The organism is Rhodococcus sp. C-2, assembly GCF_027854095.1.
GTDB lineage: Bacteria > Actinomycetota > Actinomycetes > Mycobacteriales > Mycobacteriaceae > Rhodococcus_F > Rhodococcus_F qingshengii.
Map to the genome: position 1 here is coordinate 57,672 of NZ_JAQGFI010000001.1, position 57,671 is coordinate 115,342.

General features: G+C 63.7%; 51 protein-coding genes and 1 tRNA gene (2 of these 52 cut by a window edge). 28 read left to right on the top strand and 24 right to left on the bottom strand.

The window, feature by feature from the left end; all coding sequences use genetic code 11:
* The 4 genes from PCS43_RS00270 to PCS43_RS00285 all read right to left on the bottom strand — a co-directional run.
* On the bottom strand, positions 1 to 697 hold the 5' portion of the coding sequence (locus PCS43_RS00270; protein WP_042924714.1) for a saccharopine dehydrogenase family protein. Its footprint begins 554 nt before the window's first position; the window shows 697 of its 1,251 coding nt (coding positions 1-697); it begins with the start codon at positions 695 to 697; the stop codon falls past the left edge of the window.
* A 44-nt stretch (positions 698 to 741) separates the two neighbouring features.
* Positions 742 to 1,173: a universal stress protein gene (locus tag PCS43_RS00275; RefSeq protein WP_003946198.1), complete on the bottom strand. Its 432-nt coding sequence runs from the start codon at positions 1,171 to 1,173 to the stop codon at positions 742 to 744.
* A 156-nt stretch (positions 1,174 to 1,329) separates the two neighbouring features.
* Entirely contained in the window at positions 1,330 to 2,871 is a 1,542-nt protein-coding gene (locus tag PCS43_RS00280; RefSeq protein ID WP_074447104.1) for an SDR family NAD(P)-dependent oxidoreductase, read from the bottom strand.
* A gap of 108 nt (positions 2,872 to 2,979) precedes the next feature.
* Positions 2,980 to 3,065, bottom strand: a tRNA-Leu gene (locus tag PCS43_RS00285).
* A gap of 118 nt (positions 3,066 to 3,183) precedes the next feature.
* Between PCS43_RS00285 and PCS43_RS00290 the strand changes: the two genes are divergently transcribed.
* Complete coding sequence (locus PCS43_RS00290; protein ID WP_003946170.1) at positions 3,184 to 4,536, top strand: M20/M25/M40 family metallo-hydrolase; 1,353 nt, start codon at positions 3,184 to 3,186, stop codon at positions 4,534 to 4,536.
* A 65-nt stretch (positions 4,537 to 4,601) separates the two neighbouring features.
* Positions 4,602 to 5,138: a YbhB/YbcL family Raf kinase inhibitor-like protein gene (locus PCS43_RS00295; RefSeq protein ID WP_054827756.1), complete on the top strand. Its 537-nt coding sequence runs from the start codon at positions 4,602 to 4,604 to the stop codon at positions 5,136 to 5,138.
* Positions 5,139 to 5,196: 58 nt separating this feature from the next.
* Here the strand turns inward: PCS43_RS00295 and PCS43_RS00300 are convergent, their stop codons facing one another.
* The 3 genes from PCS43_RS00300 to PCS43_RS00310 form a co-directional block, all read right to left on the bottom strand.
* The gene (locus PCS43_RS00300) at positions 5,197 to 6,267 is read right to left on the bottom strand and encodes a quinone-dependent dihydroorotate dehydrogenase (protein WP_003946149.1); all 1,071 of its coding nucleotides are present in this window, start codon (positions 6,265 to 6,267) and stop codon (positions 5,197 to 5,199) included.
* 75 nt (positions 6,268 to 6,342) lie between these two features.
* On the bottom strand, positions 6,343 to 6,591 hold the full coding sequence (locus PCS43_RS00305; protein ID WP_003946171.1) for a DUF5703 family protein: 249 nt from the start codon (positions 6,589 to 6,591) through the stop codon (positions 6,343 to 6,345).
* On the bottom strand, positions 6,591 to 7,616 hold the full coding sequence (locus PCS43_RS00310; protein WP_064444622.1) for a hypothetical protein: 1,026 nt from the start codon (positions 7,614 to 7,616) through the stop codon (positions 6,591 to 6,593). The genes PCS43_RS00305 and PCS43_RS00310 overlap by 1 nt, the downstream gene beginning before the upstream one ends.
* A gap of 183 nt (positions 7,617 to 7,799) precedes the next feature.
* On the opposite strand from PCS43_RS00310, the gene PCS43_RS00315 reads away from it, so the two are divergent.
* Positions 7,800 to 8,222 carry a hypothetical protein gene (locus PCS43_RS00315; RefSeq protein ID WP_007733387.1) on the top strand — a complete coding sequence of 141 codons (423 nt, stop codon included), beginning with the start codon at positions 7,800 to 7,802 and terminating at the stop codon, positions 8,220 to 8,222.
* On the opposite strand, the gene PCS43_RS00320 is transcribed toward PCS43_RS00315, so the two are convergent.
* The 5 genes from PCS43_RS00320 to PCS43_RS00340 all read right to left on the bottom strand — a co-directional run bounded on the left by PCS43_RS00320 (position 8,203) and on the right by PCS43_RS00340 (position 12,942).
* Positions 8,203 to 9,066: a heme ABC transporter ATP-binding protein gene (locus tag PCS43_RS00320; protein WP_007733386.1), complete on the bottom strand. Its 864-nt coding sequence runs from the start codon at positions 9,064 to 9,066 to the stop codon at positions 8,203 to 8,205. The two genes, PCS43_RS00315 and PCS43_RS00320, sit on opposite strands and share 20 nt — an antisense overlap.
* Positions 9,063 to 10,160: a FecCD family ABC transporter permease gene (locus tag PCS43_RS00325; RefSeq protein WP_030537529.1), complete on the bottom strand. Its 1,098-nt coding sequence runs from the start codon at positions 10,158 to 10,160 to the stop codon at positions 9,063 to 9,065. The genes PCS43_RS00320 and PCS43_RS00325 overlap by 4 nt, the downstream gene beginning before the upstream one ends.
* Before the next feature lie 63 nt (positions 10,161 to 10,223).
* Positions 10,224 to 11,231, bottom strand: coding sequence for a heme/hemin ABC transporter substrate-binding protein (locus tag PCS43_RS00330; RefSeq protein WP_042450998.1), 1,008 nt, complete (start codon positions 11,229 to 11,231; stop codon positions 10,224 to 10,226).
* Positions 11,228 to 11,914, bottom strand: a complete 687-nt coding sequence (locus PCS43_RS00335; RefSeq protein WP_192712386.1) for a biliverdin-producing heme oxygenase — start codon at positions 11,912 to 11,914, stop codon at positions 11,228 to 11,230. The genes PCS43_RS00330 and PCS43_RS00335 overlap by 4 nt, the downstream gene beginning before the upstream one ends.
* 92 nt (positions 11,915 to 12,006) lie before the next feature.
* Positions 12,007 to 12,942, bottom strand: a complete 936-nt coding sequence (locus PCS43_RS00340; protein ID WP_003946175.1) for an aldo/keto reductase — start codon at positions 12,940 to 12,942, stop codon at positions 12,007 to 12,009.
* Between the two features lie 228 nt (positions 12,943 to 13,170).
* On the opposite strand from PCS43_RS00340, the gene PCS43_RS00345 reads away from it, so the two are divergent.
* From PCS43_RS00345 to PCS43_RS00360, 4 genes are read left to right on the top strand one after another with little or no spacing between them, the layout of a single operon-like run.
* Complete coding sequence (locus PCS43_RS00345) at positions 13,171 to 14,016, top strand: undecaprenyl-diphosphate phosphatase (RefSeq protein WP_030537531.1); 846 nt, start codon at positions 13,171 to 13,173, stop codon at positions 14,014 to 14,016.
* 58 nt (positions 14,017 to 14,074) lie between these two features.
* Positions 14,075 to 14,770, top strand: a complete 696-nt coding sequence (locus PCS43_RS00350; protein ID WP_209908722.1) for a histidine phosphatase family protein — start codon at positions 14,075 to 14,077, stop codon at positions 14,768 to 14,770.
* Positions 14,771 to 14,825: 55 nt separating this feature from the next.
* Positions 14,826 to 15,425 (top strand): DUF3090 domain-containing protein, encoded by a 600-nt coding sequence (locus PCS43_RS00355; protein WP_003946200.1) that lies wholly within the window; start codon positions 14,826 to 14,828, stop codon positions 15,423 to 15,425.
* Positions 15,426 to 15,429: 4 nt separating this feature from the next.
* Positions 15,430 to 16,236: an SCO1664 family protein gene (locus PCS43_RS00360; protein WP_030537533.1), complete on the top strand. Its 807-nt coding sequence runs from the start codon at positions 15,430 to 15,432 to the stop codon at positions 16,234 to 16,236.
* Here the strand turns inward: PCS43_RS00360 and PCS43_RS00365 are convergent.
* Entirely contained in the window at positions 16,233 to 16,694 is a 462-nt protein-coding gene (locus PCS43_RS00365; protein WP_003946187.1) for a MarR family winged helix-turn-helix transcriptional regulator, read from the bottom strand. The genes PCS43_RS00360 and PCS43_RS00365 overlap by 4 nt on opposite strands.
* A gap of 127 nt (positions 16,695 to 16,821) precedes the next feature.
* Here PCS43_RS00365 and PCS43_RS00370 point away from each other — a divergent pair, with 127 nt between their 5' ends.
* Together PCS43_RS00370 and mshC are read left to right on the top strand one after the other, a co-directional pair.
* Entirely contained in the window at positions 16,822 to 18,912 is a 2,091-nt protein-coding gene (locus PCS43_RS00370) for an MMPL family transporter (RefSeq protein ID WP_225320402.1), read from the top strand.
* A 10-nt stretch (positions 18,913 to 18,922) separates the two neighbouring features.
* Positions 18,923 to 20,164, top strand: a complete 1,242-nt coding sequence (mshC, locus tag PCS43_RS00375) for a cysteine--1-D-myo-inosityl 2-amino-2-deoxy-alpha-D-glucopyranoside ligase (RefSeq protein WP_063316379.1) — start codon at positions 18,923 to 18,925, stop codon at positions 20,162 to 20,164.
* A gap of 57 nt (positions 20,165 to 20,221) precedes the next feature.
* On the opposite strand, the gene PCS43_RS00380 is transcribed toward mshC, so the two are convergent.
* The 6 genes from PCS43_RS00380 to PCS43_RS00405 form a co-directional block, all read right to left on the bottom strand.
* Positions 20,222 to 24,397, bottom strand: coding sequence for a TIGR02680 family protein (locus PCS43_RS00380; protein ID WP_209908718.1), 4,176 nt, complete (start codon positions 24,395 to 24,397; stop codon positions 20,222 to 20,224).
* Positions 24,394 to 25,836, bottom strand: a complete 1,443-nt coding sequence (locus tag PCS43_RS00385; RefSeq protein WP_063316380.1) for a TIGR02678 family protein — start codon at positions 25,834 to 25,836, stop codon at positions 24,394 to 24,396. Before PCS43_RS00385 ends, PCS43_RS00380 begins: the two co-directional genes overlap by 4 nt.
* Positions 25,833 to 27,338, bottom strand: a complete 1,506-nt coding sequence (locus PCS43_RS00390) for a TIGR02677 family protein (protein ID WP_081557900.1) — start codon at positions 27,336 to 27,338, stop codon at positions 25,833 to 25,835. The genes PCS43_RS00385 and PCS43_RS00390 overlap by 4 nt, the downstream gene beginning before the upstream one ends.
* A gap of 33 nt (positions 27,339 to 27,371) precedes the next feature.
* Positions 27,372 to 28,457 carry a hypothetical protein gene (locus tag PCS43_RS00395; RefSeq protein WP_007733759.1) on the bottom strand — a complete coding sequence of 362 codons (1,086 nt, stop codon included), beginning with the start codon at positions 28,455 to 28,457 and terminating at the stop codon, positions 27,372 to 27,374.
* 146 nt (positions 28,458 to 28,603) lie between these two features.
* Positions 28,604 to 29,764: an MFS transporter gene (locus PCS43_RS00400; RefSeq protein ID WP_065455762.1), complete on the bottom strand. Its 1,161-nt coding sequence runs from the start codon at positions 29,762 to 29,764 to the stop codon at positions 28,604 to 28,606.
* The gene (locus PCS43_RS00405; protein ID WP_223257810.1) at positions 29,761 to 30,615 is read right to left on the bottom strand and encodes a PAC2 family protein; all 855 of its coding nucleotides are present in this window, start codon (positions 30,613 to 30,615) and stop codon (positions 29,761 to 29,763) included. The genes PCS43_RS00400 and PCS43_RS00405 overlap by 4 nt, the downstream gene beginning before the upstream one ends.
* A gap of 168 nt (positions 30,616 to 30,783) precedes the next feature.
* On the opposite strand from PCS43_RS00405, the gene metH reads away from it, so the two are divergent.
* The 6 genes from metH to hisG all read left to right on the top strand — a co-directional run bounded on the left by metH (position 30,784) and on the right by hisG (position 38,107).
* The gene (gene metH / locus PCS43_RS00410) at positions 30,784 to 34,353 is read left to right on the top strand and encodes a methionine synthase (protein ID WP_209908715.1); all 3,570 of its coding nucleotides are present in this window, start codon (positions 30,784 to 30,786) and stop codon (positions 34,351 to 34,353) included.
* Entirely contained in the window at positions 34,346 to 35,044 is a 699-nt protein-coding gene (locus PCS43_RS00415; RefSeq protein ID WP_007729900.1) for an HAD family hydrolase, read from the top strand. Before metH ends, PCS43_RS00415 begins: the two co-directional genes overlap by 8 nt.
* 12 nt (positions 35,045 to 35,056) lie before the next feature.
* Positions 35,057 to 35,917, top strand: a complete 861-nt coding sequence (gene trhO, locus PCS43_RS00420) for an oxygen-dependent tRNA uridine(34) hydroxylase TrhO (RefSeq protein ID WP_042450983.1) — start codon at positions 35,057 to 35,059, stop codon at positions 35,915 to 35,917.
* A gap of 57 nt (positions 35,918 to 35,974) precedes the next feature.
* Positions 35,975 to 36,835 carry a pseudouridine synthase gene (locus tag PCS43_RS00425; protein WP_245361694.1) on the top strand — a complete coding sequence of 287 codons (861 nt, stop codon included), beginning with the start codon at positions 35,975 to 35,977 and terminating at the stop codon, positions 36,833 to 36,835.
* A gap of 59 nt (positions 36,836 to 36,894) precedes the next feature.
* A complete protein-coding gene (locus tag PCS43_RS00430) occupies positions 36,895 to 37,158 on the top strand; it encodes a phosphoribosyl-ATP diphosphatase (RefSeq protein ID WP_003944933.1) in 264 nt (87 codons plus the stop codon).
* Between the two features lie 97 nt (positions 37,159 to 37,255).
* The gene (hisG, locus tag PCS43_RS00435) at positions 37,256 to 38,107 is read left to right on the top strand and encodes an ATP phosphoribosyltransferase (protein WP_209908709.1); all 852 of its coding nucleotides are present in this window, start codon (positions 37,256 to 37,258) and stop codon (positions 38,105 to 38,107) included.
* A 46-nt stretch (positions 38,108 to 38,153) separates the two neighbouring features.
* Here hisG and PCS43_RS00440 read toward each other — a convergent pair whose 3' ends face one another.
* Both PCS43_RS00440 and PCS43_RS00445 read right to left on the bottom strand, forming a co-directional pair.
* Positions 38,154 to 38,963 (bottom strand): thioesterase family protein, encoded by an 810-nt coding sequence (locus PCS43_RS00440; protein ID WP_209908704.1) that lies wholly within the window; start codon positions 38,961 to 38,963, stop codon positions 38,154 to 38,156.
* A 1-nt stretch (position 38,964) separates the two neighbouring features.
* Positions 38,965 to 39,855, bottom strand: coding sequence for a RecB family exonuclease (locus tag PCS43_RS00445; protein ID WP_370852750.1), 891 nt, complete (start codon positions 39,853 to 39,855; stop codon positions 38,965 to 38,967).
* 138 nt (positions 39,856 to 39,993) lie between these two features.
* On the opposite strand from PCS43_RS00445, the gene PCS43_RS00450 reads away from it, so the two are divergent.
* The gene (locus PCS43_RS00450) at positions 39,994 to 40,917 is read left to right on the top strand and encodes a tRNA (adenine-N1)-methyltransferase (protein WP_007729892.1); all 924 of its coding nucleotides are present in this window, start codon (positions 39,994 to 39,996) and stop codon (positions 40,915 to 40,917) included.
* A gap of 64 nt (positions 40,918 to 40,981) precedes the next feature.
* Here the strand turns inward: PCS43_RS00450 and PCS43_RS00455 are convergent, their stop codons facing one another.
* The gene (locus tag PCS43_RS00455; RefSeq protein ID WP_003944789.1) at positions 40,982 to 41,506 is read right to left on the bottom strand and encodes a hypothetical protein; all 525 of its coding nucleotides are present in this window, start codon (positions 41,504 to 41,506) and stop codon (positions 40,982 to 40,984) included.
* A gap of 195 nt (positions 41,507 to 41,701) precedes the next feature.
* On the opposite strand from PCS43_RS00455, the gene arc reads away from it, so the two are divergent.
* Together arc and PCS43_RS00465 are read left to right on the top strand one after the other, a co-directional pair.
* Positions 41,702 to 43,477 carry a proteasome ATPase gene (gene arc / locus PCS43_RS00460; protein WP_209908701.1) on the top strand — a complete coding sequence of 592 codons (1,776 nt, stop codon included), beginning with the start codon at positions 41,702 to 41,704 and terminating at the stop codon, positions 43,475 to 43,477.
* Positions 43,478 to 43,595: 118 nt separating this feature from the next.
* Positions 43,596 to 44,273 carry a TIGR00266 family protein gene (locus PCS43_RS00465; protein ID WP_003944961.1) on the top strand — a complete coding sequence of 226 codons (678 nt, stop codon included), beginning with the start codon at positions 43,596 to 43,598 and terminating at the stop codon, positions 44,271 to 44,273.
* A gap of 35 nt (positions 44,274 to 44,308) precedes the next feature.
* Here the strand turns inward: PCS43_RS00465 and PCS43_RS00470 are convergent, their stop codons facing one another.
* Positions 44,309 to 44,866 carry an NUDIX hydrolase gene (locus PCS43_RS00470; protein WP_007729886.1) on the bottom strand — a complete coding sequence of 186 codons (558 nt, stop codon included), beginning with the start codon at positions 44,864 to 44,866 and terminating at the stop codon, positions 44,309 to 44,311.
* 58 nt (positions 44,867 to 44,924) lie between these two features.
* Here PCS43_RS00470 and dop point away from each other — a divergent pair, with 58 nt between their 5' ends.
* From dop to prcA, 4 genes are all read left to right on the top strand, one after another.
* Positions 44,925 to 46,424 (top strand): depupylase/deamidase Dop, encoded by a 1,500-nt coding sequence (dop, locus tag PCS43_RS00475; protein WP_042450979.1) that lies wholly within the window; start codon positions 44,925 to 44,927, stop codon positions 46,422 to 46,424.
* A 148-nt stretch (positions 46,425 to 46,572) separates the two neighbouring features.
* Positions 46,573 to 46,767: a ubiquitin-like protein Pup gene (locus PCS43_RS00480; protein ID WP_003944925.1), complete on the top strand. Its 195-nt coding sequence runs from the start codon at positions 46,573 to 46,575 to the stop codon at positions 46,765 to 46,767.
* The gene (gene prcB, locus PCS43_RS00485; RefSeq protein ID WP_054187394.1) at positions 46,764 to 47,642 is read left to right on the top strand and encodes a proteasome subunit beta; all 879 of its coding nucleotides are present in this window, start codon (positions 46,764 to 46,766) and stop codon (positions 47,640 to 47,642) included. The genes PCS43_RS00480 and prcB overlap by 4 nt, the downstream gene beginning before the upstream one ends.
* Positions 47,639 to 48,406 (top strand): proteasome subunit alpha, encoded by a 768-nt coding sequence (gene prcA / locus PCS43_RS00490; protein ID WP_003945006.1) that lies wholly within the window; start codon positions 47,639 to 47,641, stop codon positions 48,404 to 48,406. The genes prcB and prcA overlap by 4 nt, the downstream gene beginning before the upstream one ends.
* A gap of 37 nt (positions 48,407 to 48,443) precedes the next feature.
* Here the strand turns inward: prcA and PCS43_RS00495 are convergent, their stop codons facing one another.
* On the bottom strand, positions 48,444 to 49,862 hold the full coding sequence (locus PCS43_RS00495) for a bifunctional phosphatase PAP2/diacylglycerol kinase family protein (protein ID WP_172827081.1): 1,419 nt from the start codon (positions 49,860 to 49,862) through the stop codon (positions 48,444 to 48,446).
* Between the two features lie 144 nt (positions 49,863 to 50,006).
* Here PCS43_RS00495 and pafA point away from each other — a divergent pair, with 144 nt between their 5' ends.
* From pafA to PCS43_RS00525, 6 genes are all read left to right on the top strand, one after another.
* On the top strand, positions 50,007 to 51,365 hold the full coding sequence (gene pafA, locus PCS43_RS00500; RefSeq protein ID WP_007729869.1) for a Pup--protein ligase: 1,359 nt from the start codon (positions 50,007 to 50,009) through the stop codon (positions 51,363 to 51,365).
* Between the two features lie 110 nt (positions 51,366 to 51,475).
* Entirely contained in the window at positions 51,476 to 52,489 is a 1,014-nt protein-coding gene (locus tag PCS43_RS00505; protein ID WP_063316384.1) for a helix-turn-helix transcriptional regulator, read from the top strand.
* A complete protein-coding gene (locus PCS43_RS00510) occupies positions 52,486 to 53,463 on the top strand; it encodes a helix-turn-helix transcriptional regulator (RefSeq protein WP_030536343.1) in 978 nt (325 codons plus the stop codon). The genes PCS43_RS00505 and PCS43_RS00510 overlap by 4 nt, the downstream gene beginning before the upstream one ends.
* Positions 53,464 to 53,597: 134 nt before the next feature.
* On the top strand, positions 53,598 to 53,873 hold the full coding sequence (gene tatA / locus PCS43_RS00515) for a Sec-independent protein translocase subunit TatA (RefSeq protein ID WP_003944836.1): 276 nt from the start codon (positions 53,598 to 53,600) through the stop codon (positions 53,871 to 53,873).
* A 73-nt stretch (positions 53,874 to 53,946) separates the two neighbouring features.
* On the top strand, positions 53,947 to 54,975 hold the full coding sequence (gene tatC, locus PCS43_RS00520) for a twin-arginine translocase subunit TatC (protein ID WP_003945030.1): 1,029 nt from the start codon (positions 53,947 to 53,949) through the stop codon (positions 54,973 to 54,975).
* Between the two features lie 48 nt (positions 54,976 to 55,023).
* Positions 55,024 to 57,671: the 5' portion of a DEAD/DEAH box helicase gene (locus tag PCS43_RS00525; protein ID WP_065455760.1), read on the top strand. It continues 64 nt past the right edge of the window; only the first 2,648 of its 2,712 coding nucleotides appear in the window; the start codon lies at positions 55,024 to 55,026; its stop codon lies off the right edge, out of view.

Here is a 57,671-nt window from a genome sequence, read left to right on the forward strand (position 1 = left end):
CCACGCTCACGTCGCTCTGGCGTCCGAGTTCGGGCTCCCGATCACGATCGGGGCTCAGCGAGTACGGCGAGGCAGCAAGTTTCCGCAGGCGCGCATCGTCTTTCGACACGTCGATTTGGTTGCGAAGCGAATCGATGGTGCCACCGCTCACGCCGCCGCGCAGGGCCGTGACCACCAGGGTGGTGTCGGTGAGCTCGCCGGCGCCGTCGGCGGCGACCTTCTCGTGCAGGACGTGAACTCCGAGATCGGAAGGGATGGAATCGAATCCGCAGGAATGGACGATCTTGGCGCCGGTCGAGACCGCCAGCTCATGGTTGTCGTCGATGCTCTCGCGGTGGAACAGCACCTCACCGGTCAGGTCGACGTAATGAGTTCCGGCGGAGGCGCATTCGTGAACAAGGGCGTGGCCGTACTTGGCATACGGGCCGACCGTGGTGGCGACGACCCGGGTTCGCTGGGCGAGTGCCTTCAGTGCGGTTGCGTCGTCGGCGTCGGCGATGATCAAGGGGAGATCGGCAGCGGCAGTACCCAGATCGGCGCGAGTGGCTGCCAACTTTTCGAGGGAGCGGCCACCGAGGCCGATCTTCGTGCCTTCGGGAGCATGTTTGACGAGGTAGTCGGCGAGAAGCTTACCGACGAAGCCGCTCGCTCCGTAGACGATGATGTCGAGTTCTCGGGCGGGCGAGGTTCCAGTCATGGAGCCAGCCTACAAACGAGTAGTCGAAAGTGATGTGACCGCGGTCACTCGGCGGGGAGGGGCTCCTTGACGACGAGGATCGGAGCCTCGACTTCGAGCAACAGGCGTTGCAGCGGGCGTTCGAGGAGGAACTTGCCGATGGGGGACATCCGGCGTGTTCCGACGATCAGGAGATCGACACCCGCGTCGTGGACCAGGTCGACGAGCGCGGTAACCGGATCGCCGTCGTGCTCGGTGGTGCGCAGATCCCACTTCGTCTCCGAGAATCCACCGGCGTCGAGCGCTGACTGGATCTCGCCGCGAAGAGCGGCCCGATCGTCCTCGGTGTCTCCGAGGTTGACCGTGCCTCCGATGTTGACGTCGTCCAGGACGTGCAGAACCAGCAGTTCCTCGCTTCGACCCACGGATTCCCGTGCAGCGGCCACGATTGCGGCACGGCCTTCCGGGCTGTCCTTGTGTACGACGGCGATCGTCATGGTTCCTCCGAGTCGGTGAGCAGTGTCGGCTCCATTATCGCCTGCAATGCTGTGCTCTACCTGAAATGAGCTACTCGACACGGGGGTTTGGGGGTGACGAGATCGCCACATCGGGGCGGCTGGGTGCTGCCCATCACGAATGCGGCGTGCTGCCGATCACCACGGCGAAGGTTTGTAATCCTTGAGGAAGCAGCCGTGCAGGTCGACGCCCAGTTCACCCTGAACGATGGGGTCGTAGACGCGGGCGGCACCGTCGACGAGGTCGAGTGGTGCGTGAAAACCTTCGTCGGCCAACCGCATCTTGGTGAAGTGCGGGCGTTCGTCGGTGATCCAACCGGTGTCGACGGCGGTCATGAGGATGCCGTCGTCGAGCATTTCCTTGGAGCTGGTGCGGGTCAGCATGTTCAGTGCTGCCTTGGCCATGTTGGTGTGCGGGTGGCCAGGGCCCTTGTACGCGCGGCTGAACTGGCCTTCCATGGCGGAAACGTTCACGACGTACTTGCGTCGTGCAGCGGCCGCGGCCATCGACGGGCGCAAGCGCGAAACGAGAATGAAGGGCGCGACCGAGTTGCAGAGCTGGACTTCGAGAAGCTCGATTGGATCGACCTCTTCGACGGTCTGAACCCAGCTGTTGGTGTGCGCGAGGTCGGGCAGCAGCCCGCCCGCGTCGATGGCGATGCCCTGCTCGATGCGATCGGGTGACGCCGACTTGGCGACGAGGGCGAGTGAACTGACCGCGTCGGCGGACAGATTTCCGGAGGTGATGCTTGCGACGTCCGACAGCGATCCGGCCAGAGCCGCGGGGTGGGCGTCGCTCGTCTTGCCGAAAGTCAGGACATCAGGCAGTTCACCGGCGGGAAGCGCACCGGACTCGGCGTCGACCAGAGCGCCGTAGGCACCGGGGGAGCGTCGGACGGTTTGCGCGGCGTTGTTGATGAGGATGTCGAGTGGACCCTGTGCGGCAACGGAATCCGCGAGTGCAACAACCTGGGCGGGGTCGCGGAGGTCGATGCCGACGATGCGCAGACGGTGAATCCAGTCGTTGCTGTCTTCCATCGCTTTGAATCGGCGGATCGCGTCGTTGGGGAATCGCGTCGTGATGGTCAGATGTGCGCCGTCACGCAGCAGGCGCAACGCGATGTACATGCCGATCTTCGCGCGGCCGCCGGTCAGAAGTGCGCGTCGGCCGGTGAGATCAGTGCTGGCATCACGTTTGCTGCGGCTGGTGGCAGCGCAATCGGGGCACAGTTGGTGGTAGAAGGCGTCGACTGCGGTGTAGCGCTGCTTGCAGATGTAGCACGGCCGCGCCTTGATGAGCGTGCCGGCGGAAGCGCCCGCGGTGTTCGACTTGATCGGAATGCCTGCGGTCTCGTCGTCGATGCGATCGGGTGAACCGGTGGCAGTCGCAGCGACCACTTGGCGGTCGGCTTCGTTGACGGCTGCGCGCGAGGCGAGGCGACGCTTCTTCTTGAGTCGCTTGAACAGATGGCCGACAGCGCGCTGCATGGTGATCGAATCGGGATGCTCGTCGTCGAGTTCGGCGGCTTCGGAAAGGACCTTCAGGCAGATTTCGAGTTCTGCGGGGTCGAGTCCGGTGAGTTCGGCTCGAGCAGATTCTGAATCGGCTGTTTCCAGCGAATCTGCCTGCAGTGCATCCGACTTCTTGGTGTCTGTATCCACTTCGAACTTCTGTTCCATCTCGATCGCCGCTCGCGCGGACTGTTCCCTGGTGCGGGAACTTCGCCAATTACGAGAAAAGCTCCGGTTCGATGAACCGGAGCTTTTCCTGTCTGTCTCAACACAGAGTGTCCGAGGGGGGACTTGAACCCCCACGTCCGTTAATAGGACACTAGCACCTCAAGCTAGCGCGTCTGCCATTCCGCCACTCGGACTCGGCCCCGATTTCTCGGTGCTGGGAAAGAGTATCCGATTAGGTGAGCTGCCCCAAATCGCCAGGTTGCGGGGCATTCCGGTCGCCCGCGTCGTTTGATTCGATGGTAGGAAAGTGGAATGACCACAACCCCGAATAATCCGAATCCGAGCAGAGCCGAAGCAGAAGTAGTCGAACTGGTCAGTTCCCTCATCCGCTTCGACACCTCGAACACGGGAGAACTCGAAACCACCAAAGGCGAGCGTGCGTGCGCGGAGTGGGTTGCCGCGCAGCTTCAAGAAGTCGGTTACGAGACGGAATACGTCGAGTCCGGAGCACCCGGCCGAGGAAATGTCTTTGCTCGTTTGAAGGGAGCCGAGTCTGGTCGTGGTGCGTTGATGCTTCACGGTCACCTCGACGTAGTTCCGGCCGAGCCCGCCGACTGGAGCGTCCATCCCTTTGCCGGCACCGTCCAGGACGGTTACGTCTGGGGGCGCGGCGCCGTGGACATGAAGGACATGGTCGGGATGATCCTGGCCCTCGCCAGACAGTTCAAGGCGGAAGGCGTCGTACCGCCGCGTGATCTGGTGTTCGCCTTCGTGGCGGACGAGGAAGCTGGCGGAAAGTACGGATGCCAGTGGCTGGTCGAGCACCGCCCGGATCTGTTCGAGGGAGTGACCGAGGCCGTGGGTGAGGTCGGCGGTTTCTCGCTGACGGTTCCGCGGCCTGACGGAACCGACCGCCGGCTCTACCTCGTGGAGACTGCGGAAAAGGGCCTAGGTTGGATGCGTCTGACTGCCAAGGGACGCGCCGGGCACGGCTCCTTCCTCCACGACGACAACGCGGTCGCGACACTCGCCGGCGCGGTCTCGAGGCTTGCTGCCCACCAGTTCCCGATCGTGATCTCGGATTCGGTCGCGGAGTTCCTGACCGCCGTCGGCGAGGAGACCGGATTGGACTTCGATCCGGGATCACCCGACATCGACGGGACTCTCGCGAAGTTGGGGACGATCGCCAACATCATCGGGGCGACGTTCCGTGACACGGCGAACCCGACGATGCTCAAGGCCGGATACAAGGCGAACGTCATTCCGCAGACTGCCGAGGCGGTCTTCGACTGCCGCGTGCTGCCGGGACGGCAGGCCGAATTCGAGCGCACGGTGGACCAACTGATCGGTCCCGACGTGACCCGCGAGTGGATCACCAAGCTGGATTCGTACGAAACAACGTTCGACGGCCACCTCGTAGACGCCATGAACGAGGCGATCCTCGCCCACGATCCGGAGGCTCGCACAGTTCCGTACATGCTCTCCGGCGGAACCGACGCGAAGGCATTCGCGAAACTGGGCATTCGCTGCTTCGGCTTCGCGCCGTTGCAGTTGCCGCCCGAGCTGGATTTCAGCGCGCTGTTCCACGGCGTCGACGAGCGAGTTCCGGTGGACGCACTACTGTTCGGGACACGTGTTCTGGAACATTTCCTGCTCAATTCCTGACGAGCACGTAGATAGATCCGTGAGCTCGACGCACATCGAGCTCTCTTGTCACAGAAAGGATTCGCATGGCGCACGATCCGTACGAACCATTGCCGAAGTTGCCGAGTTTCGAGCTGACCAGTGACGACATCACTGCGGGCCAGCCGCTGAAGCTTGCTCAGGCCAGTGGAGCCTTCGGTGTCCCCGGTGGCGAAGACATCTCACCGCAGCTCTCGTGGTCCGGCTTTCCGGCCGAGACGAAGAGCTTCGTCGTGACGGTGTTCGATCCGGACGCACCGACTGCGTCGGGGTTCTGGCACTGGGCCGTGGCGAACATCCCCGCTTCCGTCACCGAGCTCCCCGCCGGTGCCGGCGCGGCGGACAGCGATGTCCTGCCCGCCGGAACCGTCACCCTCCGCCACGACGGTGGTGGGTTCGGTTTCATCGGTGCAGGCCCGCCTCCCGGGCACGGTCCGCATCGCTACATCGTCGCGGTGCATGCCCTCGACGTGGAGGCGCTCGACGGAGTCACCCCTGATTCGTCGCCGGCGTTCCTCGGTTTCAACGTGTTCCATCACGCGATTGCGCGTGCAACCCTGACCGGGACGTTCGAGGTCGAATAGTCACTATGCTGTGCGCCTTTATTAACCGCGGGCGGTTAATAAAGGCGCACAGCACTCTCTAGCGAGGGTTCTCAGCTCCCACAGCCTGGGCGATCGACGAGAAACCCGCTGCGCGGACCCGCTTGGCTATCCCCTTGTGGATGCTGCGAGCCCAGAACGGTCCGCCGTAGATGAAGCCGGTGTATCCCTGCACCAGCGTCGCGCCGGCGAGGATCCGTTCCCACGCCTGATCGGCCGTCTCGATACCGCCGACCGAGATGATGGTCATCTTGTCGCCCACTCGGGCGTACAGGCGCCGAAGTACTTCGAGTGAGCGCTCGGCGACCGGTGCACCGGACAGCCCGCCTGCGCCGAGTGCAGCTACCTCGGCGTCCGGGGTCTTCAAACCGTCGCGACGGATCGTGGTGTTGGTCGCGACGATTCCGGCAAGTCCGAGTTCGATTGCCAGATCGGCGACCGCGTCGACGTCCTCGTCCGAGAGGTCGGGCGCGATCTTCACCAGTACCGGCACGCTGACGGTGTCGAGCACGGCCTGCAGGATCGGGCGCAGTGATTCGACGGCCTGCAGATCACGGAGTCCAGGTGTGTTCGGCGAGCTGACATTCACGACCATGAAGTCGGCCAGCGGACCCAGAAGCTGCGCGCTGGCGGTGTAGTCGGCAGCGGCGTCGGCGGCTTCGACGATCTTGGTCTTGCCGATGTTGGCACCGATCGGCACCGTGACGCGGCGCTGTCGCAGGAAATTCGCCGCGTGACCAGCGCCGTGGTTGTTGAAGCCCATCCGGTTGATCAGAGCGCGGTCGGCCGGAAGACGGAAGAGACGCGGCGCGGGGTTACCGGGCTGAGCCTGGGCCGTCACTGTTCCGACCTCAGCGAAACCGAATCCCAACGGGCCCCAGGCGTCGACTCCGGTGGCGTCCTTGTCGAATCCTGCGGCCAGGCCGAGAGGTGCCGGGAACGTCAGACCGAATGCCTGACTCCGCAGAACCGGGTCGTCGACGACAAGGACTTTTGCGACCAGCCAGCGAAGGGGAGCGAACCGTGTCACCAGTTTCATCGCGGTGAAGGCAATGTGGTGGATGCGTTCCGGTGGGACCCGGAACATCAGGCTCAGCAGCAGTTGGTACACGATTCTCCAGCTCTTCGATGGTGTGATTTTGTCAGCGGTTTCGACAGCGGCGGGCCCTGGTCGTCTGTTGGACGATCAGTGCTGAATGCCGTCCGGATCGGTCACGTGCAGCGGCGTCTTCTTTCGCTTGAGGAGCACGCGACGACTGCCGTCGGGGTAGAGACGGACTCGGGAGAGTTCCCATCCGCCGAACTCGGCGGAGATCGCCAGACGCATCGACGCCGTGACCCGCGAAACGTTCGGCGGTAGTCGAAGGGGCACATAGTCGAACTTGTCGTCCGACGTCTCCCACTGCGCGGGGATCCCGCGCGTACGCTTTTCCATCAGTTCTCCCGTGACGGGATGACCTGCAGCCCGTCACCGGTTGCCGATCCGACGATCAGATTGCCGTTGGAAGAGTCTACGGCCAACGAATTCGGCTGTCGCACCGTCTTGAACCGTCCGGTCTCCACGGGGATGCCGGACGACAGATCGAAGCCGACCACTTCATTGGTCGCGGTCAGTGTCACCCACACCCGATCCGCGGTCTCGTCGTAGGCAACGGCGTACGGCGACTCGCCGACGGGGTAGCGCTGGTGCATCAGGAGCGGATCGGCAGTGAAGACGAGCAGTTCGTTGCCGGTGGTGTCGGTGACCAGAATGCGTCCGAAGCGATCGGTGGCCAGATGAGTTGCGCCCTCACCGGCGCGGAGAGCGACGCCGAGTTTGCCGTCTCCGAGGTTGATCGCCGTCAGCGAGGTCTGACGGTGATCGAGGGCGCTCAGGTTGTCGCCGGTGACCGCGAGTTCGTCGACGGATGCGAATCCCGAAACCGTCTGTGACTGATCGGTCTTCGGGTCGACGATGTGAACTGAACCATTGTCCGTGCCGATCGCGATGCGGCCGTCGTTGAGTTCGACCGCTGAATTCGCCTGCCCGTCTACCGGGATGGACGTCTGTTCGCCCGAAGTCAGATTCAGCTTCACTACCTGGCGATCCATCGACAGAAGAGCGCTACCGTCAGAGCCGATCGAAACGTCGCGTACGTCGGAATCCAGGGCTGTTGGACGACCTGCAGAGGCGGGGTCGGCGCCGGCCAAACTGTCCGAAGGAACGACCAGCACCGAACGGGGGTCGTTGGCAACCACTACAGCCCTGCGCGTGATCGGGTCGAATGTGATGGAATCGATCAGACCTGAATACGGGTGAACCACGCCGTCCGGGGTACTGGTGGTGGCCGGTGAGACCGCTGCCGTTGCGGGATCGATCGTGATGAGGTCGTCTCCGCCATCTCCGGAAGAACATCCTGTGACCAGCAGAACCGCCGCCCCCATTGCTGCTGCAGTGGTGCGGATCCCTAGGCGAGCCATGTGTAGTTCCTCTTTTTCTTGTCATCTGTTCTTCACGCAGTGCGACTGTCATCGATCATCCCTGATCGCAGTCGGGCGCCGTTCATCGCGTCGAGGAACTACCGACCATTCCGCTCACACCCCTGACGCGATACCGTACGAACAGCGGTTGCGGTTGACGCTGCAATCACCGAGGAGATCATTGTGATTCCCACAGAACCCACCGATTCCGGCGCGCAGTCGCCCGAACCGGCGCGGCCGGGCTTCGAGATCGAGGACCTCACCGTCGGCGCTCACGCACACGGTTTCGGCAGGTCCGACGGTCGAACTTTCGCGTTCCGCGTACGAAAGAGCATGCTGTTCGTCGAGGTATACGGCGAATACTGCGAGCACAGTGTGCCGACCCCTGCAGACGTTGTCGCCACCGCGGAGCGATCGGTGACCGACATCGATCTGACCGACGAGCGAAGCATCGCCGGTGTGGTCCGCGACGCAGTTCTGTCCACGGAGGCTGATTGGTCACAGCCCGGTCCCGGTGACGGAGTTCGTGAGGGCGACGGCCGCAGCCTGCCGACGGTGAGAGCCGTCCTGAACAGGCTGGGATCGATCATCGATTCTGTTCGGTGAATTCTCGGCGCGGGATGACCAGCGTTGCTCCGGTTGTCGGATGCGGGAACACCTCGACCGGATAACCGTAGACGCGGGTCAGAAGCTCTTCGTGCAACACCGATTCCGGGGGACCGTCAGCGGCGATGCGGCCGTTTTCGAGCACGACGATCCGATCCGCGTACGCCGCTGCCAACGCGAGGTCGTGCAAAACGACGACGACGGCATCGCCGTCCGCAGCGCGAGCGCGCGCCACGGACATCACCGCCTCCTGGTGTCCGAGGTCGAGAGCTGCAGTCGGCTCGTCCAGCAGGATGGTCGACGTTTCCTGTGCCAGTACCCGGGCCAGCGCGACCCGCGCTTGCTCGCCGCCGGACAGCACGGCGAACGGCCGATTGGCGAACCCCTCGACATCGCAGGTCTTCATCGCCGCGGTGATAGCAGCGCCGTCGCGGTCTTCTCGGCGAGTTCCGGTCCATGGCGCACGTCCCATACGAACCACCTGGCGAGCGCTGAACGAAAATCCGATGGTGTGTTTCTGGGGGAGCACCGCGCGTCGGCGCGCCATGTCGATCGGCGACCACTGAGTGAGGTCGGTGCCGTCAACGTCCACCCGCCCAGCGATGACGGGCTGATCACCGGCCAACGCCGCAAGAAGAGTCGACTTACCGGCGCCGTTCGGTCCGACGAGAACGACTAGCTCGCCTGCCCGGACTTCGATGGACACGCCTTCCAGAATCTGCCGACCACCGCGTTCGACTGTGATGTCGCGCGCCTCGAGGGTGACATCACCGACGGCTGGGCTCTTCGGTTCGGGGGTGACGCGGCCGAACAGTTCGCGCCAGTTTCTTACGAGGCTGCTCATGCCCACCCGCCCTGTTGCGCGCGCGTGCGTCGGAGAAGCCAGAAGAAGAAGGGGCCGCCCACCAGAGCGGTCAGCATTCCGAGGGGCAGGTCTGCGTTGTCGATCAGCGACCGCGAGCCCAGATCTGCGACAAGCAGAACCAGTGCGCCGGCGAGGGCGCTCGCCGGAATCAGCGCGCGGTGGCCAGGTCCGACGAGAATGCGCATCAGGTGCGGAACGACCAGGCCGACGAAGAGGATGATTCCCGTGAAGGCAACACTTGCGGAGACGAGGAGAGCGACGATCAGTACCGCGAACTGGCGCAGCCGTTCGACGTTGACGCCCAGGTGACGGGCCGCGTGTTCACCGAGCGCCAGCAGGTCGAGACGTGGGGCGATCATCATGGTCGCGGCGATCCCGACGACGGTCATCGGCGCCACGATCAGGACTGCGTTCCAGGAAGCGCCGTTGAGTGAGCCGAGTTGCCAGAACACGATCTGATCGCGAGCGGACGGGCTGGCGACGAAGGTGAAGAACGCGATGAGCCCGCCGGCGAACGCGTTGATCGCGACGCCCGTCAGCACCAACGTCACTACTTCGGTTCGGCCTTCGTGCCGAGCCAGCAGGTAGACCGCCGCGGTGGTGACCAGCCCGGCGACGAACGCAGCCGCAGCAACGGCCCAGCCGGCCACGAACGTTCCCCCGACGACGATGACAGCACTCGCGCCAACTGCCGCGCCCGCAGACACTCCGATCACTCCGGGTTCTGCGAGCGGATTGGAAAACACACCCTGCAGGAGCGCACCGGAACATCCCAGCGCCGCGCCGACACAGATGGCGAGCACGACGCGGGGGAAACGAACCTCCCACAAAGTCACTTCACCGCTGGGATGGGCGGGCATCGGACCGAGGTCGAGCCCGATGCGATGCAGGATGCTGCCCAAAACCTCGAGAGGCGACGTCGGAACTTGGCCGATGCACGCCGACAGTACCGCGACGATCACCAGGGCGAGAGTCAAGCTGACCAGAACCGCACTCACCCGCGACCGTGACGCGGGGCCAGACGCCGACTTGTCGGCGCCCCCGACGTCGTGTGAATCCTCGGCTGCGGACACAGTCTTACCTGCTTCGGAACTACCTGTCTCTGTACTCACGAATCAGCACTCACGAATCTTTGCTCACGATCCACCGGGCTCGTAGATCGCTTCGGCGAGTGCCGCCATGACGCGTCCGGTGTTCGGCCCGAAGCTGAGCAGTACACCGTCCGCCATGTCGACTACTCGTTTGTTCTTTCCAGCCGGCGTCTGAGCGATGCCAGGGACCTTTTCGAGGCCGTCGATTCCGCCGATCGATGCCAATCCGTCCGTCATCATCAGCAGGGCGTCAGGCGCTGCGGCGATGAGCGCTTCGCTGGTGATGGGCACGAACTGTTGTGTGATGCCCGAGGCGGTTCCTGCATCGGTGGCGCCGAGTGCCTCGATCAAAGAATCTGCTCCGGACCCTTCACCGCCGATCATGGTGATGGCCGATCCGCGCATGTAGAGGAACGCGATTTTCAGTGGATCGCCCTCGGTGGGGACCAGATCGCGAGCTCCAGCGATTTCCGATTCGGTCCGATCGACCAGCGCTGCGCCCTGGGCGGGGACGCCGAGCGCGTCGGCGACGGCCTGGAGTTGTCCCGGCACACCCTCGAGTGTTCGGGTCGGATCGAAGAAGACGACGGGAACACCGGCGGCGCGCAACTGATCCTGGACGCTCTTGGGCCCGATACTGGTGTCGGTGAGAACAACGGTGGGATTGAGGTCGAGAATTGCCTCGGTATTGAGCGATTGGCCGCCGACCGTGACAACCGGCACGTCCGCGACTGCGGGGAACTTGGCGGCGGTGTCGCGGCCGACGAGATTGTCACCGAGGCCGAGCGCCACCGTCGTCGTCGCGAGCGTCCCGTAGCGGTCGGCCGCAACGATCCGGCTGTTGTCGGTGATGGTCACGTCGACGCCGTCGAAGCTCTTCACCGTCACGGGCAGTGTCGCGGTCGGGTTGTCGGACACGGGAACCGGGCTGGAATCTTCGAGTACCGCGGTCCTGGCACCCTGAGATGTCGTCGAAGTGTCGCTGGACCCGCAAGCCACCAGACCGAAACCGGCTGCTGCGACCAGAGCCGCCGCGGCCAAGCGCTTCATCATTTGACGAGGTAGCTCTCGATGTCGACTTCGAGGTCGGCGAACAAGTCGCCGTTGAGGCGGTACGCCAGATTCACCTCGTCGATGAAACGCTGCTGTTCCTCGGCAGGAATCTGCAGTGCATCCAGATTCGAGCGGTAGTCGTCCTTGAAAGGCTTCGGCTTGGGGATGCCTTCGAAGATGTAGAAGCGAAGTCCGTCGGTCTCGAATCCGTAGGCGCGTTCGAGCATCCGGCGGATGATCTGTCCGCCCGAGAGATCGCCCATGTACCGAAGGTAGTGATGTGCGACGAAGCCGGCAGGCCAGTCGAACGCCACCTCCTTCAGGCGGGCGATGTAGCGCTCGGTTGCCGGCAGTGCCACGAGTTCGTCGCGCCAGTTCGGTCCGCCGAGGAACTCGAGATCGGCTTCGAGTGAAGCCACGCGCAACAGATCCTCGGACAGGAACGGGGCGACCAACTCGTTGTCGGCGTGTGTGCGGCCGGCCTCTTCGAGGCTCGTGTAGACGAGGTACGTCTGTCCCAGAAGTGCGGCGTAGCCAGCCGTGGTCAGCTCACCGCCGAGTAGTGCGCCTACGAATCGCGACTGCTCCGTCTCGCGGTGTGCTGCGTCTGTCTCGGTCTTGATTCGTTCGGAGAACGCTGGGCCTGCGTCTGCGGAAAGGCTGTCTACGTCGAGCGTGGTCATTGATTCTCCTGAGGCTGTAGTCAAGCGTTGCCTACTAGGTTAGCCTGCCCTCGCCAACACGATACCTCCGGTATTTCGATCAGCGGGACAGATCAAGCGCTCACATCGTCGAGAGCCGCGGCAATCGCTTTCGGAAGTTCCAATTCTTCGGTTGCCAGTACTCCTGTCAACTGGGCGAGATCACGCGTGCCGACGACGGCGCTGGCCACCCCGGCGCGATCGCGCGCCCAGGCCAGTGCCACCGCCAGTGGGGAAGTACCCAGACCGTCGGCAGCGGTAACGACTGCGTCGACCACCCGGATCGAGGAATCGGTCAGATAGCTCTGCACATCCTGCGAATGTGCTTCGTCGGCGCCGCGGGAATCGACGGGAATGCCGTCGCGGTACTTGCCGGTCAGCACACCGCCAGCGAGGGGTACTGCGGCGAACACTCCGACGCCGTGATGGGCCGCCGCTGCGAACAATTCTTCCTCGACGCCGCGTGCGAGCAACGAGTACTCGGCCTGCGTCGCGGCGAGTGTTGTTGCGCCACCGGCTCCTACGGCCGTCGCGAGCTGCCAGCCGAGGTAGCCGCGCACTCCGACGTACCGCACCTTGCCGCTCGAGACGGCATAGTCGAGGGTTGCTGCAACCTCGTCGACGGGCGTGAGCGGATCCCAGGTTGCGACCTGCCACATGTCGAGGAAGTCGGTTCCGAGTTCACGAAGAGTCGCGTCGAGCTGGCGGAGCAATCCGCGCCGCGAGCAGTCGACGCGGTCGGTGCCGATCGGTGTGGGGTCGATGCCGGCGCTCGAGCTGATGATGAGTTCGTCACGTGGAACGACGTCGTCGAGCAACTCGGCGAGGATTCGTTGCGCCGCACCGGCGCCGTAGGCGGGCGAGGTGTCGACCAGGGTTCCGCCGGCCTCGGCGAACGCGAGTAGCTGCGCAGCAGCCTCGTCGCCGTCCGTGTCGCGTCCCCATGTCAGTGTGCCGAGCCCAAGTCGCGAGACCCGAAGTCCGCTCGTTCCGACAGATCTGTGCTTCATAACCGCCTGCATCTCGCGCCCGACTCGTGTGCGCAAGTGCGGCACCCGAGAGATCTCACCACGTGCAGACTAGTAGGCGCTCGCCTCGAGTCGGGGTATTCGGACACGGACGTGCCGGGCGCGGCGCGGCGCCGTGGGCCCCGGTAGCGTGGCGCCGGTGAAACGTGAACCCGACACACGAAACCTGTGTGCAGTAACCCCATTCGAATCAGCCGGGATCGGTGAGTGATGGGCGAAGCGATGACCTGGCTCCAGGCCGTGATCCTGGGCCTCGTGCAGGGCTTGACCGAGTTCCTGCCCATCTCGTCTTCCGGACATTTGCGAATCGTGTCGGAGATATTCTTCGGCAGTGACGCCGGCGCGTCGTTCACCGCGGTGACGCAGCTCGGCACCGAGTTGGCGGTCCTGATCTACTTCGCACGCGACATCGTGAGGATCATCACTGCCTGGTTCCGAGGTGTGTTCAATGCCGAGCACCGGGGCGATCTCGATTACCGGATGGGCTGGTATGTCATCATCGGCACCATCCCGGTCGGCATCCTCGGGTTCTTCTTCAAAGACCAGATCCGTACCGGCGCACGCAATCTGTGGCTGATTGCCACGATGCTGATCGTGTTCGCGCTCGTCATCGCTGCTGCCGAGTACTACGGACGCAAGACGCGCCCGATCGAATCGCTCACAGCGCGCGACGGCATCATCATGGGTTCGGCTCAGGCACTCGCGCTCATCCCGGGTGTCTCACGTTCGGGTGGCACGATCAGTGCCGGCCTTTTCCTCGGACTCACCCGTGAGGCCGCAGCCCGTTACTCGTTCCTGTTGGCGATTCCGGCAGTTCTCGCCTCCGGTTTGTTCAGCCTCCCCGATGCCTTCGAGCCGGCCGGTGAGGGTCTGAACGCGAGCGGTCCGCAGTTGCTGGTGGCAACCGTCATCGCCTTCGCAGTCGGTTACGCAGCGATCGCCTGGCTGCTTCGATTTGTTGTCGATCACTCCATGTACTGGTTCGTCGGATACAGAATCGCTCTCGGCGTAGTCGTCCTTGCGTTGCTGGCCACAGGGGTCGTGTCCGCGACATAGGGCCCGTTTCGACGTCGACCACCCGTCCGTGCGGCCACCGCCCCATTAGGGTTGTGGAATGACAGTTGTCCTACTGCGGCACGGGCGGTCGACGTCCAACACTGCCCATACCCTGGCCGGTCGAACGCCGGGTGTGGAACTCGACGACCACGGCCGGAAACAGGCCGAAGGCGTCGTCGATCGGCTGGTCGGTCTGGACATCGCGGAGATCGTCCGCTCGCCGCTGTTGCGGTGTGAGCAGACGGTCGGCCCCATTGCCGTCGACCGTGGTCTGACGCCGGTGGTCGAGGATCGCCTCATCGAGGTCGATTACGGCGACTGGACGGGTCGCCCGCTCAAGGAACTCTTGGAAGAACCGCTCTGGAAAGTGGTGCAGCGCCACGCTTCCGGTGCAGTGTTTCCCAGCGGTGAAGGGCTGGCCCAGGTACAGGCGCGAGCCGTTGCCGCGATCCGAGAGCACGACGCACGGCTGGCCGAAGAACACGGCAAGGACGTCGTCTGGATCGCGTGCACGCACGGTGACGTCATCAAATCGGTTCTCGCCGACGCGTTTGCGATGCATCTCGATTCGTTCCAGCGCATCGTCGCCGAGCCCGCCTCGGTCAGTGTGATTCGCTACACGGCGACACTGCCGTTCGTTCTTCGCGTCAACGACACCGGAGACGTGCTCGCCGCGATCGGTGCGGCGAAGGCCGCGACCAACGGTTCGGCTCCCGCGCAGGAGTCCGTCCCCGGCGGAGAGGTCGGTGCGTGAGCTGTGACGGATAATGGGTATTCAGTGATGTTCTGCTCGAACTCGAGGAGGTGCAATGTCGCGCGCGATTCACGTATTTCGCACTCCTGACCGATTTGTCGCAGGAACGGTGGGCGAACCCGGTGACAGGTCTTTCTATCTCCAGGCCGTGCACGAATCACGGGTGGTGAGTGTGCTGCTCGAGAAGCAGCAGGTTCAGGTTCTCGCCGATCGCATGGGCTTACTCCTCGAAGAGGTGCATCGACGCTTCGGAACCGAGGTTCCGCCACAAGCCGACGACGTCTCCGACCTCAGCCCGCTGGTCACACCACTCGACGCGGAGTTCCGGGTCGGCACGATGGGGCTCGGTTGGGACGCCGATGCCGGGGCGGTCGTCGTGGAGCTGCTTGCCGTCAGCGAGACGGAGTTCGACGAATCGGTTGTCCTCGACGACGCCGACGACGGTCCGGACGCGGTCCGTGTGTTCCTGACTCCGGAGCAAGCGCGCGAGTTTTCGCTGCGGTCCGAACGCGTCATCGCGGCGGGACGCGCGCCGTGCCCGCTGTGTGGTGAACCGTTGGCGCCCGAGGGGCACGTCTGCATCCGCACCAATGGGTACCGACGCGGCGAGTCCTTCGGTTTTGCGATCGACGACGCAGACGACGACGAGGTCTGACGTCGTGTCCGAACCTGGTGTGCCGGACGTGCTGCTCGAGGGTGATCTGACTCTGATCGGTCAGATCACCACGGCGAGCAACGCCACGCTGGTATGTGAGTCGACTCTGGGGGAGAAGTCCACCCGCGTGGTCTACAAGCCGGTCCGGGGTGAACGCCCACTGTGGGATTTCCCGGACGGCACTCTGGCGGGGCGTGAGGTCGCGTCGTACCGCGTGTCCGAGGCGCTGGGTTGGGGAGTGATTCCGCGAACAGTGTTGCGGGACGGCCCCTTCGGTCCAGGCATGGTGCAGCGATGGATCGACACCGTCGATCGCCGCGCGGATGGATCTGGCGGACTCGAGATGGTGGACCTGTGCAGTCCCGGCAACGTTCCGCCGGGGTGGTTCGAGGTCCTGCAGGCCTTCGACTCGGAGGGTGAACCAGTCTCCCTGATCCATGCGGACGATCCACGGCTGCAGCGAATGGCCGTTCTGGACGTCCTCATCAACAACGCCGACCGCAAAGGTGGTCACGCCCTCGAAGGCGTCGACGGCTCGGTGTACGGCGTTGATCACGGAATCTGTCTTCACTCGGAGAACAAGCTGCGGACCGTGTTGTGGGGGTGGGCCGGGCAGCCCGTACCCGGTGCTTTGATCGCCGACGTCGCCGAATTCGCGACAACTCTCGACGGGGATCTCGGCGACGAGTTGTCCGAACTGATCACCGAGGAAGAGATCGTGGCTTTGGCGGTGCGGGCGATGCAGTTCGCCGAGTCCGCGGTGATGCCTGAGCCGAACGGCCATCGAACGATTCCCTGGCCGGCCTTCTAGTCGCGAGACGTTTCCTGCTGTTCGCGAGTTGCCGTCTTCAATCCGGGTGAGCGAACCAATCGCAGTAGTTGTTCGCGCAGCGCGGCGACATCCCCGACGCCGACGGTCAACGCCGCATCTTCCTTCTCGAGCGTCAGTAGTCGCTCGTACGTCAGTCTTCCGGCGTCGGTTATCGCGATCACGCGCCGACGCTCGTCCCTCGGATCGGTGTCACGAGTGACGTAACCCGCTCGTTCGAGACGGTCGATCGTGCGGCTCATCGTCTGATCGGTGACGCGGGCGTTCTTCGCGATGTCGCGTTGAGACGCCGCCCCACCGGCGATCGAGTGGAGCACGATCAGGCCCGCGTGCGTCATGTCCTGAGACCGCAAGACCTTCTCCCACGAGTGCTCCACCAGGCGTGCAGCGGTGGACAACAGCCGGCCGGTGGGCCAGTCGTCCAGGCCGTCGCTGCTCATTTTTCTGCCTTCCGTTTGCAATTACTCAGCATGCTGAACAAAATAGTCGGCAAGTCCTCTGCTGCCGATCCCTGGAGACCCAGTGAGCACACCAGTACAAAATCGTCCTGTTCGTCGCCTTCGATGGATTGTGCCAGCTCTCCTCGTGATCGGCTGGCTGGCAATCGGAGGATTCGGCGGTCCGTTCGCCGGAAAGCTCAGCACGGTGCAGCAGAACGACAACACGTCGTTCCTGCCCGCGTCGGCCGAAGCGACCGAGGTGGCAAAGCTTCAAGAGAGCTTCACGGACACGCGCTTCGTGCCGGCCATCATCGTGGCGGAACGACCGGGTGGCCTCGAGCCCGCCGACTCCACCTTCCTTTCCCAGACCGTCGATTCGTTTGTCGGTACCGAAGGATTCGGCGACGCCTCATCGCCGCCGATCCCGTCGGCCGACGGCCAGGCACTCCAGATGTTCCTGCCGGTCGACAGCACCCTCGAAGTCAAGGACAGCGTGAAAGCGCTGCGCGCGGCGCTGGAGTCGAGCCCTGACGGACTGACAGTCAAGGTCACCGGCCCCGCTGGGCAGGTTGCGGATCTGTCGGCAGCATTCGCCGGTATCGACGGATTGCTGTTGTTGGTAGCCGGATCCGTCGTGATCGTGATCCTGATCATCGTCTACCGAAGCCCGATCCTGCCGTTCGTGGTGATCTTCTCGGCGATCTTCGCACTCGGATTGTCGAGCTTGCTCGTGTATCTGCTCGCGGACGCGGACGTCATCGCACTGAACGGTCAGAGCCAGGGCATCCTGTTCATCCTCGTGTTCGGTGCCGCCACCGACTACGCGCTACTGCTGGTCTCTCGCTACCGGGAAGAATTGCGGATCGAGAAGGACAAGTACGCAGCAATGCGCACTGCGTGGCGCGCGACGCTCGAACCTGTCGCAGCGTCTGCAGGAACGGTCATCGCGGGCGTTCTGTGCCTGTTGCTCTCCGACCTGAACTCGAACCGCGGACTCGGTCCGGTGGCCGCCATCGGTATCGCCGCGTCCTTCCTCGCATCGATGACCTTCCTACCTGCTGTCCTGGTTCTGTTCGGGAGGACGGCGTACTGGCCGACCAAGCCGAAGTTCGATGCCGACCGCGAGCACCACGACGAGGCGAACGATCACCGGTTCTGGGCCGGGCTCGCTGCTCGAATCGGTAGGCATCCGCGCCGCTTCTGGGTGGCGTCGACGCTGGTGCTGGTGATCTTCGCGATGATGATGCCGCAGTTCAAAGCCAGCGGTGTCTCGTCGTCCGACATCTTCTTGCTCGATGTCGATTCGGTTGCAGGCCAGGAGATTCTCGGCGAGCACTTCGACGCGGGTTCGGGTTCACCGGCCGTGGTCATCGCGAATGCAGACCAAGTGGATGCCGTTGCGGCAGCCAGTCGCGTGGAGGGTGTCAGCGACGTAAGCGTCGTGCAGAACGGGGGAGCGCCTCTGGTTGTCGACGGGCGAGTCTCCCTGCAGGCGACGTTGACTGACGCTGCCGACTCGCTCGAGGCCGAAGACACCATCGTGCGACTGCGTGATGCAGTTCACTCAGTGGAGGGCGCCGACGCATTGGTCGGTGGCGTCACTGCGACCGACCTCGACACGAAGACCACCTCGACACGGGACCGGACACTCATCATTCCCGTGGTGATCATCGTGGTGTTCGTGATTCTCTCGCTCTTGCTGCGTTCGCTTCTCGCACCGCTGCTTCTCATGGGCACCGTTGTGCTCTCGTTTGCTGCGACACTGGGCATTTCGTCGCTGGTGTTCGACCACATCTTCGGTTTCCCCGGCGCGGATCCGGTGGTCCCGCTCTTTGCGTTCGTGTTCCTCGTGGCTCTGGGAATCGACTACAACATCTTCCTCATGACGAGGGTGCGTGAGGAAGCGCTGAAGATCGGCACCAGGGCGGGCGCTCTGCGGGGACTCACGGTGACCGGCGGGGTGATCACATCTGCCGGAGTTGTTCTGGCAGCAACCTTCTCGGCGTTGGCGGTGATCCCGCTGTTGTTCCTCGCCCAGATCGCGTTCATCGTGGCGTTCGGTGTCCTGCTCGACGCTCTGATCGTCCGATCCTTGCTGGTACCGGCCTTGACCTACGACATCGGTCAGAAGATCTGGTGGCCGAGCAAGCTCGCGTCGACGCCCGAACCGGAGCAGGATCAGCCAGCACCTTCCCAGCCTCAGAGCAGTCTCCACTAGGCTCGGCAGCATGCAGTCTTGGTCCGATACCGCACTCCCGTCCGTTCCCGGTCAGGGGCCGCCGTTGCGGCTGTACGACACAGCCGACCGTCAGGTTCGCCCCGTCACCCCGGGCGAGAAGGCGACGATGTACGTCTGCGGCATCACCCCGTACGACGCCACCCACCTCGGCCACGCGGCCACGTACCTCACGTTCGACCTCGTGAACCGCATCTGGCGCGACGCCGGACACGATGTCCACTACGTCCAGAACGTGACCGACGTGGACGACCCGCTGTTCGAGCGAGCCAATCGCGACGGCGAGGACTGGATCGTCCTCGGCATGCGTGAGACGGCTCTCTTCCGCGAGGACATGGAAGCGCTGCGTGTGCTTCCGCCGAAGGACTACATCGGCGCCGTCGAATCGGTGAACGAAGTAGTCGAGTTGGTGGAGAAGTTCGTGGCGTCCGGCGCCGCGTACATCGTCGACGACGCGGAGTTCCCCGACGTCTACTTCCGTGCCGACGCGACCGAGCAGTTCGGCTACGAGTCGGGCTACGACCGCGCGACGATGGAGAAGTTCTTTGCCGAACGCGGCGGAGATCCCGAACGCGTCGGAAAGCGCAATCCGCTCGACGCTCTCGTCTGGCGTGCGGAGCGTCCGGGCGAGCCCTCGTGGCCCTCGCCCTTCGGACCGGGGCGCCCCGGCTGGCACATCGAATGCGCGGCCATTGCACTCAACCGCATCGGCTCCGGCTTCGACGTCCAGGGCGGTGGCAGCGATCTGATCTTCCCGCACCACGAGTTCTCGGCGGCGCATGCCGAATCGGCAACGGGTGATCGCCGTTTCGCGCGGCACTACGTGCACACCGGCATGATCGGTCTCGACGGCGAGAAGATGTCGAAGAGTCGCGGAAACCTGGTCTTCGTCTCCAAGCTGCGCGGTGAGGGGGTGGACCCAGCGGCAATCCGTCTCGGACTGCTGTCCGGCCACTACCGCCAGGATCGCGCGTGGACTGATCAGGTCCTCGCGGATGCTCAGTCGCGCCTGAAGGTGTGGCGCGAGGCCGCGGCTCTCGGTTCTGCGCCGTCAGCCACTGACACTGTTGCGCGTTTGCGTCAGCACCTGGCCGACGATCTCGACACCCCGAAGGCGCTCGACGCGCTCGACGGTTGGGCCCGCCGCGCCATCGAGGGCGGCGGATCCGACACGCAGGCACCCGGCGAGTTCGCCGATGCCGTCGACGCCCTACTGGGTATTTCGCTTCGCTGAACCCCTGCTGTGCGCCTTTATTAACCGCCCGCGGTTAATAAAGGCGCACAGCAGTTTCTAGGCGTAGTCCAACGCACCTTCGGCTGGTGTCGGTACCCGGCGCCGTAGCGGCGAGCCCAATGCCCTCGCCAGATCCGTTCCGTCGTGCTCGGCGAGCAGCTCACCGTTCGACCAGACCAGCAGCGCGGCGCTGACAGCCTGTTCGGCCGTGGAGTGCGCGAGGTCGTAGTGCGCACACCCGGGGACGTCTGCGTATGTGATCCACAGGTCGTAGCCGGTCATGAAGAGGTCCAGGTCGAACTGAACGCTCAAGCCGAGAAGCTCGCTGCGACCGTTGTCGTCGACACCGGCGAAAGCCTCGTCGAGTGCCAGCAGACGCGGGGCGTGCGGGTCGGCCGAGTCCAACATGACGTGCGCCGCCGCGAAGAGCGGAAGGTGCAGCGAGACGGACTGCTCGCCACCGGACAGCGCGCTGTGCCGCGCGACGGTAAGACGGTCTTCCTTGCCCTCACCGCTGATGAGGGTGAACGAGAACACGCGCCATTGACGGTAGTCGAGCGCCGAGGACAGAATCTCCGGGTACGAGCGTTCGGGGTGCGCCGCGCGGGCGGTACGGATCTGCGTCGCGAAATGTGCTCGCAGAGTTGCCAGTTCATCGACGCCGAGGGCCGACGCGTCTCGATCCAGCAGCTTGGAGATCGCCCGCGAGCTGTCGTCGAGGTTGTCGGCGAGCACCCAGTGAACGCCGATGGTATTGCCTGAGGACATCCGACGCTCACGCATCTCGGTGCCCATCTGTGCGATCAACTCGCGTGCGTCGACCGTGCGCTCGTGGATCTGCTGAGCCAATCCCGTCAACAGGGCATCTTCGAGAATGCGACGCTCGGATTCGGTGAGCAACTGCTCCTGATCGCCGCGAGCGTCGTGGATCCGCGTTGCGAACTCGCCGATCGACGAATAGCCCTGATCGTCCTGGACTCGTACGACGGTCAGCCCATCCGGTGCATCCCACTGCAGACGGTAGTCCTGTCCGGCTGCTGCGAGTTGCGCGTCGAAGTCCTGCAGCGCCGAGGTCAGTGCCGTGCGGGTTGCCTTTCGGGCGCCGTCGGTGACTCGGACTGCCGAGGTCGCAGCCTCGAGCGCTCGGTACAACTTGTCGACGTCTTCGGGGAGGACAGGCGGGTGGGCCGCGTCCTCGCTGCGATCTTCGTTCTGGATGCGGTAGACCAACTGATCGGGGCTCATCCACGCCGCTGAACTGGCCGGCCAGCTCAGGTGATCCTTGACGCCCAACAACTCGAGAAGGTCCGGGCGCGCGTAGGGTGCGAGTCGCTCTGCATCACTGCGGGTTTCGGTCAGGGTGTGACGCAAGGTCTCCACGGCGGTGTTGTACGCACCCTCCGCCGTGCCGATCTGGAGGACGGCGGCGTCGTATGCCTTTCGCGCCGCACGCTGTTCGACCTTGCATTCTTCGATCTTCGCGCGGGCTTTTGCCAGGTCCAGGTCGATCTGCTCGGCGCTGGCACCGAGGGTGTCGCGCAGCGTCTCGAGACGCTGCACCTGCTGGAGCAGACTCTCCTCGGCGATGGCGGCTTCCTCGGCGAATTCCTCCGCATTGGCGCGTGATTCGTCGAGACGGTCGCGAGACTCGCGTTCGAGTTCGACTTCCTTGGCATGCTCCCGTCGGCAGCGCAGCGCCAGTTCGCCCTGCTTCTCGAAATGACGGATCGCCGCCGCGAGGGAATCGAGTTCACGGCCGATATGCGGCGTCCGGTGCTGCGACGCCGTCGCTCGGAGTTGCTTTTCCTTCGCCGCGAGATCAGCGATCGCCGCATCGAGTTCGCGTTGTGCCGTTTCCGTGGCCTCCGAGCGAGTACGGAGTGCGCCGGCAGATTCGGTGACCGTCTTGAGTGCGCGCAGGATCGAACCTGTCTTCGGCAATTCCTTTGCCGCAGAGTTGATCCGGCTCAGTTGCTCGTTGGTCTGCGCCACCAGTGCCTTGGCCGTATCGACTGCCGCGGCAAGTTCTTCCAGAGCCGCATCGATCTCGGTGATCCGAGCCTCGCGTCGACGCGCCCGTGCTGTGGTGCCGATGTACTCGGCATCGGCCTTGACGTGCCGGCCACGCGCGACGCCCTGCCAGAAGCGGCCGTCGACGCCGATCGCGACGCTTGCATCGGAGTCGCCTGGCGCCTCGACGAGACTGATCGACGCGAGAATGTCCTGTACCCGAGCGTCGGGTACGTCGGCATTGCCTTCGACCTCGAGGACGTCGGCCAGCGTTCGTCCCTTCGGACGCTGCTTGACGGGCAGAGCCGTCAGGAACTGCTCGCTGACGTGCTCGGGAATCTTCTCGTCCGGGCAGACCCAGCCGTCGAGCAGATTTGCCGCCTGGAGTGCGGATTCGATTCCCGTGGCCACCTCTGGTTCGACGGAATCGGCGAAGCGCACCAACTGCCACAGCGGTGCACCACCCAGTTCACTGCGGTTGTCGGAGCGTGCGTGGAAGGCAGGCGGAGCGTCGTCGTGTTCCGCCGAGACGGCCTTGCGCTCGGATTTGAGAGCCGCGATGGAGGCGTGTGATGCAGATATTTCAGCTTCGGCCTCACGTCGACGCTCGCGCAGCGTCTCGGTGCCGGCCACGGTGTGCTCGGCGAGAACTGCGGACAGCGCCGGAGCGTCTTCGTCGCCGACCTCGGCGAGCGCCGCGTCGAGAGCTTCGAACAGCGACGTGTCGGCGCCGACAGCCGAAAACAGGGAGGAGTGATCGGTCCACCACGCGCGCAGCCCGCTGGCGCACTGACTGCGTGCGAGTTCCACGGCAGCTTCGCCCTCGAGTACCGCGGCCTTGGACGCTTCGAGCAGCTCTTGTCCACGGCGAGAGCTGTTTTCGGCCCGGGTTCGTTCGGTCGCCGCCTTCTCGACGGTCGCCAGTGCGGTGCGGACGACGCGTACGTCACCGTCACGCTCCTCGGCATGGCCACGGACGGCTGCCGTGATCTGGTCACTGCGTGAGCCGTCGGGCAGGGGAGTCCAGACGATGCCGGCGTCCTCGGCTGCTGCCTGAAGTTCGTCCTCGGCGCGCGAGAGTGCTTCGGCCGCACGCTTGACCGACGATGCAGCCTTGTCGGCTTCGTCGCCGCGTTGAGCGAGTGCGGCCTGCGCTTTCCGGGACTTGTCTGCCTGCTGCTCGGTCGAGAGCTTGAGCGTCGCGACGGCCTGGGCGAGGTCGTCGAGTTGCTGTTTGCCTTCGTACGCGCTCGAGCGTTGCAGTGCTTCGACATTGGCGCGCGCGTTCTCGAGTGCCTGCTCGGCCTGGTTGAAGCGCTCCTCGGCTGCTGCCCGCGCCTCACGGCTGCGGGTCTGGGCGAGCGACGACTCGTCCATGGCGGCAACACCTCTGGTGACCGCTGCGAGGCGGGTGCTGACCTGTTCGATCTCTCCGCGAGACTGCTGACGCAGGTACTTGGTGTAGACCCCGATGAAACTCTGGGCTGCCTGATCGGCGGCCGCGAGCCCCTCGAGCGCGCGGCCGACTTCCTCCATGTCGCTGAACGAACGCGCAGCTTCGAGGACCAACTGATCGTCGAGTGGACGGAGACCGTCGGTGAGTGCCTGCGAAAGGCCCTTCGGGTCGAGGTTCTTCGCGAGCTGGGGGCGGCGAAGCGTGAGAATGAGATTGATCAGCTGGTCGTAGCGCTGCACACCGAGACCGAACATTCGCGCGTCGATGGCTGTGCGGTAGTCGAGGGGACGGTCGGTGATGGAATCGCTGCCGAGTTGTTCGGCCAACTGCTTCTTGGTGAGAGGACGATCGTCGTTGCCGATCAGCGAGAAGTCGACTCCGACGCGGCCGTCGGCGACGAAGTACCAGCGGGTGACCTTGTCGTTGGTGCGTGTTGCGCGCATGCCGATGCCCACGGTCACCGACTCGGGATCTTCGAGGGAGCCGCGGCAGAACTCCATCCACACGTAGGAGTGCGCGCTGTCCTGACCCCGGTAGAGCAGGTTGGACTTCATCGTGCGCTCTTCACCGGCGAACGGGTTGAGGCGCCGCGGTTCGATGCGGCCGTCGAAGACGAACGGGAACAGGACCTCGAGGGCCTTGGTCTTGCCGGATCCGTTGGGTCCCCGCAGAACCAGTCGACCGTCGGCGAACGAGAACTCTTGGTCTCGGTAATCCCAGAGGTTGATGATTCCAGCCCGAGTAGGTCGGAAGCGGGCGTTGCTCATACGTTCTCTACCTCTGATAGTTCGCCGTTGGGGGAAGGTTCGGGGCCGAATTCGTCGACCGGATCCGGTGCGGAGTTGTCCACCGCGAAGTCGATCTGAGGATCGCGTTCGCGCACGGAGACCACGACGTCGCGGTACCGGGCAAGGACGGGCAACACCAGTACGCCGCCGTCGACCGCATGCGTCAGGCGCAGACGTTGCAGCAACCCGAGCGCCTGCTTGCGCAGCCCGTTGTGATCGGCCTGCCACTGCGCCGCGAAAGTTCGCCCGAACTGGTCCACCAACTCGGTGACCTTGTCAGCGAGCCAGTCGTCGTCGATTTTCGGGTACGTGACGGGTGGGGGTGGCTCGGCCGGTTCGCCGGCGGGCAGCACGAAGTCGTCGTCCTCGTCGGCGAGGTCCTCGAAGATCCCGGCCTCGGGGATGGCGGCATCGAGTTGTTCGATCAGGTGATCGTCCGACACGTGCGGGATCGGAAGTATCGGCAGTTCGGGAGCGTCGACGTCGAGTACGCGGTCGGCAATCTCGCCGGCCAGGAGAAGTGCCACCTGAGCGATCGTTCCGGTGCTCGGGAAGCGGACGTCGGAGAGTCGGCCGGTGGGATCGATCATCGCGATTCCCTCGGCGCGACGCTCGGCCACCAACCCCGTCAGTAGTTCGACTTCCGACGCGGTCTTGGGCTGCGCCAACGCGATCAATTCGTGCTGATCGAGTTCACCGGCCAGTACGACCGGGCGCTCGACGAGTGCCCGACGTACTCGGCGTCCGATCTCTTTCGCGTCCACGGGAATTCCGTCGTCCTCGGAGGCGCTCGAGGTCTCGGCGGCCAGGAGTCCGCGGATGGAGTGAAGGTGCTGCAGGGCGCGCGGTGGACGGAACAGCGCTACGACGACGGAACGATCGATGTCGTAGAGCGCTTCTCCCGCTTCGGGATTGGACGCCCAGCCGTTTGCGTCACCGTCGGCGAGGGCGATGGCGCCTCTGACTCCGAGCCAGCCCACTGCGTCGACGAAGGCGTCGCGGTCGGACGCACGATCGGTGGAGAGTTCGACGCCGTCGACCTGCGCGGCGTCGGCCGCCACGTGATCGGCCAACTCTGACAACGTGATCTGGTTTCCGGCGCGGCCCAATGCGGCCAGGCACAACGCCAGGTACGCGTAGCGCGTGCGATCGAAGGTTCGCTCGGAGGCAGTTCTGGCCGGTGCCGACGGGTTGAGCCGATCCGACACCGTGAACAGGCGCGCGGTGGTCTCCGTCACCTCGAGGCGGTAGCCGAACAGTTCGAGAAGGTCGTCACGCAGTTCGGTGGCCCAACGGCGCAAGAGCGGCAACGCAATTCGATCCGGGTACGTCGAGGTGATCAGGTGGTTGGACAGGATCACTCGCGCCGCGCGTTGATACGAGTCGAGGGCAAGGGGCGTGATCTCGCGAGCTCTCATCGAACACTGACCTCGATGCCGTCGAGATGCATTCGTCCGCGAGCAGTCTTGATGGTGGTCGAACCGTCCGAGGGACTGAGTGTCAGCTTCACCCCGTTCTCGCTACCGGTGGAGCTCTTGACGCGTCCCACCACCGGAACGCGCGCGGTCAGTGCTGCATTGAGCAGACTCAGCAAAACTTCGGTCTCCTGCTCGTTGAGTTCGCGCTGATAAACACCGTTCGACGCGAGTGATTGCGCCGCGGCGCTGCGCGTACGTTGCGCCGCCAATTGCTCTTCGCGCAGACGGCGGATGCTGCCGTCGTTGCGGGCGACCTTGCTCGGCAATCCTGGTGAGGGCGGGCGGCCGGTTTCGGCGAGTGTTCGCGCGATCTCGACCGGCGGTGCCTCCCACCACGAGCGTGAGTGAGAAATGATGTCGGCGTCCGGATGCACCATCGAGAGGTGGCGTGGACGGCCGAGGTCGAACACTGCCTGGAACAGAGCATGAGCTGCGTCTTCGGACGGCGTGGCGGCGAACCAGCCGGCGAGGTGCCGGAGCTGGCTCTCACGGCTGACGCCGCCGCGACGGGTTTCCGTGACGCGGCGAAGGAGCGCCAGAACCGCGGCGATCGCGCTCATCGTGCCCTCACGTAGACGCTCGGACTCGCTGATCCCCGATTCCGCGGAGACGAACCAGGCGGTCAATCCTCGCCAACGCGCAGCCCAGTCGTCCTCGCGTTCGGAGATCGGGACGAACACCCGTTCGTCACTGGCGGCGGCGAGGCGGATCATGCGATCGACCCCGGTGGATTCGACGTGCTCGATCGCTTCCTTGAGCTTGGGGGCGTAGCGCGCCAGATCGGAGCTGAACTCCCGCATGTGCGTGAGCAGAGCGTCCTTGTGCGTGAGGAAAGCCTGCGGAGTGATCTCCGTGGTCCGTACGAGGTCCCCGAGGGTCAGATAGAAGTGCGCGGCTCGATCAGCCATGTCGGAGAGTGTCGAGTCGAGGCGCTTGAGCTTGCGGAAGATCAGATCGCCGTCGGAGCTTCGGTTGGCCTCGGCGAGTTCGGACATGTCTGCGAGCAGGTCCGGCAGAGCGAGACGCGAGAGCGACGCCGAGTCCAGGCGTGCGGCGAGAACGTCTTCGACTGATCGATAGACCTGGTATCCGGCCTGACCGAACTGGTAGACGAAGTGGCGATTGCGGTACTCGGCCAGCGTGGCCGCGCGGGTGCCGTCGTAGCTGCGCTCGAGGATCTCCCACACGTGGAGCTGATCCAACAGGGGAGTGACCTCTGCTGCCGACAGATCGGCCGCCGGATCCGATCCACCGATCTTCTCGAGGATGTGCGCGACGGCTCCGGCATGCAGCAGGACGGTGTAGTTGGCGCGAGCATGGTCGAAGGCACGAAGTACCCAGAGGTACTCGGCCCGTTTTTCCGCGATCGTGAACGAAAACAGCTTCAGTCGATTGGTGTCGGCGTACGCGGCGTAATCGGGCGCACTCGTTTCTTCCACCATGACAGGGTAGGCGAGAGACGCCCCCTCTTTTTCCTACGGGCGATCCGTAGCAGGGGATGCGGCGCGTCGCCACTGCGATTCGTTCTCGATCATCCATGTGAGCAGGTGCTCGGCCGCCGCCTCGTCGGAGTCCGGGCCGACCAGCAGATCGGCGAACGCTTGGCTGGGGGCGACGATGCGGATGCCGTCGCGGGTGAGCAATCGGTCGAAGGCAGACGGTGAGAGGGGAGCGGTGATCCACACGTCACCGCCGGATTCCACCCGCCGTAGTCCGAGAGCGTCGGCGAACTGATCGACGTTGTCGGCATGGAAGTGGGCACGTCGAGTGGGCGCGTACCGAGCAAAGGGTGCCGCGGCCACCGAGGCGGTACCGGCGTAGATGTGACCGCTGAGCTGACGCAGTTGATCGAAGAGTGCTTCCAACCCGTCCGGCGCGTGAAAGCCGTGAGGCGTCGGCGCTTTGGCGCCGGCTTCGGCCGCCCATTCACGAAGCATCTTCGGCCAGCGGACGTCACCGATCCCACCGCGGGGGAGCCTGGTCACCAGTTCACGATCCGACAGTGTCTGAACCACCCGATAGGTTGCTCCCGTCGACGCACCGGCCAGGCGCACCAAGGCAGTGATCGCCAGTGGCGCCGCGAAATCGGCAAGCGCACGCACGACGCGAGCTGACGGATCGCCCGTCAGCTGTCCGGAAGGACGACCAGGCCCCCGCCACGGATCGGCGTCGGCTCCGCGTCCACGCACCCAGACGGCGGGTCGATCAGCGGTCAACGACACGTTGCCCGTGGCGTCTGCGTACGAGATCGCGTGGGAATCGAGCTGCCGGCGAACCGGCTCGGACAGATATTTTGCGCACACGAAGCCCGATTGACCGGTGGGGAAGCGATCGGCGATACCGGGAACGTCGCTGCTCAGGACACCGTGAGCGGCGTACACGCCGAATTTGGCCACCGAGCCGTCAGGGGAGCGGAGGTCGAGTCGGAGTGGCGCCTCGGACAGGTCGGGGGAGCGCTGCGTCGACAAAGACCAGGTAGGAGGCAAATTTTCTTCGATGACGGCAACCGATCGCCGAAAAATGTCGATCGGCCGTTCCGGTTCCGACTCAGATTCGCTCATGTTCCAATGGTATCAATATCTGTCGACGACGGAAACACGAGATTTTCCGAATAAGGTTCGCCCTGACAGCCTCGCGACAACGGTGGTCGCTTTCGCCGAGAAACTCACTACCTACACAACTTCAAATTCGAAATTGCCGAGATCGATCAGCGTTGCTTCGGCATGATCAGGGGAGCGACGACGGCGAGCAGTAGTGCGGGGATCAGGAAGCTCGCGGCAGGCGAAGAGTCGTAAATCGGTGTCAGGGCCAGGGGAGCAAGAGCGGCGCCGCCGAAGCGCATCGCTTGGACGACGGACACGGCGCCGCCACGGTTCGGCCCCGCGGATCCGAGGACCGCCGCGTTGACGCCGACCAGCACGAACTGGCTCGCGACGCCTGCGACAAACCATGCGATCGCGATCACCGGCACCAAGCCGGCAAGGCCGACTACGGAGACCAGAACTGCTCCGCCCAGGGCGCCGATCATCACGGAGGAGCGTGCGCCGATGCGATCGATGAGGATTCCGATGCGCCGGGCCGAGAGGATGCCGGCCACGCCGAAGACGGTGAGCAGTAGGCCGCGGACGGTGGGGGACAGCCCGAACTCGTCTTCGAAGCGGAAGGCGAGCAGGAAGCTCAGTCCACCGAGGGCGCCCCAGCCGAGCAATGCAGCGATACCGATGCGGAGCACTTCGGGGCGTAATGCATCGCGGAGACGGGCGGGAGCGGTCGCTGCCGGTGCTTCGGACTTCGGAAGTCCGACGGCTCCCAGAATGCCCGCGACCACTGCGATGACGAGAAAGGCCAGACGCCAGTCGAATTCGGCCGCCAGTCCGCCGATCAACGGAGCCGACGACTGCCCTGCGGCCTGGAAAGCGCCGAAGGCTCCGAGGGCTCGACCCAGCCGTGCCTGCGGTGTTGCGGCCGCCAACGAGGCAAGCAGTAGCGGCGTGGTGAATGCGTTCGCAGAGCCCTGCAGTACCCGGGCGGCAAGGAAGATCTCGAGTGTCGGGGCGAGGAAGCATGCCAACGACGCGAGGACGTAGACGCCGTAAGCGATGCGCACCGTCCGAACCTTGCCCCACCGCGTCCCGAGTGTCCCCGACACCAACATCAGAGCGGCGAAGGGGAGCAGGTACGCGGTGAGGGAAGAGGCGGCCGCCGACGGACCGACCCCTAGATCGTCACCGATCTCGGGAAGGATCGAAGCAACCACGCCGCCGCCGAACGGGCCGAGGAACCCGCCGGCGTACAGCGCGATCAGCTGAAGCCGGAGGCGCAGTGGGCGCTGTGTACTTCCGCCTTCTTCTGGAGTGTTCTTGCTCACAGTCCGAAGCTGCCGGGGCCTCGCCGTCTGAGGTAGCGCTCGAATTCCGCGGCGATGGCATCGCCGTCGATCTTGGAGATTGCTTCGCTGATGTCGGTTTCGGCGTCTCCCCGTTCTTCCAGGGTGCGCACGTATTCGCCGATTTCCTCATCGTCTGCGGTCATTTCGTTGACCGCTTCCTCCCAATCCTCCGACTGAGCCGGGAGCTCCCCGAGTGGGACCTCGATGTCGAGAACATCCTCGACTCGTTGAAGGAGGGCCACTGTGGCCTTCGGGTTGGGTGGCTGCGAGACGTAGTGCGGAACCGCCGCCCAGAACGAAATAGCGGGTACACCAGCACGAACGCACTCGTCCTGAAGAACCCCGGTGATGCCCGTCGGGCCTTCGTACCGCGTCTGTTCCAGGTTGAATCGGGCGGCGGATTCACTGCTGTAGGCCGTGCCCGTCACCGGGACCGGTCGGGTGTGCGGAGTATCGGCGAGCAGGGCGCCGAGGATGACGACCGTCTTGACGTTCAGCTGGTCGATCAGCTCGAGCAGATCCTCGCAGAAACTGCGCCACCGCATGTTGGGCTCGATCCCGCGAAGCAGGACGATGTCACTCTCGCTGCCAGGAGGCGAACAGACCGACAAACGTGTTGCCGGCCAAACGATTTCGCGAGTGACACCGTCGACCTGCCGGACTGTGGGGCGGTTGACCTGATAGTCGTAGTAGTCCTCTGAATCGAGTTCGGCGAGCGGCTGGGCATCCCAGATCAGCTCGAGATGTTCGACCGCACCGCTGGCTGCGTCACCGGCGTCGTTCCAGCCCTCGAAAGCTGCAACGAGGATGGGATCACGTAGGACAGGGATGTCGCCCTCGAGGCGGTCGCTGCTGTCGACGGCAAAGCCGTCAGGGCTCTCGAAGGCCGCGGAATCATCGAAATCGACCGGGCCGTCGGGAGTGACGGGGAACTCACTTGGACTCACCCACCCAGCCTACGGCCAGAGCTTGTCGGTGCGCCCACTACTCTGGACGGCATGTCTGCCCCATTTAACTCTGCCCTGCTTGATGCGCTGAAACAGCGCGTTGTCATCGGCGACGGAGCGATGGGCACCATGTTGCAGGCCGCGGACCTCACCCTGGACGACTTCCTCGGCCTCGAGGGGTGCAATGAGATCCTCAACGACACCCGTCCCGACGTGCTCAAAGACATCCACCGTGCGTACTTCGCCGCTGGTGCCGATGCCGTCGAGACCAACACCTTCGGTTGCAACCTGCCCAACCTCGCCGACTACGACATCTCTCACCGGATCCGCGAACTCGCGGAAAAAGGCACTGCTCTCGCCCGTGAAGTAGCGGACGAGATGGGACCAGGCCGCGACGGCATGGCCCGATTCGTACTCGGCTCGATGGGACCGGGAACCAAGCTCCCCAGCCTGGGACACGCACCGTACGCAGTCCTGCGTGACGCGTACACCGAAGCTGCGCTCGGCATGATCGACGGTGGCGCCGACGCCATCCTCGTCGAAACCTGCCAGGACCTGCTTCAGGTGAAAGCTGCAATCCTCGGCAGCCAGCGTGCGATGGAGCAACTCGGACTGCGGTTGCCGATCATCACTCACGTGACGGTCGAGACAACCGGAACGATGCTCCTCGGCAGTGAGATCGGTGCGGCGCTGACGGCACTCGAGCCACTCGGTATCGACATGATCGGTCTGAACTGCGCCACCGGGCCGGCCGAGATGAGTGAACATCTCCGTCATCTGTCCAAGTACTCCACGCTGCCGGTGTCGGTCATGCCCAATGCCGGTCTGCCGCAGCTCGGTCCCAAGGGCGCCGAGTATCCGCTGACTGCTGACGAATTGGCCGAAGCCCTCAGTGGTTTCGTCTCCGAGTTCGGACTCGGCCTCGTCGGTGGCTGCTGCGGTACGACGCCCGAGCACATCAGCGCGGTCGCCGACGCGGTCCGCCAGGTCGAGAAGGCCCAGCGCACGCCGATCCACGAGCCGAGCACCTCTTCGCTGTACTCGGCGGTGCCGTTCGAGCAGGACGCCAGCATCCTGATGATCGGCGAACGCACGAACTCCAACGGCTCCAAGGCTTTCCGCGAGGCGATGCTCTCCGCGGACTACCAGAAGTGCCTGGACATCGCCAAGGATCAGACCCGCGACGGCGCACACATGCTCGACCTCAACGTCGACTACGTGGGCCGCGACGGTGCCGCCGACATGTCGGAACTTGCCAGCCGCCTGGCGACGTCCTCGACGCTGCCGATCATGCTCGACTCCACCGAGCCTGCCGTGCTGCAGGCCGGCCTCGAGCACCTCGGTGGCCGCTGCGCCGTCAACTCCGTCAACTACGAAGACGGCGCCGGCCCCGAATCGCGTTTCCACAAGATCATGACTCTGGTCAAGGAGCACGGCGCGGCGGTCGTCGCCCTGACCATCGACGAAGAGGGCCAGGCTCGCACCGCCGAGACGAAGGTTGCCATCGCCAAGCGTCTGATCGAGGACATCAAGGGAAACTGGGGACTCGCCGAGTCCGACATCATCGTCGACGCCTTGACCTTCCCCATCTCGACCGGTCAGGAAGAGGTACGACGCGACGGCATCGAGACCATCGAAGCGATCCGTCAGCTCAAGGCTGTGTACCCGGAACTCCACTTCACCCTGGGTATCTCGAACATCTCGTTCGGTTTGAACCCGGCAGCTCGTCAGGTCCTCAACTCGGTGTTCCTGCACGAGTGCACCGAGGCAGGTCTGGACACGGCGATTGTTCACGCGTCCAAGATTCTGCCGATGGCCCGAATTCCGGACGAGCAGCGTGAAACTGCACTCGACCTCGTCTACGACCGTCGTAGCGAGGGGTACGACCCGCTGCAGAAGCTGATGGCTCTGTTCGAGGGCGTTTCGGCAGCGTCGGCGCGTGAGTCTCGTGCGCAGGAACTGGCGGGACTTCCGTTGTTCGACCGGCTCGAACGCCGCATCGTCGACGGTGAGCGCAACGGCCTCGACGACGACCTCACCGAGGCGATGACGATCAAGCCTCCGCTGGCCATCATCAACGAGACCTTGCTCTCGGGCATGAAGACCGTCGGCGAGCTGTTCGGCTCCGGACAGATGCAGTTGCCGTTCGTGTTGCAGTCGGCCGAGGTCATGAAGGCTGCCGTGGCATTCCTCGAACCGCACATGGAAGCGAGCGACGAGGACGGCAAGGGTCGCATCGTGATCGCGACCGTCAAGGGCGACGTTCACGACATCGGCAAGAACCTGGTCGACATCATCTTGAGCAACAACGGCTACGAGGTCGTCAACATCGGTATCAAGCAGCCGATCGCGACCATCCTCGACGTCGCATTGGACAAGAAAGCCGACGTGATCGGCATGTCCGGACTGCTCGTGAAGTCCACTGTCGTGATGAAGGAAAACCTCCAGGAACTCAACGCACGCGGAGTTGCCGAGAAGTTCCCGGTTCTGCTCGGTGGTGCGGCGCTCACGCGCTCCTACGTCGAGAACGACTTGCAGGAGGTGTACGAGGGCGACGTCAGCTATGCCCGCGACGCCTTCGAGGGTCTGAACTTGATGGACCAGATCATGACGACCAAGCGTGGTGGCGGCCCGGCGCCGGACAGCCCGGAGGCCATCGCTGCTCGCGAGAAGGCTGCCGAGCGTAAGGCACGTCACGAGCGTTCCAAGCGCATCGCCGAAAAGCGTAAGGCTGCAGCGGTTCCCGTGGTCCTGCCGGAGCGTTCCGATGTCGCAACCGACATCGCGGTGCCGACACCTCCCTTCTGGGGCTCGCGCATCGTCAAGGGAATCTCGCTGTCCGAGTACTCGGGGCTGCTCGACGAGCGCGCTCTTTTCCTCGGCCAGTGGGGCCTTCGCGGTCAGCGCAAGGGCGACGGTCCGACGTACGAGGAACTGGTCGAGTCGGAAGGCCGTCCGCGACTTCGGTACTGGCTCGATCGGCTGACGTCCGAGGGCATCCTCGCGCATGCCGCGGTCGTGTACGGGTACTTCCCGGCGATCTCGGAGGGCGACGACGTCATCGTGCTCACCGAGCCGAAACCGGATGCACCCGAAAGGTTCCGGTTCACCTACCCGCGCCAGCACCGCGACCGCTTCCTGTGCATCGCGGACTTCGTTCGCTCGCGCAAGGACGCCGAGGCCACCGGGCAGGTCGACGTACTCCCGTTCCAGTTGGTGACGATGGGTCAGCCGATCGCGGACTTCGCCAACGAGTTGTTCGCGTCGAACTCGTACCGCGATTACCTCGAGGTTCACGGAATCGGTGTCCAGCTCACGGAGTCTCTGGCCGAGTACTGGCATCGACGCGTCCGTGAAGAGCTAGTGCTTCCCGAGGGTCACACCGTCGCGGAGCAGGATCCCACCGAGGTTGCCGGCTACTTCGATCTCGAGTACCGCGGCGCTCGTTATTCGTTCGGATACGGCGCGTGCCCGGATCTCGAGGATCGAGCCAAGTTGGTTGCGTTGCTCGAACCCGAACGAATCGGCGTCGAATTGTCCGAGGAACTGCAGCTGCATCCTGAGCAGTCCACGGACGCTTTTGTCCTGCACCACCCGGAAGCAAAGTATTTCAATGTCTGAGTTGTTGACCGAAGTATCCGAATCAACGCTCGGTGGTGTCCTGTGGGACATGGACGGCACCCTGCTCGATTCGGAGAAGCTGTGGGACATCGCGCTTCGTGAGCTGTCCCTACGCCTGGGCGGACCGATGACGGAAGCGACACGAGTTGCCGTCATCGGTGCGTCGAGTCCCTTCGCCCTTGCGACGGTGTTCGACGCGCTCGGCCTGGAGAAGCATCCCGATGCCATCGCCGAGGCGAAGGACTGGATGTACACCCGCGTCGGCGATCTGTTCGAGGACGGCGTGACCTGGCGGCCGGGTGCTCGCGACGCACTGTCGACCGTGCGTGACGGTGGTCTGCGTTCTGCACTGGTCACCAACACCGAGCGAGTTCTGGTCGATCGGGCACTCGGCATGCTCGGCCGTGAGTTCTTCGACCATTCGGTGTGTGGCGACGAGGTCCCCAACGGGAAACCGGCAGCGGATCCGTACCTGCGCGGCGCGCATCTGCTCGGACTCGAGCCGGCGCAGTGCCTCGCGATCGAGGACTCGCCGACCGGCACGGCGTCGGCCAGCGCTGCGGGTTGCGCGGTGCTCGTCGTTCCGTGTGAGGTCGACGTCCCCGCCGGCCCTGGACGCGTGTTTCGAGAGTCCCTGTTGGACTTGTCCATTCACGATCTTCACGACGTTCACTCGAGCGCGGCACGTTAGGCTGGATTTGCTGTGGCTATTCCGAAAATTGTTCTCTTCTACCAGTTCACGCCGTTGGCGGACCCGGAAGCGATCAAGCTGTGGCAGCACAGCCTGGCCGAGTCCAACAACCTGACGGGCCGGATCATCGTCTCGCCGCACGGGATCAACGCGACGGTCGGCGGAGACATCGAGGATGTCAAGCGATATGTCCGTGGTACGCGTGGTTACGAACCCTTCCGTACCGCTGACATCAAGTGGTCGGACGGCCTCGGGAACGATTTCCCTCGTCTGAGTGTCAAGGCACGCTCGGAGATCGTGACGTTCGGTGCCCCCGACGAGCTGAAAGTCGACGAGAACGGTGTGGTCGGCGGAGGAGTTCACTTGGTGCCCAAGGAACTACACGAACTCGTCGACACTCGCGGTGACGACGTCGTGTTCTTCGACGGGCGCAATGCCTTCGAAGCCGAGATCGGCCGTTTCCGAGATGCGATAGTTCCGGACGTCGCCACCACTCGGGATTTCGTCAACGAACTCGACAGTGGCAAATACGACCATCTCAAGGGCAAAGCCGTGGTCACGTACTGCACCGGCGGAGTGCGCTGTGAGGTGTTGTCTTCGCTGATGCGCTCACGTGGCTTCGACGAGGTCTATCAGTTGGACGGCGGAATCGTCCGTTACGGCGAGACTTTCGGCGACCGCGGCCTCTGGGACGGTTCCCTGTACGTGTTCGACAAGCGGATGAACATCGAGTTCTCATCCGAAGCCAAGACACTCGGCGTGTGTGTCGATTGTGGTACTCCGACCCCGCGGTACCGCAACCGGATCGACGGCGACGGCCGAACCCTCGAATTGCTCTGCGAGAGTTGTTCACCAGACCTCGAGCAGGACTGAGCTGTGCCCAAGGCTCCGTTGCCGATCCGAAACGGTCTCGGACCTGACCGGCTGCGGATGCCGGCGGAGTCGTCGGCGCGGACCGTCCTCGAGCACCTGGTCGGCGAGCATCCCGGGGAGCGGGACCTGTGGGCGGACCTCGTCAGCGCCGGGGACGTCGTCGACGAGCACGGGCGGGAGATCACGAGCCGAACGCCCTATCAGCCGACCCGGTTCGTGTACTTCTACCGCGAGCCGGCCCCCGAGATTCCGGTTCCGCACGAGATCGAGATCTTGTACCGCGACGACTCGATTCTCGTGATCGACAAACCGCACTTCCTGGCGACCATTCCACGGGGAGCGCACATCGTCGAAAGCGCAGTCGTGCGCTTGCGTCGTGACCTGGACCTTCCGGATCTTGCGCCAGTTCACCGCCTCGACCGGATGACGGCGGGTGTCATCGTGTTCACCGTGACACCGGACCTACGACGGCCGTACCAGGAACTTTTTGCCGCGCAGCGGATCGTCAAGGAGTACGAGGCGATTGCGGGCTTCGATCCGGAACTGACTTTCCCTCGCACGGTGCGCAGCCGCATCAACAAAGTTCACGGCGAGATGACGGCTACCGAAATCGCGGGCGAGCCGAACAGTGAGACCTCGATCGAACTGATCGAGGTGATCACCGACTCGGCCGGCCGGACGCTCGGGCGATACAGGTTGCTCCCACGGACCGGCCGGACCCATCAGCTTCGGCTGCACCTCAACTCGCTGGGCGTCCCGATCGTCGGTGACAATTACTATCCGGAGTATCTGCCCGCAGTGCCCGGTGACTTCTCGACTCCGTTGCGATTGTTGGCGCGAGCGTTGGAGTACCCGGATCCGATCACCGGGCAGACCCGCAGGTTCGTGAGTTCGCGCAGCCTCGACGCAGGCCTGTGAACACCGCTGTTCGTGGGCGTGTGAAAACCGCTTCCGTCCTCGTGAAAGAATAGCTACCCGTGAAGACCTTCGAATCCTTGTTCGCCGAATTGACCGAGCGCGCTGCTACTCGCCCCGAGGGGTCCGGCACTGTCGCCGCCCTCGACGCCGGTGTGCATGCTCAGGGCAAAAAGGTCATCGAGGAAGCCGGTGAAGTGTGGATCGCTGCGGAATACCAGAGCGATGAGCAGCTAGCCGAGGAAATTTCCCAGCTGCTGTACTGGACGCAGGTGTTGATGGTCGGTCGCGGACTGACCCTCGAGGACGTGTACCGACATCTGTGATCGGAGCTGACCAGCGAGATGTACTCCGTCTCGCTCGTCCAGGGCTTCCGATTCATGTCGTCTCACGTCACCCACACCTTCCGAAAGGACATCCACCATGCTGCGCGTAGCAGTTCCCAACAAAGGCTCACTGTCCGAGTCCGCCGCCGAGATTCTCAGCGAGGCCGGCTACCGTCGACGCACCGATTCCCGTGATCTGACAGTCCTCGATCCGGCCAATCAGGTCGAGTTCTTCTTCTTGCGCCCCAAGGACATTGCGATCTACGTCGGCTCCGGTGAGCTGGATCTCGGCATCACCGGTCGTGATCTCGCCGGCGACTCGGGTGCTCCCGTATCCGAGCGTCTGTCACTGGGCTTCGGCCGTTCGTCGTTCCGTTACGCAGCACCTGCCGGCAAGGACTGGGCCGTCGAGGATCTGTCCGGCCTGCGCATTGCAACGTCGTACCCGAACCTGGTCCAAAAGGACCTCACAGATCGCGGACTCGACGCCACCGTCATCCGTCTCGACGGAGCAGTGGAAATCTCGATTCAGCTCGGCGTCGCCGACGCGATCGCCGACGTGGTCGGATCGGGCCGTACTCTCCGCCAACACAACCTCGTGGCTTTCGGTGAATCGCTCTGCGATTCCGAAGGTGTCCTGATCGAGCGCACCGGCGCTCCGCAGGACGATCCCGCACGCAACCAGCTCATCGAACGCGTACGCGGAATTGTCTTCGCACAGCAGAATCTGATGATCGACTACGACTGCCCGCGCACCATCCTCGACGACGCCATCAAGATGACACCCGGTATGGAGTCGCCAACGCTCTCGCCGTTGGCCGATCCCGACTGGGTCGCGGTTCGCGCGATGGTCCCGATCAAGGGACACAACCAGGTGATGGATGCCTTGGCCGAACTCGGTGCCAAGGCCATCCTCGCGTCGAACATCCGCTCGGTACGCGCTTTCTGATCACTGCCTGAATAGATTTACGCGCATTCGCGCCCGTTCCTGGAAATCAGGAACGGGCGCGAATCTGCAAAGTCTGGGCGATACGGCCCACCGCACCCTGCTCGTCGTAGAGCATGCCCGCACACATGCCGACGCCGTCCGGACCCGTTGTGGTTTCGGCGGCGACACCGACCCACTCTCCCTCGGGCACACGGAAGATATGCACCGTGAGATCTGTGTTGAGGAACGTCCAGTGCTCCGGGTCGAGCTTGGCGCCGACCCCGTTTGAGATGTCGGCCACCGCGAACAAACGCTCGAGAGCAGACATCTTCTCACCCTCGACCAGCTCTGGCTTGGGGCGCGCCCATACCTTCCCGGTTCCCACGCACCCGATCGGAGCAATCCAGGACCAGTCGAGGGTCTTGAGATAGCCGACGCTCCACAGACCCTCGAGAACGCCCGGGGTGCCGCTGTCGCGGGGTTCGAGCGGGGGATCGACTACGTGGACGACGTCGCCGGTATCCACCGTCTCCATCCGCCACGCCGTACCGCGCGCAACCGCGCGTGCAGATCCGTCGGCGGTGGTTGCCCACAGTTCGGCGACGATCAATTCGATTCGGCGACCGGGTCGTTCGATCCAGGACCGGACTTCGAGGTCGGCAATCGGAATCGGTCCGAGAATCTCGACGACGACGCGCGTCAGACGGGTTTCGTCGCGCGCACCGCACCGCTCGAGGGCTCGTACCAACAGCGCCGACGGGGGAGCGCCGTGCTGCAGTGTCGGGCCCCAGATGCTGACAGTTGCCTGCGTGCTCGCGAACCGCTCGTGCCCTTCCTCCGTCGTTCCGAGGTAGCGGTAGTACGAACTGTCCGTCATGTTATGAATTCTCCTTTGCGGCAACAGGTTCGGTGCTCAGCAGGTCCGGCCAACCTGGATAGGGCGGAGGTGTTCCGCCGAACGAGGGGCACAGTGACTTGTGATCGCACCAGTCGCACAGTTTGCCAGGCTTGGGTCTGAAGTCTCCGGTCGCACCTGCTGCGAGGATCGCTTTCCAGATGGCGGAGAGGGTTCGCTCGAATCGGATGAGCTCGTCGTGATCCGGGGCGTACGTGAGAATCGAGCCGGAGGCCAGATAGATCAGGCGCAGTTGTGCGGGAACGATTCCGCGAGTGCGCAGCAGTACGAGCGCGTAGAACTTCATCTGGAAGAGCGCCTTGGATTCGGTGAACTCGCGAGGCGCTTTTCCGGTCTTGTAGTCGACCACCCGCACCTCACCCGTCGGTGCAACGTCTATCCGGTCGACGAAGCCGCGGAGTCGAACGCCGTTCTCCAATTCGGTCTCGACGTAGACCTCGCACGCCTCGGCATCGAATCGAGTGGGATCTTCGAGCGTGTAGTACGTCGCGACGAGCTTGCCGACTTCGTCGAGGAACGAATCCAGCTCGCCCTCCGGAACAAGGTCAGCGGCCTCGGGAGACTCGGCACTGACACGTTCCCACGCGGGACGGACGAGTTCGGCTGCGCGATCGGGAACCCGGTGACCGGTCGGGAGTGCAAACAGTGCTTCCAGTGCCGCGTGTACGACGGTGCCTCTGACCTGGGCTCTGGTTGGCGTTTCCGGAATTCTGTCGACTGCTCGGAAGCGATAGAGCAGGGGGCATTGTTTGTAGTCACCCGCCCGAGACGGAGAGAGCGCCGGCCGACTACGCGGGCGCTCGTGTGATGTTGCACCCGTTGGAGTGGGGGTTGGCAATTCGACAGAGCTCACACCTGGCAGGCTATGCGGTTGGTCCGACAACTCCGTCGGAGCCGGTGGCGAGGACACCGGAAACAAGCGAACAGGGATCATCTGCGCATGGCGAACGAGCTGCAACCAGAAGAAGGCACGACCGAAGTGGATGAGGTTGTGCAGTCCGCTGTCGCCGAGATTCCCGAACAAGAGCTTCCAGAAGCTGATCTCACTGCGCCGGGCAAGCGGCCGTCAGGTCCGTTCCGCGTCGGCGACCGAGTACAGCTGACCGACGGCAAGGGACGCCACTACACGATCGTTCTCGAGGCGAACCGCGAATACCACACCCACAAGGGCGGAATCGTTCACAACGATCTGATCGGTGCCGACGAGGGCAGCGTCGTCAAGTCGGTCAACGGCACGCCCTATCTCGCACTGCGCCCCCTGCTGGTGGACTACGTGCTGTCCATGCCGCGCGGTGCCCAGGTCATCTACCCGAAGGACGCAGCTCAGATCGTCCACGAAGGCGACGTGTTCCCAGGAGCACGCGTGCTCGAGGCCGGAGCCGGCTCCGGCGCACTGACATGTTCGCTGCTGCGTGCCGTCGGACCCGAGGGCAAGGTCATCTCCTACGAGGTCCGCGACGATCATGCCGAACATGCGGTTCGCAACGTCGAGACCTTCTTCGGGGAACGTCCGCCGAACTGGGAACTGACCATCGCCGATCTCGCCGAGTTCGATCCGGAAGCGCACGGAGGCAAGGTCGATCGCGTCGTCCTCGACATGCTGGCCCCGTGGGACGTCCTGCCTGCCGTCTCGAAGGCACTCGTGCCGGGCGGCGTGTTGATCGTCTACGTCGCGACCGTTACTCAGCTCTCGAAGGTCGTCGAGGCGATGCGCGAGCAGGAATGCTGGACCGAGCCACGCTCGTGGGAATCGATCGTGCGCGGTTGGCACGTCGTCGGTTTGGCGGTGCGCCCCGAACATCGGATGCAAGGCCACACCGCGTTCCTCGTGAGCGCTCGTCGTCTCGCCGAAGGAACTGTCACCCCGAAGCCGCAGCGGCGTGCGGGCAAGGGCTCGAACACCGCGGCCAAGTAGTCACACGAAAACAACAAGAGCGGCGATCCGGTATCCGGATCGCCGCTCTTGTAGTAGCTGGAAGTTATGCGGTGCAGGAAGCGCGGCCCATTTCCAGGAGCACGCATGCCGAGGTGTCGGACAGCTTCCAGGAGCCGTCTTCGAGCTCCCAGGTCCACGGGGTGGCCGGGGCGGCGCCGTGCGGGCTGACGACGGCGACGTCTGCAGTTGCGGTCTGACCGTCGACCTTGACGTTGTCCACGTTGAACGTGATCGCGTAGGCCGGGTTACCGCCCAGTGCAGCGCTCATCGTCTCGATGTTGGCCTGACGCTTGGTTCCGTCGACCACCAGAGCGGTCTTCTCCTCGATCGGCTTGGCCGGATCGATCAGAGCGACGAGCGAAGCGTTGAGCTCCTCGGCCGTCGGAGCCGCTGCGGCAGCGGCAGCTGACGTCGTGGCGGAAGCCGAGGCCTTGGCCGTGGTGCTCGAGGCGGCGGCGGAAGTAGAACTTGCAGCCGTCGAATCCTTGTTGTCGTCCGAGCTGCATGCACCCATGGTCAGGACGGCAGCGACAGCACAAGCGCTGATGAGAGTCTTGCGGATGATCACAGCGTTACCTTTCGTTGTAAAGAGAGACAGGCGCTGTCTCCATCTTGTAGGCAAGGCTAACATGACCAAATTCTGGCTCGAGACCAGTCGGCACGGTCCGCGCGCAGGTGTGAATTCGCACTCGCGCACCGTGTCTGGCGACAGTTGGGGCCTTATGCCGGTAGCGTTGATGGATCGCACTGGGAGGAGACGCACATGAGCTCGACAGAGAACCCGGATTCGGTTGCGGCAGCAGAAGAACTCCACGCGCTACGAGTGGAAGCACAAGTACTGCGCCGACAACTTGCACAATCGCCGGAGCAGGTGCGTGAGCTGGAGTCGAAGGTGGACTCGTTGTCCATCCGAAACAGCAAGTTGATGGACACCCTTAAAGAGGCCCGTCAGCAGCTCATCGCGCTTCGTGAAGAAGTCGACAGACTCGGTCAACCGCCGAGCGGTTACGGAGTCCTTCTCTCGGTACACGAGGACAAGACCGTCGACGTGTTCACGTCGGGTCGCAAGATGCGGTTGACGTGCTCACCGAACATCGACACGGACATCCTCGCCCTCGGGCAGACGGTTCGCCTCAACGAGGCACTCACCATCGTCGAGGCCGGCACCTACGAGCAGGTCGGTGAGATCAGCACGCTCCGTGAGGTACTCGACGACGGCTTGCGCGCACTGGTGGTCGGCCATGCCGACGAAGAGCGCATCGTCTGGCTCGCAGCACCGTTGGCGGCCGTCTTCGCCGACCCCGAAGCCGACATAATCGCGTACGACGCCGATTCTCCGACCAGGAAACTGCGTCCGGGTGACTCGTTGCTCGTCGATACCAAGGCCGGGTACGCCTTCGAGCGCATCCCGAAGGCCGAGGTCGAAGATCTGGTTCTCGAAGAAGTTCCGGACGTTCACTACGACGACATCGGTGGTCTCGGGCGTCAGATCGAGCAGATCCGTGATGCCGTCGAACTCCCGTTCCTCCACAAGGATCTGTTCCACGAGTACTCGCTGAGGCCGCCGAAGGGTGTACTGCTCTACGGTCCGCCTGGTTGCGGCAAGACGCTCATCGCCAAGGCCGTCGCCAACTCGTTGGCCAAGAAGATCGCCGAAGCCCGCGGTCAGGACAGCAAGGACGCCAAGTCCTACTTCCTGAACATCAAGGGCCCGGAACTTCTGAACAAGTTCGTCGGCGAAACCGAGCGTCACATTCGGATGATCTTCCAGCGTGCTCGTGAGAAGGCGTCCGAGGGCACTCCGGTGATCGTCTTCTTCGACGAGATGGACTCGATCTTCCGTACCCGTGGTTCGGGAGTCTCCTCCGACGTCGAGACAACGGTTGTTCCGCAGCTGCTCAGCGAGATCGACGGCGTGGAAGGGCTCGAGAACGTCATCGTCATCGGCGCGTCCAACCGTGAGGACATGATCGACCCGGCCATCCTGCGTCCCGGCCGACTGGACGTGAAGATCAAGATCGAGCGCCCCGACGCGGAATCCGCTCAGGACATCTTCTCGAAGTACCTGGTGGACGGTCTGCCGATCAATGCGGACGACCTCGCCGAGTTCGGTGGAGATCGCACTGCATGCTTGAAGGCGATGATCGTTCGCGTCGTCGATCGCATGTACGCGGAGAGCGAAGAGAATCGTTTCCTCGAGGTCACGTACGCCAACGGCGACAAGGAAGTTCTGTTCTTCAAGGACTTCAACTCGGGGGCGATGATCCAGAACATCGTCGACCGCGCCAAGAAGTACGCGATCAAGTCTGTGCTCGACACCGGTGCTCCGGGCTTGCGTGTGCAGCACCTCTTCGATTCCATCGTCGACGAGTTCGCCGAGAACGAGGATCTGCCCAACACCACCAATCCTGATGACTGGGCACGTATTTCGGGTAAGAAGGGTGAGCGGATCGTCTACATCCGCACTCTCGTCACGGGCAAGAACGCCAGTGCAAGCCGGGCGATCGACACGGAATCGAACACCGGCCAGTACCTGTAGCGAAACGAACATCGATCGGGCCGGCCACTCCTCGAGAGTTGTCGGCCCGATCTCTGCGTCGCTGCCGTTGACTTCGTTGCGATTGGACCGGTCGGTCGCGCTGGTTTAGAGTCCCGCCGTGCAGATACATCTTCGACACAATCCGTCGTCCACAGTCGCTCGCTGCTACCTCGCGCCCGGCGAACCGCTGCGCGTGGAGAGCGGGGCGATGCTCGCGCATTCTGCCGGCGTAGTTCTCGAAGCGAAGGCGCAGGGCGGCGTCCTGCAGGGACTCAAGCGGTCGATGCTGAGCGGCGAATCATTCTTCGTCACGACGTATACCGCTCCGCCGCAGGGTGGTTGGGTCGACGTGACTGGTGTGCTTCCCGGAGATCTGATCCCGCTGACCATCACCTCTGATCGCCCGTTCTTCCTCAACCGTGGAACCTGGTTGGCCAACTCCTACGGTGTGACGGTCGAGTCCAAGTGGGGCGGCATGTCCAACCTCTTCGGCGGTGAAGGAGGCTTCGGCCTGCGGGCAAGTGGCGACGGTGAAGTAGTGCTGGCCGTCTACGGCGCGATCGACGTCATCGACTTGCAGCCAGGCGAGACAGTCACGATCGATACCGGTCACGTGGTCGCCTACGACCTCGGCATGAATTTCAACATGCGGCGCGCCGTTCAGGGGCGCACCATTCAGTCGATGAAGTCCGGTGAAGGATTTGTCTTCGACTTCACCGGACCCGGTCGCGTTCTCGCGCAGACCCGCAACCCCAGCGCGTTCGCTGCGTGGCTCTCGGCGATCACCCCGGGCTGATCACAGGTCCCACCAGTGTTCAGTCCCAGCGGTGTTCAGCTCCAGCAATAGTCGGCCAGCAGCGCGCGTGAGTCCGGAACGAACGGCCACGACGGGTCCTGCAGGTGGGCGCCGAGTTCTTTCGGCGTCCACCACCAACCTTCGGCGATCTCGCTGGGCTGATGTGCCATCGGCCCGTCGTATCTGAGTTCGAACGCAAACAGGTGACAGCGCAACGGAGAGTTGTTCCACTCGCCGTCCCAGGATTTTCGAGCGATCTCCGTCAGTCGGAGTGGCTGGTCTGCCGTTCCGAAGATTCCGAGTTCTTCACCGACTTCACGGATCGCAGTTTCCTGCGGCGTCTCACCTGGATCGACGACACCTCCGGCAAGACAGTCGTGATAGCCCCCGAACACCGCTTTCGTGTCGGTTCGGCGATGGACGTAGATGCGGGAGCCGTCCCCGGTACGAACCAGGACGCCCGCACTCGCGTGCCAGAGCCCACCCGAGTAGACGACCGAACGTGGTGCTCGGCCGATCGGATTACCCGTCCGGTCGTACACGGCGACTACCTCGTCCGCGGGATTCAGGTCTGCGGTGAGAGGTTGGTGCATTCCTCCAACTGTGCCACGCCTGTGGGTGCCGCGCCGCAATCACATAGGCTCTTGTGTCATGCAGCGGATCATCGGTGTCGAGGTCGAATACGGAATATCTTCACCCAGTGAGCCGTCGGCGAATCCGATTCTCACTTCAACCCAGGCGGTGCTTGCCTACGCCGCCGCAGCGGGCGTGCCACGGGCCAAGCGCACACGCTGGGATTACGAGGTCGAATCTCCGCTGCGAGATGCCCGAGGCTTCGATCTGGGGCGAATGAGCGGTCCCGCGCCGGTGATCGACGCGGACGAGATCGGCGCCGCGAACATGATTCTCACCAACGGGGCACGGTTGTACGTCGATCACGCCCATCCGGAGTATTCGGCGCCCGAGGTCGCCGACCCGCTCGACGCCGTGATCTGGGACAAGGCCGGCGAACGCGTCATGGAAGCGGCTGCGCGGCACGCATCCAGCGTGCCGGGTGCGCCACGGCTGCAGCTGTACAAGAACAACGTCGACGGCAAGGGTGCCTCGTACGGCACGCACGAGAACTACCTCTGCTCACGTGAGACCCCGTTCGCCTCGATCGTGACCGGATTGACGCCGTTTTTCGCGTCCCGGCAGGTGATCTGCGGTTCCGGTCGTGTGGGTCTCGGTCAGTCCGGCGACGAGGCCGGATTCCAGCTTTCGCAGCGATCCGACTACATCGAGGTCGAAGTAGGCCTCGAGACCACTCTCAAGCGCGGAATCATCAACACCCGCGACGAACCGCACGCGGATGCGGACAAGTATCGCCGCCTGCACGTCATCATCGGTGACGCGAACCTCGCGGAGATGTCGACGTACCTCAAGGTTGGAACAACGGCGCTGGTACTCGACCTGATCGAGGCAGGTGTCGACCTCACCGATCTGCAACTGGCGCGTCCGGTCACGGCCGTCCACCACATCAGTCACGACCCCACTCTGCGCAAGACCGTTGCGCTGGCCGACGGACGTGAACTGACAGGGCTTGCGCTGCAACGCATTTACCTCGAACGTGTCTCGAAGTTCCTCGACCGTGAGGCCGATCGTGATCCGCGAGCGGACGATATCGTCGCCAAGTGGGCGATGGTTCTCGATCTCCTCGAGCGCGATCCCATGGAGTGCGCGAACATCCTCGACTGGCCGGCCAAACTGCGTCTGCTCGAAGGGTTCCGCAATCGTGAGGGACTCGCGTGGTCGGCGCCGCGATTGCATCTGGTGGATCTGCAGTACTCCGACGTGCGACTCGACAAGGGCCTGTACAACCGCCTGGTTGCTCGCGGCTCCATGGAGCGGCTTGTCACCGAACAGCAGGTTCTCGACGCGGTCACGAACCCTCCCACCGACACTCGCGCATACTTCCGGGGCGAGTGCCTACGCCGATTCGGGGCCGATATCGCGGCCGCGAGCTGGGATTCGGTCATCTTCGATCTCGGCGGTGAATCGTTGATCCGTATCCCCACCCTCGAGCCGCTTCGAGGTACCAAAGCGCACGTCGGAGCGTTGCTCGACTCCGTGGACAGCGCCGCGGAACTGGTTGATCAGCTCACTCACTGAAATCAGCCGATGCGGCTCGCCGTCGCGTCTCTCCACACCTGACGGTGCCGCTCGGTAGGGTGAAGGTCCGAGCGGGATCAGTTACCGACTCTGCTGGGCCGAACAGGATGCTCGCGAGAGCTCCCTTCACACAAGGAGGTCGACGGCGATGGCTCAAGAACAGACGCAGCGTGCCGGTGGCGGCGAAGACGACGAAACCACTGGTGGCGACGGCAGTGCCGGCCAGGAACGTCGCGAGAAGCTCGCTGCAGAAACCGACGACCTGCTCGACGAGATCGACGACGTGTTGGAAGAGAACGCCGAGGACTTCGTCCGTGCCTACGTCCAGAAGGGCGGCCAGTGACGGTGGATCGCGCGCCCCGGATCACAGACGGGGACACACGGTTGAGCTTCGGCTCGAATCTGTCGTCATTCTCGGAATACCTTCGGGTGCATGCACCGGAGCATCTTCCGCAGAACCGCTTCGCCGACACAGGAGGTGTTGTCATGGGCGGGGGAGACGTAGCTCCGCACGGCACCACCATCGTCGCGATCAGCTATGCGGGTGGTGTTCTGCTCGCGGGTGATCGCCGAGCGACGATGGGCAATCTCATCGCCAGCCGTGACGTGCAGAAGGTGTACGTCACGGACGACTACTCGGCTGCGGGTATTGCCGGTACGGCCGGGATCGCAATCGAACTGGTCCGGCTCTTCGCGGTCGAGCTCGAACATTACGAGAAGATCGAAGGCGTCCCACTCACGTTCGACGGCAAGGCCAATCGACTTTCGTCGATGGTTCGAGGAAATCTCGGAGCAGCGATGCAAGGTTTGGCGGTTGTGCCACTGCTCGTGGGTTACGACCTGGACGCGGTCGATCCGTCCACCGCCGGTCGCATCGTCTCCTATGACGTCGTCGGTGGGCGATACGAGGAGCGCGCGGGCTATCACGCAGTCGGATCCGGCTCCCTGTTCGCGAAATCGGCGCTCAAGAAGCTGTATTCACCGGGAATCGACGAGGACACCGCGCTTCGGTTCGCCGTCGAGGCGCTCTACGACGCGGCAGATGACGATTCGGCTACCGGTGGTCCTGATCTGACACGAGGGATCTATCCGACGGCGGTCACCATCACCTCGGCCGGCGCTGTGGAGTTGTCGCCCACCAGGGCTGCCGAGATCGCCAGGGAGATCGTCGCGGCTCGCACGGCGACCGCGAGTCCGGAAGGGGAGTCTGCGCTATGACGATGCCGTATTACGCATCAGCCGAACAGATCATGCGCGATCGTTCGGAATTGGCGCGCAAGGGAATTGCCCGCGGGCGCAGCGTCGTCGTTCTCACCTACCGCGACGGAGTGCTCTTTGTCGCCGAGAATCCGTCGCGTGCTCTGCACAAGGTCAGCGAACTGTACGACCGTCTCGGATTCGCGGCAGTGGGCAAGTACAACGAGTTCGAGAATCTGCGCCGCGCGGGCATCGTCCACGCAGACATGCGTGGGTACTCGTACGACCGTCGGGACGTCACCGGGCGTTCGCTCGCCAATGCGTACGCACAAACCCTGGGAACGATCTTCACCGAGCAGCCCAAGCCGTACGAGGTCGAGATCTGTGTTGCCGAGATCGGTCGCTTCGGAAGCAGTACGCCGGCTCAGCTCTACCGGATCACGTACGACGGATCCATCGCGGACGAGCAGGAATTCGTGGTCATGGGCGGCACGACCGAACCGATCGTGACGGCGATGCGCGAGTCGTACCAGCGAGACCTCGACCTCGAATCCGCAGTGCGGATTGCAGTCGGGGCGCTCCAAAAGGGCGGCCCGGCACCGGCCGGAACCACTGAGGCGGAACCACGAACTCTCGATGTGAGTGCACTCGAGGTTGCCGTACTCGACAGCAATCGTCCACGCCGTGCGTTCAAACGGATCGCTGGAACGGTTTTGGAAGAGATGCTTCCAGCTCCGGCAGCAGTCGAGGATGCGCCGCCGGCAAACGGCGACGCACCCTCGTAGATACTCCGTAGGTCTGGGAGTTACTGCAGGTCTGGAGTTACTGAGTGACTCGGTAGACGGCCACCGCGCCCGGTTCGGTGTCGAAATCGAACCGGCGCGCGTCTGCCACCACTTCACCGTCGGTGGCGATGGCTACCGGTGAATCGGCGACTCGAACCGACATCGACGAGACGAGTTCGCGAACGTAGACCCGCGAGCTGCCCAATGTTCCTGTGGCAGCCGCAAACAGCAGACGTGAGCGCGAGAATTTCTTGTCCGCGCGCAGATAGCGGACGTCGAGTAGTCCACGGTTCATCTCCGGACGCGACATCGGCACCTGATCGGCGGGGGAGTATCGCCCGTTTCCGACGAACAGCATCCAGATTGTGGTCCGCTTCCCGTCGATGGTCACCGTCATCGGCTCCGCCGCTGCGAGAACCCGGATCATCGCGGCTCCTGCGGCCGGCCACTTACCGAAACGCGGTTCCCATTTTTCCCTCAGGCGCACAGCATCCGGGTATCCACCGAGGCTGGCTGTGTTGAGAAACCGTGCAGTCACTCCGGAATCCGTGCGCACCACCGCGTGGTCGACGAATGCCGCCTGACCGGACTCGACTGCCTGTGCGGTCTCCTCGACATTCACCGCCCCGACGTCGCGGGCGAAATGGTTCAATGTTCCGCCGGGAAAAACCGCAAGTGGTAGCTCGTGCTTTGTCGCCGCGGTCGCGACCGTGACCACTGTTCCGTCGCCGCCGCATACACCCAACGCTTTCGGCGAGAGCTCGGGGATCTTGGCATCGATCTGCATGTCGAAGTCGATGTCCGCGTCGAACTCGTAGACGATCGCCGCAGGTAGTAGTTCTCGAATCGATTCCACGATCCCGTCGTCCTCGGAGCCTGAACCAGGATTGGTGAAGACCAACAAGCCTTCTCCGCGCGGGAGCGCGGGAACCACGCACTCGGGTCCGAGTTCGGCGGGCTCTTCGTCCCGCACCGCCCACCAACGACGCGTGCCGGCAGCGATAGCACCGCCGACCGCGAGGCCTGCGAAGACGTCGGACGGCCAGTGGACTCCGTTGTGAACGCGTGAGTACGCCACTGCTGCGGCCAGTGGTGCCAGAGCAGCTCCAGCAACCGGGGACTCCATGGCCACTGCCGCGGTGAATGCCGCGGCCGAAGACGAATGTCCGGAGGGGAACGAGGACGACGTCGGAATGTCGACGCCTCGCTTCGGGCTCAGCCAGACGCGTGCCGGTGGGCGTCGGCGGGGAAAGAGGGGCTTGAGTATGCCGTTGGCCAGCGCGCTGGAACCGGCCAGTGCGAGCAGCCCGCGTGCTGCTGCCCTACGGGGCCGCCCGCCGATCATCGCGAGCAAGGCGGCGACAACCATCCACAAAACGCCGTGATCGGCGGCTCTGGAGAGAAACCGCATGGTCGGGTCGAGCACGGAAGGGCGCAGTGCTCCAGTGCTTTCCATGACTTTGACGTCGCTTCGGACAACTTTTCGGCGAATAAGGCTCACACCGTCACACTATGCTGCCGCCCGACGTTGTCGAGTCGTGACTTACGACGCGATCGAAGTACACGGGTGAACCTCGCATTCTGGTTGTACTGTCGAAGTGTGCAGAGACGAATCATGGGTATCGAGACGGAATTCGGCGTTACCTGCACCTTTCACGGGCACAGGAGACTGAGCCCCGACGAGGTTGCTCGTTACCTCTTCCGTCGTGTCGTGTCGTGGGGTCGCAGCTCCAACGTCTTCCTCCGTAACGGAGCTCGCTTGTACCTGGATGTGGGTTCGCACCCGGAGTACGCGACGGCCGAGTGCGACAGCCTCATCCAGCTGGTCAATCACGACCGTGCCGGTGAGCGTGTGCTCGAAGAACTGCTGATCGACGCCGAGGCGAGACTCGCCGAGGAGGGTATTGGTGGCGACATCTATCTCTTCAAGAACAACACCGACTCGGCCGGAAACTCGTACGGCTGCCACGAGAACTTTCTCGTCGCGCGCGCCGGTGAGTTCTCCCGCATTTCGGATGTCTTGTTGCCGTTCCTCGTCACGCGCCAGTTGATCTGCGGCGCCGGAAAGGTACTGCAGACTCCGAAGGCCGCGACGTTCTGCCTCTCGCAGCGCGCGGAACACATCTGGGAGGGCGTCTCGTCGGCTACCACTCGCTCGCGTCCGATCATCAACACCCGCGACGAACCGCACGCGGACGCCGAGAAGTACCGCCGCCTGCACGTGATCGTCGGCGATTCGAACATGGCCGAAACGACGACGATGCTCAAGGTCGGTTCTGCCGCACTGGTGCTCGAGATGATCGAAGCCGGGGTGTCGTTCCGCGATTTCGCGCTGGACAACCCGATTCGTGCCATCCGCGAGGTCAGTCACGACGTGACCGGTAAAAAGCCGGTTCGCCTTGCTGGTGGACGTCAGGCCAGTGCCCTCGATATTCAACGCGAATACCACGCCAAGGCAGTCGAACATCTGCGTAACCGCGAACCGGACCCGCAGGTGGAGCAGGTAGTCGACCTGTGGGGTCGCACCCTCGATGCCGTCGAAGCTCAGGATTTTGCGAAGGTCGACACGGAGATCGACTGGGTCATCAAGCGCAAGCTGTTCCAGCGCTACCAGGACCGTCACGGTTTCGACCTGTCCGATCCCAAGATCGCGCAGCTCGACTTGGCGTACCACGACATCAAACGCGGCCGGGGTGTCTTCGACGTTCTCCAGCGCAAGGGCTTGGTCAAGCGGGTCACCGAGGACGAAACGATCGACGACGCCGTCGAGAATCCGCCGCAGACCACGCGCGCCAAATTGCGGGGCGACTTCATCACCGCAGCCCAGGCAGCAGGCCGGGACTTCACAGTCGACTGGGTTCACCTCAAGCTCAACGATCAGGCGCAGAGAACGGTGCTGTGCAAGGACCCGTTCCGCTCCGTCGACGAGCGTGTCGAGCGTTTGATCGCTTCGATGTAGGTCACTCAATTTCGAGATGTACAAGACGGCAGGTCTGTTTTGCGGCGACGCGCCGGGCACGAAAGTGTCCGGCGCGCGTTCGGTTATCGGATAGCCACTAGGATTTCGGCGTGGCGACATCAAAAATCGAGCGGTTGATGAACCTGGTGATCGCATTGCTGTCCACCAGACAGTTCCTCACGGCGGAGAAAATCCGTGACAGTGTGGCCGGGTACAACGATTCCGCGAACTACGAAGCGTTCAGTCGCATGTTCGAGCGCGACAAGAACGAACTTCGTGACCTGGGTGTCCCGTTGGAAACCGGTCTGGCAGGACGGTTCTCGACCGTCGAGGGGTATCGGATCAATCGCAATGCCTACGAGCTTCCGGACGTGGACCTCACCAGCGAGGAATCTGCTGCTGTCGCCGTCGCAGTGCAGTTGTGGGAGTCGCCGGAACTGATTTCGGCAGCCCAGAGTGCACTACTCAAACTCCGAGCGGCCGGCGTCCAGGTCGACTCAGAAGTCAGTGCCGCCCCGGTCACCGCGATTCCGGCACGCACTCGCGGTTCGGAGCCCGCGCTCGGCAAGCTGCTTGCAGCGGTCGACGCCGGCCGAGCAGTTCATTTTCAGCACCGCGGCGCATTGAACGAACCGTTCACCGAGCGCACCGTCGAACCGTGGGGCGTCGTCACGCACAACGGCAAGTGGTACCTGGTCGGGCACGACGTCGACCGTGATGCGGTGAGGACCTTCCGGCTCTCACGGATCGGTGACGACGTCAGGGAGTTCGGCCCGGCCGGTTCGGTTCACAAACCTGAAGGTGTCGACCTTCGCGAGGTCGTCGATCGCGTGACCGGTTCGGGCGTCGTGACCGGGACGGCTACGGTGTGGGTCGCAGACGGCCGCGCCCATGAGCTTCGGCGGCTTGCGACGTCGTCGTCCGAACGGCGGTTGACCGATCGCGACGGCAGCGTGCTGGCCATCCCCGTCCGATCCTGGGAATGGACCGCTCGGTTGATCGCCGGTCACGGGTTGGACGCATTGGTACTGGACCCACCGGATTTGCGTGCTGAGGTCGTCGCGAAGCTGCGCGCCGCCGCGGCGAGCCCGATCACCGGCCATGGACAGGGGGAAAACAGATGAGCAATCGACTGTCGTCGCGGTTGGCACGGCTGCTCAACCTCGTGCCGTACTTCATCGCGAATCCTGGCATCAGTCCCGCCGAGGCCGCCGAGGAGCTCGGTGTCAGCACCACTCAACTGATGACCGACCTCAATCAACTGTGGGTGTGCGGACTGCCCGGTTACGGTCCCGGTGATCTCATCGACCTGTCCTTCTCCGAGGAAAGTATCGAGGTCACGTTCTCGGCCGGGATCGATCGCCCGTTGCGCCTCACCTCGACGGAGGCGACGGCGTTGCTGATCGCCCTGCGGTCCTTGGTGGAAATGCCGGGCATGGTCGATCCGTCCTCGGCGCAGCGTGCCATCGCGAAGATCGAGGACGCAGCAGGCTCGGCCGCGGCACGAGCCATCGGTCAGGACCGGGACACATCGCCTGCGCCGGATATCGCCGAAGACCCGATAGCCGCGACGGTCAGAGCCGCGCTCGCAGACAAGACCGCCCTGCGATTGACGTATTACTCGGCCTCGCGTGACGCGGTCTCCGAGCGCATCGTCGACCCCGTTCGTATCGTGTTGGTCGACAACTACAGCTACCTCCAGGCGTGGTGCCGTCAAGCCGAGGGCGTGCGGTTGTTCAGATTCGATCGGATCGACGCCGCCGTCCAACTCGACGAGCCCGCCGACCCGCCGCCGCAGGCCCTCGAGGAGGATTCGAATCTCGAATTGTTCAGCGGCGACGGTTCCCTTCCGGAAGCGCGGTTGTTCATCACCAAAGAGTGGGTGTGGATGCTCGACTACTACCCGTTGGACGTCGAGCACGTGAACGACGACGGGTCGGTCGAGGCGACGATGAGTTTCGGAACACTTGAATGGATGGCAAGGCTGGTGTTGGGATTCGGTGAGGGCGTTCGGGTCCTTCATCCGCCGGAACTGGTCTCCGAAGTCCATGATCGAGCCGTTGCGGCGCTCGACGCCTATGACGTAATCGGTTCGTAAAACTTCGGGAAACTTCACGTTCAGTGAGTTCGCAGGAAACAAACAGGTAAAAGGTAGCTGAAGTAAGTGCTTTGGCACCTCCGAGCGCCGGTTGTGTCCGGTAGCATCGAGGAATCTGATCATGGGAGGTCGTTATGGGTGCAATGCAGCCGATGCATTGGCTGATTGTCGCTGTTGTCGTCGTAATTCTGTTCGGGTCGAAGAAGCTTCCCGATGCAGCACGCGGTCTGGGTCGTTCCCTCCGCATCTTCAAGAGCGAAGTCAAGGAAATGCAGAACGACGATGCGGCGCCCGCAAGCGCGCCGGTCGCACAGCCTGCTCCGGCACAGTTGCCGACGGCCAACACCGCGGTGGTCGCAAACGGTGCAGCAGCACCTGTTGCGCAGCCGACCGAAGTCAAGCCGCTCTAGTACACACTGCGTTCTAGCCGGGGTGAAATATTCGTTCACCCCGGTTGTCTGCTGACCAAGACCAGGATGCACAGTGCGTATTCCGTTAGACCCGCGTAACCGCAAGCGGAAGGTCAACCCAGACGGCACCATGTCGTTGGTCGACCACCTGTACGAATTGCGGACTCGTTTGTTGTTCGCATTCCTCGGCGTGATCATCACCACGGCGTTCGGCTTCTTCTGGTATTCACACTCGATACTCGGTCTCGAAAGTCTGGGCGATCTGCTTCGCGGACCGTACTGCGAGCTTCCGTCCGAGAGTCGCGCCAACCTCAGCACCGACGACGCGTGCCGATTGCTGGCGACCGGGCCGTTCGAGCAGTTCATGCTGCGATTCAAAGTGGCGCTCACCGCCGGCATCGTTCTTGCCTGCCCGGTGTGGCTTTACCAATTGTGGGCATTCATCACCCCGGGCCTCTACGCCAAAGAGCGTCGCTACGCGGTCGGATTCGTCACCGCAGGTGCCGCTCTCTTCATTCTCGGCGCAATCCTGGCGTACCTCGTCGTGGCGAAGGCTTTGCACTTCCTCCTGACCATCGGTGACAACGTCCAGATCACCGCGCTCAGTGGTTCGGAGTACTTCGGCTTCATCATCAATCTGCTGCTCATCTTCGGCGTCAGCTTCGAAATCCCACTGCTCGTCGTCGTGTTGAACTTTGCCGGCATTCTGACGTACGAGCGTTTGAAGGCCTGGCGTCGAGGATTGATCTTCGGGCTCTTCGTATTCGCTGCAGTTGCCACGCCAGGGTCGGATCCGTTCTCGATGTTGGCGCTCGCGCTGGCTCTGACGCTTCTCTTCGAGGTCGCGGTCCAGATCGCTCGCCTCAACGACAAACGTAAGGCCAAGCGAGCCGGTGAAGACTGGGGCGCACTGTCCGACGAGGAAGCTTCCTCCATCTCGGCTCCGTCCGATCTGAACGAGGCTTTCGACAATCCGACCAAACCCAAGGCCGAATCGAGTGGATTGTTCGGACGTAAGTCCAAGTCCAAGGCTCCGGTCGCGGAGAAATCCGACACCGCCGGCGACAACGCGCCCGGCCAGGATTTCACTGACACTCTCTGAGCGCCGTGCCACCACGTCGGCGGCGTGTGAAACCCTGACGAGGTGGTTATGAACAAGAGTGAACTGAGCACGTTCGCGTCCAGCCTGAAGTTCGAACTCGATCCATTCCAGGTGAAAGCATGCGTTGCTCTCGAAGCGGGCCACGGCGTCCTTGTCTGCGCGCCGACCGGTGCAGGCAAGACCGTGGTCGGCGAGTTCGCTGTCCACCTGGCTCTCGCGGCGGGCCGCAAGTGTTTCTACACGACGCCGATCAAAGCGTTGAGCAATCAGAAGTACGCCGAACTCGTCGAGCGGTACGGCCCCGGCGAAGTCGGTCTGCTGACGGGTGATTCGAGTATCAACTCCGACGCACCGGTGGTCGTCATGACCACCGAAGTCCTGCGGAACATGCTCTACGCCAACTCCGAGGCACTGCGCGGGCTTTCGCACGTCGTCATGGACGAAGTGCATTACCTTGCCGACCGGTTCCGCGGGGCGGTGTGGGAGGAAGTGATCCTGCACCTGTCCGAGGACGTACGCCTGGTGAGTTTGTCGGCGACCGTGAGCAATGCCGAAGAATTCGGTGCCTGGATGGAAACCGTCCGCGGCGACACCACTGTGGTCGTGGACGAGACGCGGCCGATCCCGCTGTGGCAGCACATCATGGTCGGTAGGCGAATCTTCGATCTCTTCGACAGTCGTAGTCATCCTGCTGCCGGGCCGAAGACCGTGCTCGTCGACCAGGATCTGGTTCGCCACGTCAAGCAACGTCAGGCTCTCGAACGCGTCGAGAGCTGGCAGCCGCGTGGCCGCGGACGACGCGGCAGCTACCAGAGCTCCAACGATTTCCGGCCCTTGCCACGACCTGACGTCATCGCTCAGCTCGATCAGTCCGGACTGCTCCCGGCCATCACTTTCATCTTCAGCCGCGCCGGTTGTGATGCGGCTCTTGCACAGTGCCTGCGGTCCAGACTGGATCTCACGTCGCCGGAGCAGGTCCGCGAGATCGACACCATCATCGAGAAACACACCGGGGAACTACCCGAAGAGGATCTCGAAGTTCTCGGATATCGGGACTGGTGCAAGGCACTCCGACGCGGACTGGCATCTCACCATGCCGGCATGCTGCCGGCATTCCGCCAGACAGTCGAGGAACTGTTCGTCAAGGGTCTCGTGCGGGCGGTCTTCGCGACCGAGACGCTGGCCCTCGGCATCAACATGCCGGCACGCACGGTGGTGCTCGAACGTCTGGTCAAGTACAACGGTGAATCGCACGCCGAACTGACGCCGGGGGAGTACACGCAGCTGACGGGTCGGGCCGGCCGACGCGGCATCGACGTCGAAGGCCACGCTGTGGTCCTGTGGCAGCCCGGGGTCGAGCCGACGGATGTCGCCGGCTTGGCGTCGACACGGACGTTCCCGCTCCGCAGTTCGTTCCGCCCCTCGTACAACATGTCGATCAATCTCGTCGAACGCATGGGCGCGGCGGATTCACGGAAGCTGCTCGAACGTTCCTTCGCGCAGTTCCAAGCGGATCGCTCGGTGGTCGGCCTGGTGCGTGGCATCGAGCGGAACGAAGAAGCACTGAAGGGTTTGCAGGAGAAACTCGGCGGTGCGGACGGCGAATACTTCGAATACGCGTCGTTGCGTGAGCGGCTCAGTGCGCGCGAGCGCGCGCTCGAACGTAAGGGCCGCGAAGACCGACGCGGAGATGCGGTGGAGTCCCTCCGTGCACTCGCCCGCGGTGACGTGATCGCAATTCCCATCGGTCGTCATTCCGGGGTGGCAGTGGTCCTCGTCCCGGACAACGATCCGAAGGACCCGCGTCCGCTGGTTCTGACGGCCGACCAGTGGGCCGGCCGACTCTCCTCGAGTGATTTCCCGGAAGCAGCCGACGTTCTGGGAAAGATGCGACTGCCCAAGCATGTCGATCACCACACCGCCCGGATCCGGCGCGATCTGGCCTCGGCGTTGCGTAGTACCGGGATCAGTGCCCCCCGGCGAAAGAAGCGCCACAAGGCGGGCGCATCCGAAGATGCCGAGGTCGCTACTTTGCGACGTGCTATTCGCTCGCATCCGTGCCACAGCTGGCCCGATCGTGAACATCTGAGCCGGATCGGTGAGCGCTACAACCGGCTGGCCAGGGAAACGCAGTCGATGAGGGAAAAGGCTGCGGCCACCACCAACTCGTTGGCGCGGACGTTCGACCGCATCATTGCGCTACTCAAAGAGCGTGAGTACATGACTGCCGAAGCAGCGCCCGAAGTCACCGAATCCGGACGACGACTCAGCCGCATCTACTCGGAAAGCGACCTTCTGGTCGCCGAATGCCTGCGGACCGGGGCGTGGACAGGTCTCAGCCCGGCCGAGCTGGCGGCCGTCGTGTCCTCGGTGGTCTACGAATCACGTCGGGACGGGGACACCGTGGATCGAGTGCCGACAGCGGCGCTTCGTCACGCCCTCAACGACACTCAACGATTGTGGAGCGAACTGCGGTCGGACGAGATTCGCCACAAGCTGCCGCCGACGCGGGAACCGGATCTCGGATTCGTCACTGCCGTTTATCACTGGGCGAGCGAAAACTCGCTTGTCGACGCACTGATCGCGGCCGGAGTGCAGGGTCGTGCGCTGTCTGCGGGTGACTTTGTACGTTGGTGTCGTCAGGTGATCGATCTCCTCGATCAGGTCCGCCTGACTTCGACGGATGCCGACGTCGC

Coding starts and splice junctions, on each gene's coding strand:
- mshC (WP_063316379.1), top strand. CDS start 18,923: ATGCAGTCTTGGTCCGATACCGCACTCCCGTCCGTTCCCGGTCAGGGG.
- PCS43_RS00330 (WP_042450998.1), bottom strand. CDS start 11,231: ATGATGAAGCGCTTGGCCGCGGCGGCTCTGGTCGCAGCAGCCGGTTTC.
- PCS43_RS00275 (WP_003946198.1), bottom strand. CDS start 1,173: ATGACGATCGCCGTCGTACACAAGGACAGCCCGGAAGGCCGTGCCGCA.
- prcA (WP_003945006.1), top strand. CDS start 47,639: ATGACGATGCCGTATTACGCATCAGCCGAACAGATCATGCGCGATCGT.
- tatA (WP_003944836.1), top strand. CDS start 53,598: ATGGGTGCAATGCAGCCGATGCATTGGCTGATTGTCGCTGTTGTCGTC.
- PCS43_RS00440 (WP_209908704.1), bottom strand. CDS start 38,963: ATGACGGACAGTTCGTACTACCGCTACCTCGGAACGACGGAGGAAGGG.
- PCS43_RS00320 (WP_007733386.1), bottom strand. CDS start 9,066: ATGAGCAGCCTCGTAAGAAACTGGCGCGAACTGTTCGGCCGCGTCACC.
- PCS43_RS00395 (WP_007733759.1), bottom strand. CDS start 28,457: ATGAGCGAATCTGAGTCGGAACCGGAACGGCCGATCGACATTTTTCGG.
- PCS43_RS00415 (WP_007729900.1), top strand. CDS start 34,346: ATGTCTGAGTTGTTGACCGAAGTATCCGAATCAACGCTCGGTGGTGTC.
- PCS43_RS00355 (WP_003946200.1), top strand. CDS start 14,826: ATGTCGCGCGCGATTCACGTATTTCGCACTCCTGACCGATTTGTCGCA.
- PCS43_RS00380 (WP_209908718.1), bottom strand. CDS start 24,397: ATGAGCAACGCCCGCTTCCGACCTACTCGGGCTGGAATCATCAACCTC.
- PCS43_RS00390 (WP_081557900.1), bottom strand. CDS start 27,338: ATGGTGGAAGAAACGAGTGCGCCCGATTACGCCGCGTACGCCGACACC.
- metH (WP_209908715.1), top strand. CDS start 30,784: ATGTCTGCCCCATTTAACTCTGCCCTGCTTGATGCGCTGAAACAGCGC.
- PCS43_RS00335 (WP_192712386.1), bottom strand. CDS start 11,914: ATGACCACGCTCGACGTAGACAGCCTTTCCGCAGACGCAGGCCCAGCG.
- PCS43_RS00350 (WP_209908722.1), top strand. CDS start 14,075: ATGACAGTTGTCCTACTGCGGCACGGGCGGTCGACGTCCAACACTGCC.
- hisG (WP_209908709.1), top strand. CDS start 37,256: ATGCTGCGCGTAGCAGTTCCCAACAAAGGCTCACTGTCCGAGTCCGCC.
- PCS43_RS00495 (WP_172827081.1), bottom strand. CDS start 49,862: ATGGAAAGCACTGGAGCACTGCGCCCTTCCGTGCTCGACCCGACCATG.
- PCS43_RS00340 (WP_003946175.1), bottom strand. CDS start 12,942: ATGAAGCACAGATCTGTCGGAACGAGCGGACTTCGGGTCTCGCGACTT.
- arc (WP_209908701.1), top strand. CDS start 41,702: ATGAGCTCGACAGAGAACCCGGATTCGGTTGCGGCAGCAGAAGAACTC.
- PCS43_RS00365 (WP_003946187.1), bottom strand. CDS start 16,694: ATGAGCAGCGACGGCCTGGACGACTGGCCCACCGGCCGGCTGTTGTCC.
- PCS43_RS00295 (WP_054827756.1), top strand. CDS start 4,602: ATGGCGCACGATCCGTACGAACCATTGCCGAAGTTGCCGAGTTTCGAG.
- PCS43_RS00280 (WP_074447104.1), bottom strand. CDS start 2,871: ATGGAACAGAAGTTCGAAGTGGATACAGACACCAAGAAGTCGGATGCA.
- PCS43_RS00310 (WP_064444622.1), bottom strand. CDS start 7,616: ATGGCTCGCCTAGGGATCCGCACCACTGCAGCAGCAATGGGGGCGGCG.
- PCS43_RS00385 (WP_063316380.1), bottom strand. CDS start 25,836: ATGAGAGCTCGCGAGATCACGCCCCTTGCCCTCGACTCGTATCAACGC.
- dop (WP_042450979.1), top strand. CDS start 44,925: ATGCAGCGGATCATCGGTGTCGAGGTCGAATACGGAATATCTTCACCC.
- PCS43_RS00290 (WP_003946170.1), top strand. CDS start 3,184: ATGACCACAACCCCGAATAATCCGAATCCGAGCAGAGCCGAAGCAGAA.
- PCS43_RS00480 (WP_003944925.1), top strand. CDS start 46,573: ATGGCTCAAGAACAGACGCAGCGTGCCGGTGGCGGCGAAGACGACGAA.
- PCS43_RS00470 (WP_007729886.1), bottom strand. CDS start 44,866: ATGCACCAACCTCTCACCGCAGACCTGAATCCCGCGGACGAGGTAGTC.
- PCS43_RS00305 (WP_003946171.1), bottom strand. CDS start 6,591: ATGGAAAAGCGTACGCGCGGGATCCCCGCGCAGTGGGAGACGTCGGAC.
- PCS43_RS00425 (WP_245361694.1), top strand. CDS start 35,975: ATGCCGGCGGAGTCGTCGGCGCGGACCGTCCTCGAGCACCTGGTCGGC.
- PCS43_RS00510 (WP_030536343.1), top strand. CDS start 52,486: ATGAGCAATCGACTGTCGTCGCGGTTGGCACGGCTGCTCAACCTCGTG.
- PCS43_RS00345 (WP_030537531.1), top strand. CDS start 13,171: ATGGGCGAAGCGATGACCTGGCTCCAGGCCGTGATCCTGGGCCTCGTG.